The following is a 57,671-nucleotide window of genomic DNA, read 5'->3' as shown; positions in this document are numbered from 1 at the left end:
CACGAAAGCACTCTGGATATGTGTCCGGGGTGCTTTCGTGCGCTTGCTTGATATTTGAATTACTTATAACTATCGATATAGTACAACAAAGTTAATATAAAATTTAACTATATAAAACCAAAACGAATATGTATTATACAAAAACGACATTATACTGTAAAATAAATACAGAGTTAAGAAATACGAAAAACAATAACTGCATATGCATCTATGACGGTGATATTATTAAATATTTGCGGATGTAGATGGACGGGGACATATGCGATATATGTTATATCTTGGGAGTTGATATTATTAGAAACTATAATTATGCATAAGAATCTGTGATACGTGGCCACTACAGATCTTTTATAAAGCAGAAGAATCCGATGCTGTTATTTCATTGGGATATTTGAAAGGAGAAATCATATGAAAGAGCGTGAAGAACTCGAAAAAGAAGTCGAGATGGACGTTAGAGATGAAAAGGAACAAGTAACGAATCAGGCAAAACCAAATGCCATTGCATTGATTCCGTTCATCGTCTTTGTTGCCGTATACCTGGGCAGTGGCATTATTCTGGATATGAGCGGTATGGAAATGGCCTTCTATCAGTTCCCGGCTCCACTGGCAGCTGCTATTGGCGCGATTACTGCATTCTTTGTTATCAAGGGTAATTTTGAAGAAAAATTTGAAACGTTTGTCGCAGGCTGTGGTGATTCCAACATCATCATCATGTGCATCATCTACCTGCTGGCCGGTGGCTTTGCTGCTACCTGTAAGGCTATGGGCGGTATTGACTCGACGGTCAATCTGGGCCTGACCTATATTCCGCCAGAATACCTGGCAGCAGGCGTATTCGTTATTTCCGGTTTCATTGCTACGGCAACGGGTACATCTGTCGGCAGTGCGGCTGCTGTCGGACCTATTGCTGTCGCCGTTGCTGAAAAAGCCGGTATTCCCCTGCCTCTTATGATCGGCTGTGTCATGGGCGGGATCATGCTCGGTGATAATCTTTCCATTATTTCCGATACGACCATTGCCTCGACCCGTACACAGGGGTGTGCCATGAAAGATAAATTCCGCCTGAATTTCTGGCTGACATTGATTCCGGCCATCCTGACAGTCATATTGCTGATTATTTTCGGTGGTTCTGAAACGGCCGTCAGCACAGGGGACCATCCCTATAATCTGATTAAAGTTCTGCCTTATGTAGTCGTTCTGGTTACGGCCGTTGCCGGTGCCAACGTATTCCTGGTCCTGGCCGGTGGTATCGTCCTGGCTGGCATTATCGGGCTCTTCTATGGAGATCTGACGGCTCTGACTTTTGCACAGGCTATTTACAAAGGCTTCCTGGGCATGACGGATATCTTCTTCCTCTCCATGCTGACTGGCGGCCTGGCTGCTATGGTCAATAAAGCCGGTGGGATTTCGTACCTGCTGGTCAATGTACAGCGCTTTATCAAAGGCAAGAATTCGGCCGAACTTGGGATTTCTGCACTGGTATCCATTACGGATATTGCTACGGCCAATAATACCGTTTCCATCATCATCAACGGCGAAGTTGCCAAACGCATCTGCTATAAGTTCCACGTTGATCCCCGCCGCAGTGCGGCCCTCCTGAGTACATTTTCTTCTATCTTCCAGGGCCTCATCCCATACGGCGCACAAATGCTGATCATGGTCGGCTTTGCCAACGGCAGAGTATCTCCGCTGGAAGTATTGCCGTATTGCTGGTTCATTTACCTCCTCGGCATATCTGCCATCATTTCCGTTTTCGTTCCTTTCTCCGATGGTTTCATCCGCAAAGATCCCTGGAACTTTGCCGAACAGAAACCGCAGAGTCAGGTTGAAGGTAGTGCTGGAAAAAGCACAAACTCCATAACAGCATAGGGTTTCATCTGACAGAGGCTTCTGGATTCCGGAAGCCTCTGTCGGACTGAATAGTATTAATAAAACAAGCTGTAACAAAAGGACTTTTGAAGTCCTTTTGTTACAGCTTGTTTTGCTATATCTGCTTAGCTTTCTGATGGCATATCAGGTTTTGCAGAATCAATTGTTTTTGGAACGGCTGATTCCGACAGGGTCACGCCACGGTTGATGAGAGTATTTTTTAATTGTTCGATATAGTCCCGGGCTGTCGGAGATAAGTTTGTAGTCTGGGATTTTATCCAGCCGACGCGCATGATATCCAGCGGGTTTTTCATAGGAATGGACACGATAGGCCAATAATCCCATGCGCGGAACAGGATACCCGTACCGACTGTATAGGCATCGGTCGAAGCGATGATATTGAATAAGGTGGAACGGTCGGTGATATTGATGGCCCGTTCGGGATTGATATCGGGGATAATGATTTCTTCAGAAAACTGGTACGAGTCTTCTTCCTGAGTGTACTGGATATAGGGATATGGTGCCAGCTGTTCTATGGACAGGGAATCGTATTTGGATAATGGATGAGCCGTATTCATAAATACATAAGGCGGATAGGAAAAGAGCTCTGTGAACTCCAGCCCATTTTTGCGGAGGGTCCGTTCCATGAATTTCTGCGTCATTTTGGAAATAAAAATGATGCCAATCTGGCTGCGCTGAGTGATGACATCCTGAATGACCTGGGAAGTACGGCCTTCACGGAAGGTGATGGTGTACCGGGGATTCCGTATAATCGACTGCAGATAATCGGTGAGGGCATCGACGGCAAACATATAATGCTGGGAAGAAATAGACAGGCGCAGCTTTTTTTCTCCTTCCTGCTGAGGACTGAAATGTTCGCGCAGGCTTGTCGTCTGCTCGATGATATGATTGGCATAATTGAGGAATTCCAGCCCTTCCGGTGTAAAACTGATGCCATGGCGGTTTCGTTCCAGAATGGTAATGTGAAATTCTTTCTCCAGCTCTTTTACAGCTGTACTAAGACTGGGCTGGGCAATGAACAGAGCCTGGGCGGCCGCTGAAATAGAATTATGCTTTGATAGTTCAACAATGTAATGAAGCTGTTGTAAGGTCATACTGCCACTTCCTTGATATATGGGTAATCTATATACATAAACTAAAAAGTGTCCGACATATAGTGTATATCATTATTTTAACAGAGTGTTTCCTAAAATTAAAGGAAAAGTGGCGGAACAAAGTGAGATAGTATAAAAAGTACAGGAATCGTGATGGAATAATATGTAGTTTATTACATATAAATAGTGCTTTTGTCATAAAGAAAAACCTGGCCAGGAAACGTTTATGCCAGGTTTTTAGCATTATATCAGCTTTGGTTCAGCATGAATAGATGGCTTATTCTTCAATGCCGACGCGGGCACCGATCCCTTTATCGAAGGGGTGTTTGCGCTTACAGATTTCCGATACGTAATCAGCCATGTCGATAAGGGCTTGTGACGGATTGCGGCCCGTCATGACGACTTCCAGTTTTTCTGGCTTTGTGCGCAGGAATTGCAGTACTTTTTTTTCATCGAGAAGGCCCAGGCTGCAGGTGACGAGTATTTCATCGAGGACGAGCATATCCGGCGGATCCTTGCGTACCGTATCTACGATTTCATCGAACATCTGTGTCTGGATTTTTTTGGCTTCTGCCAATTCTTCCGGTGTCATCTGGAAGGTGAATTTTTTAAATCCCTTGCCACGGATGACCGTGATGCCGGGGATGCGGGCCAGCGAAGCCAGTTCTCCTGTTTCCGTATCTTTGAGGAACTGGGTGAATAATACCTTGCCGCCACGGCCGGCACAGCGGATCGTCAGCCCCAGGGATGCCGTCGTTTTTCCTTTGCCGTCACCGCAGTAAATATGAATGAGTCCTGTGTCCATATTAAATCCCTCCTCGCAGGTAGTATTTTTTTCAGTATAGCACAGAAAATAAGGCTTGCACAGTTGCCCGGATTAGAGGTGATAATGGAATTTGTCATAGTCATGCGTACAATTTTTCATATCGCTGATACCGGTTTTGTGGCGTATAAAAATAAATTTGTGCGTATCACGTTTTACTTCGTCTTCTGGTACTTGACAAGGCTCGTATCCCGGTGTATGATTTGGTACATCAAATGAACATCGTCCCAAAACCTTTGAGGCGGAAGTAAAAACATGACGTGCACGTACAGAGAGCCGGGGTGCTGAGAGCCGGCCGTAAGCAGCTTGTTAAATGGACCGCTGAGGGCGCAGTCAAAGGCTGATGCCGAGTATTCTGCGACGTGGAGGCATACGTCAGTTGCCGGGAATATGATGGTATTCCGTCGAGAGCAGGAGTCAGATCCTGAAGCAAGGTGGCACCGCGGTATAAGTTAACCGTCCTTGACAATATATACAATTGTCAGGGGCGGTTTTTTGGTGTCTGAATGGAGGAGGTCCCAATGGAAACGCTGAGCCTGGAAGAAATAAAACAATATGCCGGCACATATAAAGTCGTACCGTTGTGCCGCAGTATATATGCTGATGTACGTACGCCCGTCGAAGTGCTGCGCATCGTCAAGAATGTCAGTTCTCACTGCTACCTGCTGGAAAGTATGGAAGACAGCCAGCGCTGGGGCCGGTACAGTTTTATCGGATACGACCCGCAGATGGGCATCTATTGCAAGGATGGCGTTGTCCATATTAAAACCGGGGCAGAAGTAACGGTCCGCTCGCAGCATCCGGAAACGTTCATCAGTCAGATCCTGGATGATAATAAAGCACCGCGTATCGATGGCATGCCGCCCTTTACAGGCGGGCTTGTCGGATATTTTGCCTATGATTTCATCAAATACGCCGAACCATCCCTGAATCTGCAGGCAAAAGATGATGATGGATTTAATGATTTTGACCTCATGCTGTTTGATAAGGTCATCGTCTTCGACAATCTCAAACAACAGATTTACCTTATCGTCAACGTACGGCTGGAATCGGCTGATGAAAATTATAATCGGGCTATGCTGGAATTACAGCGCATGGAAGTACTCATACGCAAAGGGGAAAAAGCCCGGAATATTCCACTTACACTCAAAAGTGAATTTAAGCCTCTTTTTACGAAAGACGAATACTGTCGCATGGTGGAAAAAGGAAAGGAATATATCCGGGAAGGTGATATTTTCCAGGTCGTCCTCTCCAACCGCATGATGGCCGAAGCCGAAGGCAGCCTGCTCGATACATACCGCGTATTGCGCACGCTGAATCCATCGCCGTATATGTTCTTCTTTTCTGGTGATGAAATCGAACTGGCCGGCTCATCACCGGAAACACTGACCCGTCTGGAAGATGGCAACTTATTTACTTTCCCACTGGCTGGTTCGCGGCCCAGGGGAAAGACACAGGAAGAGGATCAGGCATTGGAACAGGAATTGCTCCATAACGCCAAAGAACTGGCAGAACATAATATGCTTGTCGATCTGGGGCGGAATGATCTGGGACGCATCAGTGAATTTGGCAGCGTCCACGTAGAAAAATATCTCGACGTACTCCGATTCTCCCATATCATGCATATCGGTTCGACTGTGCACAGCCGGATACGGCCAGACAAGACGGCTGTCGATGCCATTGCTTCCGTGCTGCCGGCAGGGACGCTTTCCGGAGCTCCCAAAATCCGGGCCTGTGAAATCATTGATGAACTGGAAGGTCATAAACGGGGCGTCTACGGAGGGGCCATCGGCTATATCGATTTTACGGGAAACATGGACTGCTGCATTGGCATCCGCCTGGCGTACAAGAAAAAAAATCACGTCTTCGTCTGCTCTGGTGCCGGCATCGTAGCGGACAGCGTTCCGGAACAAGAACATCAGGAATGCATCAATAAGGCAAAAGCCGTCGTACTCGCACTGGAAAAGGCCGATGGAGGGATAGACCAATGATTGTACTCATCGATAACTATGATAGTTTTACCTATAACTTGTATCAGCTCCTGGGACAATTCGACCCGGATATTTTGGCCATCCGCAATGATGAAAAGACGGTAGAAGAGATTGCTGCCATGAAGCCGGACCACATCATCATTTCTCCGGGACCGGGAAGACCGGCCGATGCAGGAATCTGTGAACAGGCCATTACCTATTTTACCGGCAAAGTGCCACTTCTCGGCGTCTGCCTGGGCCATCAGGCTTTATGTGAAGCCTATGGCGGTACGATTACCTACGCCAAAGAATTGATGCATGGCAAGCAGTCCATCGTGGAAGTTGACACGGAAGATCCATTGTTTTCCGGCCTCGGCAAACGTATCGATGTGGGCCGGTATCACTCACTGGCGCTGGATCCGGATACGCTGCCCGATGAATTACAGGTTCTTGCCCGGACGGAAGATGGGGAAATCATGGCTGTGCGCCACAAGAACTATCCGACATATGGCCTGCAGTTTCATCCGGAATCTATCCTGACACCGCAGGGACCGATTATGATACAAAATTTCTTAAATATGCATATATAGGACAGAGGGGGATTTATCATGATTAAAGAAGCGATTATTAAAATTGTCAGCAAAGGTGACCTGACGTACGATGAAGCCAAAACGGTCATGCTGGAAATCATGAAAGGGGAAACGACGCCGACGCAGAATGCGGCTTTTCTTTCCGCGCTTTCTACAAAGAGTACGAAAGCAGAAACCATTGATGAAATTTCGGGATGTGCTGAAGCTATGCGTTCTCTTGCGACGCCGGTTCCTCATCCGGGCATGGAAGTGCTGGAAATCGTCGGTACCGGCGGTGATGGCGCCCATACCTTCAATATTTCCACGACGGCCGCCATGGTCATTGCCGCAGCGGGCGTCAAAGTAGCTAAGCACGGCAATCGCGCTGCCTCGTCGCTGTGCGGCACGGCAGACTGCCTGGAAGCGCTGGGTATCAATATTCAGGAAGATCCGCAGCTGGCTCTGACCATGCTGAAAGAAACGAATTTCTGCTTTATGTTCGCTCAGAAATATCACGCCGCCATGAAATACGTCGGTCCCATCCGCAAAGAACTGGGCTTCCGTACGGTCTTCAATATCCTCGGGCCGCTGACTAACCCGGCAAAACCGGAAATGTTCCTCCTCGGCGTCTATGATGAATATCTCGTCGAACCGCTGGTCAAGGTCCTCGATTCGCTCGGCGTCAAACGGGCTATCGTCGCCTACGGCAAAGAAAAGCTCGACGAAATTTCACCGAATGGACCAACAACGATTTGCGAACTGCGCGACGGCTATTATCGGACCTCTACCATCCGGCCGGAAGACTTCGGTCTCGTACCGGGAACGAAAGAAGAGCTAGTCGGCGGCAAACCTGCGGAAAATGCACAGATTACGCGGGATATCCTGGCTGGCAAAATCCAGGGGACGAAACGCAACGCCGTCCTGCTCAATGCCGGCGCAGCTTTGTTCGTAGCCCGCAAGGCTGATTCCATCGCCGACGGCATCAAACTGGCTGCTTCGCTCATCGATAGCGGTAAGGCCACGGAAACACTGAATCGCTGCATTGCTGTCAGCAATCAGTAAAGGTGGGCAGACGATGATACTGGATGATATTACCGCTGCTGTAGCCGGAAGGCTGGCGGCTGATAAAGAACGGATTTCTCCGGAAATGATGAAAGAAATGGCCTTATCCGCACGGCAGAAACAGGGATTCCCCTTTGAAAAGGCACTGGCACAAGATGGATTGTCTTTTATTTGTGAAGTCAAGAGAGCTTCGCCGTCGAAAGGATTAATTGCTCCCGATTTTCCCTATGCCGCCATTGCAAAAGCCTATGAAGAAGCTGGGGCAGCGGCTATTTCCTGCCTGACCGAACGGGATTATTTCCAGGGAAGCATAGACTATTTGAAGGACATTGCCAGCCAGGTTTCGATTCCTGTCCTGCGTAAAGATTTCATCATTGATGAATATCAGATTTATGAAGCCCGTGCTAATGGGGCGGCAGCTGTCCTTCTTATTTGTGCAATTCTCGACGATGACACCTTGCGGCGGTTCTTTGCGCTGGCTGATTCATTGGGACTGTCGGTGCTGGTAGAAGCACACGATGAGCAGGAGGTGCGCCGGGCCATAGCGGCCGGGGCGCGTATCATCGGCGTCAATAACCGCAATCTGAAAGATTTCACGGTCTCTCTGGATACGAGCTGCAATCTGCGGCCTCTCGTACCGCCGTCAGTCCTCTTTGTAGCCGAAAGCGGCATCAAGACGGCAGCGCATACGAAGGTCTTGCGGCAGCACGGCGTCGATGCCGTCCTGATTGGCGAAACGCTGATGCGAGCAGCTGATAAAAAAGCGATGCTCCAAGAACTGGCAGGTGAGGTCCATGACGCGGGTTAAATTATGCGGCCTGAAACGGCTCTGTGACATCGACTGGGCCAATGAATTCCGGCCCGATTACGTCGGATTTGTCTTTGCCGGTAAAAAACGGCGCGTAACGGACGAACAAGCCGCGGCCTTAAGAAGTCATCTGCTGTCGGACATCCCGGCGGTCGGCGTCTTTGTCGATGAACCGCAGGAACATATCCTGCGGCTGCTAGAGGCTGGCACCATCCAGGTCGTACAGCTCCATGGCAGTGAGGAGGAGGCTTATATAAAAGCCTTGCGGCAGCAAACGAAAGCGCCCCTCATTAAGGCTTTTTCTCTGGAATCTGAAGCAGATGCTAAAGCGGCAAACGCCAGCAGCGTCACTTACGTGCTTGTCGACCACGGCAGTGGCGGCAGCGGTCAGGCTTTTGACTGGGACCTGCTCCGCTTTCTGGAACGCCCCTATTTTCTGGCTGGCGGTCTGTCACCAGAAAATATCAAACAAGCCCTTGCCTACCGGCCTTTTGCTGTCGACGTGAGCAGCGGCATCGAAACGAATGGATATAAGGATTATGACAAAATAAAACGATTCATGGCCTGCCTGCGCGGTGCCATGGTAGAGGAGGAACAACGATGACAACAGGAAGATTCGGCCCTTTCGGCGGCCAGTATATACCGGAAACACTGATGAATGAAATCCAGCGGCTCGACAAAGCCTATGCGTATTATAAAAAAGACCCTCAGTTCCAGGCAGAACTGAAGGATTTGCTCGATAATTATGCCAACCGGCCCTCCCTTTTGTATTATGCCGAACGGATGACGAAAGACCTGGGCGGCGCTAAGATTTATCTGAAACGGGAAGATCTGAACCATACAGGTGCCCATAAAATCAATAATGCCCTCGGCCAGTGCCTGCTGGCAAAAAAGATGGGTAAGACCCGGGTCATTGCCGAAACAGGTGCCGGGCAGCACGGGGTAGCTACGGCTACGGCAGCGGCATTCCTGGGATTGGAATGTGAAGTATTCATGGGGGAAGAAGATACGATACGCCAGGCACTGAATGTGTACCGCATGGAATTACTGGGAGCCAAAGTCCATGCCGTTACATCGGGGTCGCGTGTTCTCAAGGATGCTGTCAACGAAGCGATGCGCGAATGGGTCAGCCGCGTCGATGATACGCACTATGTCATCGGCTCGACCATGGGTCCCCATCCATTCCCGATGATGGTCCGCGATTTCCAGGCCGTCATCAGTCAGGAAGCGCGGCGGCAGATTCTGGAAAAAGAAGGAAAACTGCCAACAGCCGTTCTGGCCTGTGTAGGCGGCGGATCGAATGCCATGGGCATGTTCTATCATTTTATCCCTGATACAGGCGTACAACTCATTGGCTGTGAGGCTGCCGGCAAGGGGATCGATACGAAACTCCATGCAGCGACTATTGCCAAAGGCAAAGTCGGCATTTTCCACGGCATGAAGTCCCTGTTCTGCCAGAATGATGATGGGCAGATCGATGCCGTATATTCCATTTCGGCTGGCCTCGATTACCCTGGTATCGGACCGGAACATGCTTACCTGCATGAAACGGGCCGTGCCCAGTATGTGCCGGTCAAAGATGATCAGGCCGTAGAAGCCTTTGAATATCTGGCCCGCACGGAAGGCATCATCTGCGCTATCGAAAGTGCTCATGCCGTGTATCATGCGATGCAGATAGCACCGAAGATGAATAAAGACGATATCATCATCGTCTGCCTGTCCGGCCGGGGAGATAAAGACGTAGCGGCTATTGCAAGATATAAAGGGAGGGACATCCATGAGTAAGATTGGCAACGCATTTAAAGATGGCAAGGCGTTTATCGGATTTCTGACTGCCGGCGATCCGTTACTCGATAAAACCTATGAATATATTATGACCATGGAAAAGGCTGGCGCCGATTTAATAGAAATCGGAATCCCTTTTTCCGATCCGATTGCCGAAGGCGTCGTTATCCAGGAAGCTGATTTGCGGGCACTGGAAGCCGGCACGCGCATAGATGACGTATTTGAACTGGTAAAAAAAGTGCGGAAAGAAACACAGATTCCACTCGTATTCCTGACGTATCTGAATCCCGTTTTCCACTACGGGCCGGACCGTTTCTTCGCCCGTTGTGAAGAAACGGGAATGGATGGCATCATCATTCCCGACATGCCCTATGAAGAAAGGGGAGAATGTGCGGCGGCAGCTAAAGCGCATGGTATCGATATCATTTCTATGATTGCACCGACATCGAAAGATCGCATTGAAAAAATAGCAAAAGTGGGAGAAGGGTTCTTGTACATCGTTTCCTCTTTGGGAGTTACTGGGACACGTACGGAAATCAAAACAGACCTCAAAGAAATCATCGATGTCGTAAAACATGTGACTAATGTGCCGGCGGCAGTAGGGTTCGGCATCAATACGACAGAACAGGCCGAAAAAATCGGTGGCATAGCCGATGGTGTCATCGTCGGCAGCGCTATCGTCAAGATTATTGCCAAATATGGAGATGATGCGGCTCCTCATATTTATGATTATGTAAAAGCCATGAAGGAAGCAACCATGCGTGGTATACAATAAATATACGAAACAGGAGTTGCAGAGACAAAATGAACCCGGCGGGCACACGACATATGCCCGCCGGGTTTTCTTACGTTTCTTTCTTATGTGCAGTCGATATGAGTTATTCTGGTTCTGGTATCTTTAACCTCGCAAAAAATCACACACAATCATTCGCTTACTACATAAACCATAAACCGATTCAGTTGTAATCTATGTAAACGAAGATTTAGATGCTGCTGCTTTTTGTACTTGTAACGAACAATGACAGTGTAAACAGGATTCTTCGTATCCGTGCTTTCCGACCGATACCTTCACCGCCGGTTAGTACGTATCCATCTCCCGTCTTGACGGTCCGGATGCCTTTGCGTAGTGATTACCTTGTTCGTCTGATTCCCTGGTCGGAGTGGCTGGTCAGAACACTGTATTGTCTGATAATGCATGACAGTCCAACGAAATTCGTCTTTCCTTTCTCCAGGCTACGTGCCTTGTCGTTCCGCTTGCGTTTCTTACGGTATTACTTGTTTCTCCCTTTTCGTCGGACCTATACGTGGCTGCTGTTTCTTCTGAACCCATTGGACTCACCCCTTTCTCTTTCTTGACTACATTATACCATAACATATTCTGTTTGTCTTATTCGATTATTAAAAAATTACAGAAAAATCTATTCTATTATTGCATGAAAAAAGCGAGACGGGGGTTAATGTCTCGCTTTTTTCGTAACTCATTGGGTTTCGTATTGGGGTATACTATTCATTCTGAAAAGAATGGAAATAAGAGGGAAAGAAGGTAGTATCCTTTTTCCGTTTGCCTTGCAATTACCTTGCAAGGCTGTTGTTAGTATACCATATTCAGGAGAAAAAACAAGGAATAATAGCCTATGAGTATATAAAATATTTAAAACAATTCCATGATAGAATAAACACGACGGTATGTCACGCCTTATACGTTTCCCATATGGACATGGGACAGGTACTGACAGGCAATCTGCTGCAGCGTTTTCAATGTTCCTATGGGAGTTGGCGGCAGCGTGCAGTGATATCGTGGGAAATATCGTGTAATATGCAGGGGAATATCCGGACGGATGGATGCCAGCCACGAGGCGAGAGAGACCATGTCTTCCGGATTATCATTGACTCCGGGAAGAATGAGACAGGTTACTTCTACATGAGATACAGCGGCTGCTTTTTCGATAGTATGAAGAACCGGGGATAATGTGCCCTGACAGATACGCCGATAGTAATCATCACTCCAGCTTTTCAAATCGATGTTCCAGGCATCGATAAGCGGGAGAAGCGATTGGAGAGGCGAGTCTTCTATGTATCCATTGGTTACCATCACATTATAGAGCCCGGCCTCGCGGATCAGTGGCGCTGTATCCCGTATCCATTCATAGGTCACGGACGGTTCATTATATGTATAGGCAAGACCAATATTAGCCCGTTCTTTCAGGCTCTGGGCCAGGTGCACTGCTGCCGATGGAGACAGTTCCTGCCATGAAGGGCTGCCCTGGGATATGCGCCAGTTCTGACAAAATGTGCAGGTCAGATTGCATCCCCACGAGCCGGTCGATAAAATCTGACTGCCAGGGTGAAAATGCCGGAACGGCTTTTTCTCGATAGGATCCAGTGCCAATGAAGTACATTGGCTGTAATTGAGAGCCAGAAGGGTTCCGCCTTCATTTTTCCGGGTACGGCAGAAGCCTGTTTTTCCTTCCTGTATATGACAGTAATGAGGACAGAGCCGGCATTGAATCACCTGGTCATTTCCCCGTTTGTAATAAGCAGCTTCCATAGGATATCACCTACTTGTAACGGGTTACCGTAAAGCGGTATAAATCAGGGCGGACCTGTGGCGGGATGCCGGCCTTTTCTTTGGCAATATCTATCTGTTGCTGTACCGTATCGACACCAGGAAGATCCGGGAGCAGCAGACCTGTACGGGCATGGCTCATGACGATGACACCGTATTTTTTCGGGTCCAGTTTGTCCGGTGAAGTGATGGCTTCAGGAGCGCCGAGTACGTCAACGGAGATAGACAATTCATTCAGTTCTTCCGGCTGGACCGGATAGAAACGGGGGTCTCTGGTGGCGGCAGAGACGGCGTTATGAATAATTTCACTGGCAATGTTCATCTGCATGGGAAGAAATGTCCCGATGCAACCGCGGAGCATGCTGCCTTTGTGAAGCGAAACAAAAGCACCTGCCCGGTCTGTCAGGCCTTCCGGAAGATTTTTTGGCACGGCCATTACGCTGTGATGTTCCAGATAATAAGCAATACTTTCCCGGGCCAGGCGCACGCGAATATCGGGAACAGCCCGGTCTGTGACCTGGGCGCCGTCGCTTTCATTAAGATAGAGTGCCACGCCGTATCCGACTCCGAAAGGCCCTTCATAAGAGAATACAGGCATCGATGGATGCATGCAGCGCAGGGCTCCAAAGAGAAAGTAGACCGAGGGGAGGCCGCACATTCCCGCTTCTTCAATGAGCTGGGATGACATGGCGCGGATGCCGGAGAGATCTTGTTTTTTCAATCCTTCCATGACGGTTTTGTCGAAGATAGCGCCCGATGGGGAATACCCATTGGGTGATCCGGGAGAAAGGCGGTGGGACAAGTCACCAGAGGCGATGATAGCAATGCGACGGCCGGTCCTGGCTGCAGACTGGACGACGAGGTGACCTAATTCCGTCATGCTTTCATAATCGTCAAAACGGGGCGACAGCAGGACGACAGGACCGTCAAATCCGGCTTTCTTCATATAATACAGGGGGACGAACGCGCCCTGGTCCAGGAAGATGGCATGGCCGTATTTTTCGGCCCACTCTTCATCAATCCGGTATAGAGGTGTGTGACCATCAGCCTGATGGAGGATTTCTTCAGCCAGTTCCATGTCGGTGTTGACGTTCATGGTCAGGTCAGGAAAACCGAATTTTCCCAGGTCCCCGTGAATCCGGGCTGCGGGAAAGATAGCCGCGCTGTCAGAAAAGACATAATTATGTGGGGTAATGACGACCAGCGTTTCTGGCCGGCGTTCCACCAGAAGCGATGCAGCCGTTGAAACAGCGGTTACAGTAGCTTCCATTTTTTTCAGTTCCTGCTGGCCGATTTCCGGCAGCATGATGGGCGGATGTGGCAGCAGTGCGGCGCCCAGACAAGTCGTATCCATAGGAAAACCCCCTTTGTGGAAGGAATAGAAATCAGATATATCCTTATATACTATATTCTACACTATTTTCAGGAGAAAAACAGACGTCCATGCCTAATGGAGATAGCCGTAGCGGGAACCCAGTCTGTAAAATGTGGATACCGTAATCAGACAGGTGCAGATTTCGGCTATGGGAAAAGCCGCCCATATACCGGTCGTCCCATATAAAAGAGGAAAAATGATGATACAGAGCGGTTCCAGTACGAGTGTCCGGACAAATGCCAGAAGTCCTGAAACGAGGCCGTTGTTGAGGGCCGTGAAAAAGGCGGAGCCGAAATAATTAAAGGTACTGAACAGAAATGCCAGACTATACCAGCGCATGCCCTGCAGGGTAAAATCCCACAGGTGCTGGTCATAACCGACGAACAGAGCGGTAAGGGGTGAGGCGAACAGCTGGGTGATGGAAAACGTCGTGAGACTAAACGCGGCCAGGATATGCATGCTGCGGCGGAACAAATTGTGCAGTTCTTCCCTGTTTTTCGCGCCCAGATGATAGGCAATGACTGGCGATGCTCCCATAGCATATCCGATATAGACGGCGGCAAAAATGAAGCTGAGGTACATGACGACGCCATAGGCGGCAACCCCGTCCGGGCCCGCCCATTTCAGCAGCTGATAATTGTATAGGAATGTGACGAGAGAACTGGCGGCGACGTTTACCATTTCTGAAGAGCCGTTCAGGCAGGCACGACCCAGTATCCGGGCTGAATAAATGCCTCTGCCCAGGCGGAGGAGACTCGTATTGGGGCGGATGAAATACAGGACGGGAAGCAGTCCGCCTACGGCCATGCCGAGTACCGTGGCAGCAGCGGCTCCTGTCAGGCCCCAGTCCAGAACGATGATGAACAGGGCATCGAGAAGGGCGTTGGTAATGCCGGCGGCAATGATGATTTCCAATCCCAGACGCGGTTTTTCGGCTGCGGCAAAAAAACTTTGAAAGGCATCCTGCAGCATCAGAAACGGAACGCCTAGCAGGGCGATTCGTCCGTAGTGAAGACTTTCTGCCAGAAGCGTTCCTTGGGCGCCGAAGAGTTGTAAAGCCGGCTGCAGCATCCATTGGCCCAGTATCAGGACGATGATACCGGCTGCAGCAGTGGTCTGAATCAGACTGGAAAAAAATCCGTTGGCAAGGTGGCGTTTCTTCTGGCCCAGCGTCGCGGCGACAACAGCTGTACCACCTGTTCCCAGAAGATAGCCAGGACCACTGAGAAAATATAAGACAGGCATGACCAGATTGACAGCAGCGAAAGGAGTTGATCCTACGAAGTTGGAAACGAACAATCCATCTACGACACCGTAGATGGATGTGAATACCATCATAATCATAGACGGGAGAGAAAAGCGCAGCAACGTGCAGTACGTGAAGTGATCTGATAACTGAATACGCATAGGGGATACCTTTACGGCATGTCTTTTAAACGCTGTTCCAGCTCCCGGCTGAAACACTTCATGCTGTTTACAAAAGAAGGATATACTTGCAATACCGCGTCCAGAGCCCCGGATTCACACTGGTACATGACTTTTAAGGCTTCATTGGCGTAAGCAATGCCCTTATCGGTAAGCCAGATTTTTTTCTCGCGTCGTTTGCCAGGAATCGCAGCCTGCAAAATCAGGTCTTCCCGTTCTAAATCTTTTATGATGGAATTGACCGTAGTCCGGGGCAGCAACCAGTCTTCACTGATTTCTTTCTGGGAATGGCCCTGTCCATCATTCAGTGCATAAAGCAGGATGAGCTTGTTTTCCCCAATGGAACTGTTGCGGGCAAACTGATAGTAGACATTGTCAATCCGGTTGAATGCCAGGATAAGCTGGCGCATTTCTGTTGTGTGATGGGGCATAACAAATCCTTTCTAAAAAATAAAATCCGAAATCGTACTATTATCATAGTAATACGATTTCGGATTTTTGTCAAACTGGGTGTTGTATCATCACCCTGCCAGAATCCTAATATTCCGTATCATCCATCAGGCTGTCCCGGCCAAAGCGGGTACGCAGGTCCTGACGTTCCAGATGCCACTGATCAGAAGCGAGGCTCCACGACGGGTCGTAGTTGGGCGACTGCATATTGAGGATGCCGCAGATAAATTCATATTCCAGATCATTAGTAAAATACGCATTCTGGTGCTCTTTGACGGTGCGGGTGATTTGCGGATTCCGCGCCGTATAAGCGTCTGATAAGTAGACGAACATAGGGATGCGGAGGACTTTAAAGCTGGAGCCATCCGGGGCACGGGCTACGTCCGGATCGGAACCGTGGTCGGAGAAGTAAATCATGGCATCGAGGTTCAGATTCTGACGGCCATAATCATAAATCTGCTGGAGAATCCAGTCCGTATAGAGAACGGTGTTGTCAAAATCGGCTTCTTCATTGATCTTACCATCGTTGAAGTGCTGGAATTCTGCCGGGTACCGGTTGCGGTATTCGATATGGCTGCCCATAATGTGGAGGACAATGAAATTCTTTTCATCGGGATTTACCTGATTGAGGAATTTCAGCAAGGCTTCGTCATGGGTCGATTCTTTGAGATCCCGGTCTACCCATTCGGATACGTCGGCTGTATTGGCAACCAGGGTAATGGGCGTATCGGCGACGCCGACAGATCCCTGGTTGCTGAACCAGTACGTTTTATACCCGGCTTTTTTTGCCATGTCAATGATAGAAATAGACTGGTTAAATTCCTTATTATTATAGAAATTAGATTCTGTCAGGGCGTGCTCCAGAACGGGGACGGTATACCAGACACAGGCGTAAGCGTTGTTAAACAAGGTAAAACGGGGATTGCTTTTTTCTGACGTCAGCCAGGGCGTGTTGGGAACATGATCCGGATTATAGGCATTCATGAGTGTCCGCGTTTCCGATTCACCGATGACGACGATGATTGTATCGGGATACTGCGCCGGATTCAGTTGGACTGCCTGGAGATTGGCAAATTTGCTGGAGTGGTTCTCGGCATAGAGTGCGGACCGTTCCATATAATCATGAGTATCCAGGAAGGTACGGATGGGGAAGCATTCCGGAAAAATTTCTTCTCCCAGGGCGCCGATGGAAGGCAGCACAATGACCAGTGAGAGCAGTGGCAATACTTTGCGGTATAACGTCGTGCGGGGTAATGGCTGCTGCAGATACTGGCAGATGACAAAAAAGGCAATCAGGGCTGCTACAAAGAAAAGAGCGAGCAGCATATTACCCAAACCGAGGGAACCGAAATATTCCTTTACTTCCGCAGGGCCGGTCTGAAAAATCAGAAGGGCGCCCGATGTGGTGATGGAGGAATGATAAAGATAATAATATCCCCATTGCAGGACGATGACCGAAATGGCCAAAAGCTGGATCAGTGTCATGAGAACCATCCGCACTTTTGGTGGGGCATATTGGCGCAATGCCATAGAAAGGCAAAACAAAATAGCAAAAAAATACAGCCCCACATAAATGTCATAAATATTGTTTAAATAGACGGTATTACTATTTAATAATGTATTATAACTCAGTACGGGACCTGTTATAATCCAGGAAATGCCAATGATGGCATTGGGGAGGATGGCTGAAAGAGTCAGGTGTTTCCAGTATAAAGCCAACGATAACGTAACGGCGGCAACGGCCGGTATGAGGCCGAAGGTCATATCTTCGATGTTATCTTCACCCAGGCCTAGTGACACGAGAAGCTCCCATTGGAAGCATAATGCATATATGACGGCAAAGATACAAATAAGGTAGAAAATCTGGCGTCCGGTATTGCCCCTGGCCATTGAAGAATCCTGATTTTTCCTGCATGAAGGTGCAGGACGTTTTTTGTGAAAACCTAACATAGGATGACGCTGCCTTTCTGACATAATATCTATTTGTAAAAAGTCCGGGTACTTCATGTAAGAATCCTGTAAATAGCGGACCGTCCTTATTATACATCATTATAAGTTCTTTACCTAGAGGAAAAATGGTTCTTTTCACCAAAAAAATGAAAAAAACTAAAAAAAGTACTTGCCAAAGTGCGCGATACATGATACAATTCTTTTTGTTCGAGGCACTCAGGCCTCGGAACTGGAAGTGGAAACGGCCTCGTGGTGTAGCGGTTTAACATGTCGCCCTGTCACGGCGAAGATCGTCGGTTCAAATCCGATCGAGGTCGCCATATTCGCTCAGGTAGCTCAGTCGGTAGAGCAGGGGACTGAAAATCCCCGTGTCGGCGGTTCAATTCCGTCCCTGAGCACCACAAACAATTTCATATGCGGTCGTGGCGGAATGGCAGACGCGCTACTTTGAGGGGGTAGTGAACGTAAGTTCATATGGGTTCAAGTCCCATCGACCGCACCAACAGATAGCGAAGGTTTTCAGTAGATTTACTGGAAACCTTTTTTATTGTGTATGTGGAATAATCTGCTTCTGCCAGGAATTATATTCATTCAGTTTTTTGATTGAGTGCATCGTATTTTTTTATCGCCATTGGGGGCATTTTTTATTGTCATAAAACGTGATACGTGCTAAGATAAAAATAATTTCAAGGCTTATAAATGAAAAAATATATATAAACACGGTTGAATCATTATCGTTTTTAATGCGCATCGTGTTTTCTGGGAAAGAATGTGATTTTTTGAAAACCCTGATTAAAAATGGCCTTCTCATTGATCCGGCTAATGCGGTACAGGCGAAACTGAATCTGGTGCTGGAGGATGATCACGTGCTGGGTGTGACAACGGAGGAACCGGAAGCCGATACGATCATTGATGCGGCAGGTCAGGTCGTATCTCCGGGCTTTATCGACATCCACATGCATGAAGATTTTGTAACGCCCCAGGGCACTCTGGAACAGAACGAAAACAACGCCATTTTCGGCTGTATGCTGCGCATGGGTGTGACGACGGTCCTGGGCGGTGAATGTGGTGTTAACCGCTATAATCCTATACAGTATCTGGATATCGTGGACCGCGATGGAGCTCCCGTTAATGTGGCTCTCCTGGTCGGGCACAGCTGGCTCCGGGAAGCTGTCGGTCATACGGATAAGTACAGTCATGTGACAGATGATGAACTGCAGGCCATGGTGCCGCTTTGTCGGCAGGCACTGGATGCTGGCTGTTTTGGTATTTCCTATGGGATGCGCTATGTGCCAGGAATCGACCGCCGGGAATTTGTGACGACGGCCCGGACCTGCGTGTCAGACCGGCGACTTATCGCAGCCCATGTCCGGGATGATGCGGCAGGCATATTTGCAGCGGGCCGGGAATTTCTTGATGTGGCCTGCGAACTGGGACTGCCGGCGGAAGTGTCCCACATCGGATCCATGGCGGCATTCGGTCAGATGGAAGAGTTTTTGCAGATGATCGATGCCTATCGCCTGAACGGTCTCGACGTGACCTGTGACTGCTATCCCTATTATGCCTTTTCTACGGCAATCGGTTCGACGACGTATGATGATGGGTGGCTTCAGAGATACCATTGCGATTATGATGTGGTGCAGATTTGTGAAGGAACTTATCAGGGACGGCGCTGTACGAAGGCGATGTTTGAAGAAGTGCGCCGGACCCACCCGGAATATCTCACCGTCTGTTCTGTCATGAGAGAGCAGGAAGTTGATATGGCACTTTGCAATCCCGGTGTCATGATTGGCAGCGATGGTATCCTGAATCATGGACAGGGACATCCACGGGCGGCCGGGGCATTTCCCCGCGTATTCAGCCAGTTTGTCCGCACAGGAAAACTCTCCTTGTACGAAGCCGTCCGCAAAATGACGGCTATGCCGGCGGCGCGCATGGGTATTTCCCACAAGGGAAATCTGGCAGCCGGATCTGATGCCGATGTTGTCATTTTTAATCCTCACGTCATTGCCGACGGAGCGACCTTTGAGAATCCGGTTCTGCCGGGCAGGGGGATTTCACATGTCCTGCTCGGCGGCCAGGTGGCAGCCCAGGATTGTCAGGTGACCCAGTGGCATCTGGGACGTTCTGTCCGTAAATAATTTAAGGGGGAAATATAGTATGGAATATGGTTTTCTATCAGTTATACCACCGCTAGTGACAATTGTACTGGCTCTGGCTATACGAAATGTGTTTATCGCTCTCCTGGTCGGGATTTTCATGGCAAGCATGACGCTCAGTCCGGATATTTTTACGGGGATTAATGCAACCTTTTATAATGTCGTAAAGACCTTTGCCAGCAATGGCAATACGATTGTTATCATGTCCCTGCTCCTGATCGGGGCGATGCTCTATCTCATTGAACGGTCCGGCGGTATCGAAGGTTTCGTCGATATTATGGTCCGCAAAAAGAGCATCATCCGTTCCAAAAAAGCGGCAGCCTTTTTTACCTGGCTTCTGGGGATTGTCATCTTCACGTCCGGCTCGCTGAGCTGTATGGTCACAGGATCTATTGCCCGCCCCCTCAATGACAGCATGAAAGTGTCTCATGAAAAAGCGGCATTTCTCATTCATACCACATCGACACCTTGGTGCGTATTGCTGCCACTCAGTGGCTGGCTCGGGGCGATGACAGGCTATCTGACATCGGGCGGCGTTCCTGCCGATCAGGCCATTACTGTTCTGTTTCAGTCCATTCCTTTGAATTTTTATTGTATTATAGCTGTCGTTTTTGCCCTGATTTCCTGCCTGGCTCCTGTCGATTTCGGACCGATGAAAAAAGCGGAAGAACGGGCGTCTCAGACGGGCTCTCTTGATGATCCGTCCCATGTAGCTGCCAATGCTTCCCAGGATGCGACTAAATTGGCGCCTAAAGCAAAACCGCATCTGGCCAACATGATTGTGCCCATTGTCGTCATGATTGTGACCATTATCGGTGTCCTCTACGTAACCGGTTCGGGCAACCTCACCAAAGGCGCTGGCATGCAGGCATTGCTTTGGGGATCGGTCTTATCAGTACTTTCTATTTCCGTCATGTGCCTTGTGGAAAAAGTATTTACTCTGGAAGAATTGACCAGTGAAATACTGAAAGGCATGTGCACCATGTTTGGCATTGCCACCATCCTGTGCCTGGCTTTTACATTGGGCCCTCTGGTAAAACAGCTGGGAACCGGTGCCTATCTGTCGTCTATCTTTATGCAGTTCCTTACACCGTCTCTCCTGCCGCTTCTGACATTCATCATCGCCATGATTTTGTCTTTTGCAACGGGGACATCCATGGGGACAATGGCTATCATGGCCGTTATTGCCCTCCCTATGGCGATTAATATGGGTGTAAGCATTCCTCTTACGGCAGGAGCCATGTTTGGCGGATCCATTTTTGGTGACCATGCCTCGCCTATTTCTGATACGACCATCATGTCCTGCGCTACATCAGGCTGTAACATCATGGACCATATCAAGACACAGATGCCTTATGTAATAGGCTTTGCCTGTGTTTCTATGGTATTATATGTTGTCTGCGGATTCATCATGTAAGAAGAATATATACTAACGGAAAAACGCGTACCAGCCATTGACTGATACGCGTTTTTCGTTAATGTGTGTACAGCGTATGGGATGCATGCATAGGAAGTTAGCTGTGATATAGCATGTCGGCAATAGGACCATAGGTCAGACCTGATATAATAGCAAGCAGGACTAAGGCACCGCCGGCAAAAATTAACAATTTGACAAATACCTTTGTTTGCTGCGTAGAGGTGAAATTGTCTAAGTTTGTTCCTAATGCTGCCAAAATCAAGGCACCGCCTGTTGACATAGGAGAGAGACCGGCGAGTGAACCGCCGCCACCAACAGCTGCCATTAGTGCAACAGGACTGACTCCACCTACCTGGGCGGCAATATCAGGACACATAGGCATCATGGTCGGGTAGACAACGGCCAGTGCCGAACTGACCAGGCTGAGCAAACCAGCAGAGATACCCATGAGAGGTACAGCTGTACTGCTGGTCATAATAGAAGAAATAGCAGAACTCATAAGCTTGATACCGCCTACTTTGTTAACTACTCCGAGTAGGGCACCGACGGCAACAACCATGATAATTGTGCTCCATGGCAGTGCTTTCAGGGCTTCTCCATCTTTAGCTACGCCACATAAAACGAGAATAGCAGAAGCAAAGAATGCAGCCAAACCGATATTTACTTTGAACCCAATCATAAGTAATAACATGAGTGGGATTCCTAGCAAGGATAAAATTTGGTCTCTGGTGAAAGAGGGCAATTTTGTATCTGTCAAATTTTGTTTTGGGGCTTTTAATTTATATCCTTTAAATACAATGAACACAACTATACCGTAAACAAACGTTACTAGTGTCTGGCAAACTAATACCGTTGGCATGACATCACCAAATCCGGCGCTGGTTGCGGCATTAGTGATAATAGCGGCTTCAGGCGTGATACTGGTCATTCGGCCTGCCATAAGTCCGAATTCGCCAATCAGGGCAAGCATTAGTGGATCATATCCTACTTGAATTGCTGTGGTGACAGCCAATGCAGGGATAATAGCTAGTGCTGGAATTGCCCCAGGACCGACACCGGCGATAACGAAACCAGCGATGTAAATTGTAATGGGGAGAAGCCAGACACGATTCCCGGTACTGGAGACTATTTTTTTGGCAAGCAAATCCAGAGCACCAGTCTGTTTGATAATGGCGAACAGGAGTGTAATCCCAACCAGGGTGCAGAACATACCACTGCTGATACCGCTGATTAAATTTTTATCCGTTAGTCCAAAGATTCGTACACAAATTACGCCCATTGCTAAGGCTACGATACCAATGTTGACATGACGGACAAATGCTAATATAATCGCCACGAGAAATAGGATAATTGCTAATAAATCCATACTCATGATGAACAACTCCTTTCTGTTCTGCCCAGATTATATGTATCCGGGCAGAACCTAGGGGATAATGTAAAATTATTTAGAGCAAGGTTCACCAATATGAATCTGGTGGCTGCTGAAATTTCCGTCTATGATCGTCGTTTCGTATTTTGCGGCAGCAAGCATCTTATCAAAATCAATACCCGTTTCCATATCCATAGCATTGAACATGTAAATTAAGTCTTCTGAGGCGACATTACCGGAAGCACCTGGTGCAAAGGGGCAACCTCCCAGACCACCCAAGGCGGCCTGGACATTGGGAATTCCAGCTTCAATCGCTGCTAGCGTGCAAGCTACGCCCATATTACGGGTATCGTGGATGTGCACTTCAAAATATTCGTTTGGGAATACTTTTTTTACAATTGCTATAGTATCGCGGACCATTTTAGGATCAGCCTGACCAATTGTATCGGCTAAGCAGTATTTGTGAATACCCAGCTGTACGCCTCGGCGGATGATGCGCAATACATTTTCTACGGGGGTTATGCCCTCAAAGGGACAGGTAAAAGTTGTAGCCATAGAGAGAATAATATCTATATCGGGTAATTCTTCACGAATTTTTGCCAGCCCTTGTAGAGATTCTTCTACGGTCCGGTTGATATTTGCCTTGTTGTGAGATTCGCTGACGGAAATAACCGTATCGATTTTTTTTAAACCACAGGCTGCAGCTGCTTTAGCACCATAGAGATTAGGGACGAGAGCGAAGAAATCGATGCCTTCATCACCGTGTTTTTCTAACGTTTTCGTGACGACTTCTTTGATGTCCTTCATCTGGGGGATGGCTTTGGGATGGACGAAGGATCCGATTTCCATGGATTTGACACCAGCGTCGATGAGCATATCGATTATTTTCAACTTTTCTTCTGTAGGAATAAATTCTTTTACATTCTGGAAGCCATCGCGGGGACCGACTTCAACAAAATTTATTTTTTGTGTCATGATATATACACTTCCTCACTGGACATTACAAAATTTTTTTATCTTGTAGCTGCTTAACTTCGTCTTCTGTAAGACCTAGCACCTTGCCGTACACTTCTACATTGTCCTGACCAAGTGCGGGAGCTGGAACACTGATATCTACTTTTGTATCCATCAATTTCACCGGGTTGCCATTTACTTTCATATCGCCGATAACCGGATGATGGAGAGGAACGAACATTTCACGGGCTCCAGCAATATGGGGGTCAGTAGTGATTCTAGGCAAATCGTTTATTGGTGCGGCCGGTACACCTGCGGCTAATATTTTTTCGACAGCTTCATCAATAGTATATTGAGAAGACCATTTTTCGATAATGGGTTTGAGTTCTGCATGGTGGTCACAACGTTTGATATTTGTTACAAAACGAGGATCTTCCAGTAGTTCCGGCTGCATCAGGACTTTATTGCACAGCAGAGTGAAGAGCTTATCGTTACCGCAACCGATGACGAAGAGACCGTCTTTGGCTTTGAAGGAGTCATAGGGATAAGCGGATGCATAGCGGTTGCCCATGAGTTCCGGTTGTTTGCCCGATGCGAAGAACCGTTGGATGCCGATTTCCAGACTGGATACGACAGAATCGACGAGAGCGACATCAACACGCTGGCCTTTCCCGGTCAGTTCTCTTGCATGCAGTGCCATGAGAATGCCGATTGTGAGGTTCATTCCACCAAGTACATCACCCATTGCATTGCCGACACGGAGCGGATGGCCGCCCGGTTCACCGGTGATGCTCATGAGGCCGCCTGTAGCCTGGGCAATGATATCATAGCCAGGACGTTTATGGTTAGGGCCGTAGCAGCCGAAACCGGAAACGGCGGCATAGATGATGCGGGGATTGATTTCTTTCAGCACATCATAACCGACCCCTAATTTATCCATGACGCCGGGACGGTAATTTTCAACGACGACATCGGCTTTTTTAACCATTTCTTTAAAGATTTTTTTGCCTTCTTCAGGTTTTAAGTTCAGCGTTACACCTTTTTTGCCGCGATTTACATTGGCATAATACATGCTGGCTCCGTTTTTAATCGGCCCCATACTGCGAGTGTCATCACCTTTTCCGGGCATTTCGATTTTGATTACCTTGGCACCATAATCAGCTAGCATCATTGTGCAATACGGACCAGCGAGAACACGGGTCAAATCAAGTACAACGATATCTTCTAATGCTTTTTTAGTCATAATTAATCACCTTCGGGAATACAGTTTTAATAAATTTGTGTGATAAGTTTGGAAACCCATTTACGTTAATTGTCCGGACATATGTATTTTGGATTTCCTTTTGACGAGTTCATTATATAACTGCATTTACGATATTATCAAATGTAATAGATTTATGTAATTGTACAAAAATGCATTAAAATGTATTATTGTGTATCAATGTGTAAATATCATAAAGTTATAATAAATTGAATAAAGCACTGTCTTTAAATAAAGTAATCGTGCAAACGACTGCAAATATGTTGACTAATGGCCATTATTGTACAAAATGCTCAATACATTTTTTGTACAGTTTGTTTAGAAAAGAAAAAAATTTAATGGAAACTTTTAAACTGATGATATGTTGGGATTATTTTAATGAATATGCTGTAATTGCATTAAAGAAATATGTATATAAAAAGAAGGAACCATAACAAAACAAATCAAAATTTCGTCTTGCTATGGTTCCTTCTTCAAGTAAAACGTATAAAATATTGGTTGGAATAGTGGATATGCAGACATTCCTACTGTCGGGATGCTTCCTGAAAAATCTGTGTCTTTATGCCTTTGATACTATATTTATAAATCTATCGGATATTATTGACTTTTATGTTTAATTCCTTCATCTTTTTATATAATGTACTGCGGCTGCAATTCAACATTCGGGCGGTTCTGGATATATTAAGATGACTGGCTGTCAATGCTTCGACAATAGATGAGCGAGTCCATTTGCCTAATGTTACATTCTGATTCCGAATCAGTTCGTTTCCTCCATGGGGCAGAGTGGATATGATTTCCTCTACGGTCATATCATTTTTTAACAAGACACTGATCCGTTCTATTATATTCGATAGTTGGCGGATGTTTCCTTTCCACTCATATCCTTGGAAATAGTGAACGATAATATCAATCTTTTTTTTGTATAGAACGTAATCGGCTCCAAAATTGCGATGAAACCAGGTATCACAAAATAGTACATAATCCATGTCCCTTTCATGAAGAGAAGGAATGTGCAAAGTAAGCACACTGAGTGAATACATGAGTTCTTCTAGGAAGTGGCCCTGGCTGGCATCTTTAGTCAGATTATGACTGGTGGAAGCAATGATGCGGACATCAATGGGAATGACCTTGTCGCCGCCAATCCGTCGTACCTCTTTGGCATCAATAATTCGGGCCAATAAGGACTGGACTTCTAGTGGGGAGTCTCCTATTTTATCAAGAAACAACGTACCTCCATGAGCCAGTTCAAATGCCCCTTCTTTACTCCCTTTGATACCAAAGGGGGAAAAACCGTTTTCATACCCGAGGAGATCGGCTTGTAACGCTTGTGATGAATAATTAGTACAGTTGATGGTAACAAATGGTTTATTGCGGCGGTTGCTTTCATGGTGAATCGCATGAGCAAACATTTCTTTTCCTGTTCCGATTTCACCAGATATTAAAATATTGGAATTCGTATGGGCATAGCTTTTGGCGATGCGGATGGCACGGCGGATAGCGCGGGATTCTCCAATCATATCGGCAAAACGATAGCGGGAAGCCAACCCTTTGCGATGGAGGCTGCTGCGGATTTTCTGTTCGCTGTTTTTGATAGATTCTATGTCCCGGAAGGTAGCGACGACGCCTTCTATTTCTCCATCGACAATAATAGGAACACGGTTGGTGTTGATGATCACGTTGCCGATTTTCATCAGTTCATCTAATTCTTTATTGCCATTTTGCAGGACTGAAGGTAGTTTTGTCTCTGGGAGAATTTCTTCAATATGACGGCCTTCGTATGGCTTATTTTTTAATGGAAGAATATCATCAGCCTGCTTATTTACTACTTCAACTTTACCTTTTTTATCGATAGCGATAATGCCGTCGTGAGTATAGTTAAAGATTGTTTCATATCGTTTTAAGTGCAATTGCAAGATATGATTGCGTCGTTCTCCTTCCAAAACGGATTGTAGAATTTGCTGAGCCGTATCCAAAGCCGTTTCAATGTCTTCCCGCGTATTTTCCAACGTATAGTAATCCAGTTGCAATTTCTCTGCAAATTTTTTTGTCAGGACGCCGCCAACACCGAAGATATTACCGTCTTTTATGGCCTGCTTAACGGCGGCCTGGGCACCTTCCGTATCCTTGAAATAGTAGTAGTTGGCGTCCACATGAAGAAAATAGCAAAGAGAACGAACGTTATCTTGAATTTTATCGATAGAGAAAAATGCTACTGGACCATTGACCATACGGATTTTTTCAAACGCATTGATATAACTGCCGCTAGTCAGCTTTGTATCTACAACGGGAATATGGCATTTTTGTTTTAATAAAAAGGCCATGCCACTACGACTGATGATAACCTTGATGCCTCTTTTTATTGCATCGATAGCAATACTTTCTGCTTCTTCAAGAATTGCTGTACAAGTTTCAATTCCTATGCCGCGTTCCTCAGCAATAGTTTTCATTTGTTCTGCAAGCATTTCTGACGGGGAGATTAAAAGTATCTGTGTCATAATATTCTCTTTTCCCTGTATTCCGACTTATCACACACCTGTAGTATAGCATGAAATTTCTAAAAATTAAATATGGATTAAATGTAATGAAAAAGTTGACATTAATCAGAGAACCTGGTATAGTATCACTTGTAAGAAGTAATTAAAAATATTACATCAAATACATTAGGTCGTGAGAAGCCAGGCTTCTCAGAAGGGAGCACATACTATGAAAATTGCAGTTGTAGCAGCCGATGGCCGCGTTGCCAAAAAAGTTATTGCCGAAGCCTTACAGAGAGGTCATGAAGTAGTTGCCTTTGGTCGTCATGATATCAATGAAACGCCAGCCAAGACGTATATTAAGAAAGATATCCTTGCTTTGACGAAAGAAGACCTGCAGGGCTTCGATGCCGTCGTCGATGCCTTTGGGGCCTGGACGCCGGAAGCACTGCCGGGACATTCGACGACGACCGCTCATCTGGCCGATATCCTTTCCGGGACGAATGTCCGGCTGCTCATCGTCGGTGGTGCTGGTTCGCTCTATGTTGACCCAGACCATACGACTCAGCTCGTCGATACACCAGATTTCCCCGATGCCTTCAAACCGCTGGCCACGGCTATGGGCAAGGCGCTGGCAGAACTTCGCCTGCGCAAGGATGTCAAGTGGACATATATCAGCCCGGCAGCAGATTTCCAGGCTGATGGGGAACGGACAGGAAAATACATCCTTGCTGGAGAAGAATTCAAACTGAACAGCAAAAATGAATCGATTATTTCCTATGCTGATTATGCTATTGCCATGGTCGATGAAATCGAAAAGGGCCAGCATATTAAGCAGCGCATCTCCGTCGTTCGTGCCTGAGACATTTTGAATATAACGCAGGAATAGCCATCCTGCTCCTTACCCTCCCCTCTTATAGATTTTCCTGTAAGAGGGGATTTTTCATGATATATTCCTATTTATTGACGTACAGAAATTCGTACGTTATAATCAAATTAAAGGGAGTGATTGAAATGATGGCTGTCAATTATACTCAATTCCGTGACCACATGAAGGCGCATATGGATCGAATCGTGGAAGATTATGAACCGCTCGTTGTAACGCGCAAGGAAAATAAGAATGTCATTGTCCTGTCTGAAGATATGTATAATAATCTGATGGAAAATATTCATGTTCTGGGAAATAAAGAAAACTATCGCTGGCTGATGGAATCAAAACAGCAGTTAGAAACGGGAAAGAGCCGGATGCATGAATTGCTGGAGCCTGATGATGAATAAACTCTTTACGGATAATGCTTGGCAGGACTATTTGTATTGGCAGAAAGAAGACAGGAAAACGCTAAAACGGATCAATCAGTTGATTCAGAATATCAGCCGCAATGGCAATACGGGGATTGGTAAGCCAGAACCACTGGTAGGACCGCTGGTAGGTTTTTGGAGTCGCCGGATCAATGAAAAAAATCGGTTAATTTATAACATAGAAGAGGAAACTATTAATATTTTAGCCTGTCGTTACCATTATAAAAAATAAATCAGACAGGAACTGGCTGTAACATAATACCATTTGCAAACATATGCCATCTTGTTTATTGAAAAGTTTGAAGTTTGATGTTTGAAGTTTGAAGAAAAACTTTTATTTTATCGTATCCTTTTTACAAACTATCCACTACAAACTGAAAACTAAAAGAGGGCTGTAACAAAATGAGCTCATAAAGCTCATTTTGTTACAGCCCCACTTTTTTTATGGTGATTCGCCGTGAATTACATACCACGCAGGCCGAGCTGTACCGGATCTTCTGTATTCTGTTTGAATTCGATTTCCGGTTTGGCAGCGAGCATTTCAAGAGTATAACCGACACCGGCAACGACACCGGCACGCAGGCCTTCTTCATCAATATCAAACTGGGGGGTATGATGGTTTCCGCCGCAGCCTTTTTCTTTATTGGCAATGCCGGTAAACGTAAAGACTCCCGGGAAGAGGGACAAAGTCAGACCAAAGGTTTCGGAAGCCATCCACGGTTCTACATCGTATAAAGCGTCTTCACCGAGGTATTTGGCGACGGCCTTGCGGGCATAATCTCCGCAGACCGGATTATTGCGTACTTCCAGCAGTGGTTGTTTCATGCGGACCAGTTCATAAGTGCAGTCGTAGTTATCGCATTCGTTCTTGAGAAGTTTGAGGAAATCATCATAGAACTTTTTCCCGGCATGTTCATAGCTGAAGAAACGGGATGAACCGCCGAAGAAGAGTTCATTCGGAATGACGTTATACGCAGAGCCAGCTTGAACGGTGCCGATGGATAAGGTCAGGCATTCCAGCGGATTGACATCGCGCATGCGCAGGGCCTGCAGATTACCATAGAAGGCATGGAAGCAGTCAATCGGGCTCTGCGAAAGGTCCGGACGGGAACCGTGGCCGCCGTGGCCTTTGATTTTAATCTGGAAGGCAAAGCCGCCAGCCATGGCAGCGCCTTTTTCTACGTTGATTTTGCCAGCCGGAACATCCCAGCGGACGTGTGTACCGTAACAGTAGTCGATATTCTGTTTGAGCAGGTACGGCATGAGGTGCTGTGTCGCATCGGAGCCTTCTTCGGCTCGTTCAAACATGAAAATGACGCGTCCGGACCACTGGTCTTTGATTTCCTGCAGGATTTTAGCTTCTATGAGCAGCATAGAAATATGGCCGTCATGACCGCAGGCGTGCATTACACCAGGATTTTTGGAAACACATACACGTTTCTGATTCAGATTGGTTTCTGTTTCCTGAATAGGAAGACCATCAATATCGGCACGCATCAGAACAGTTTTACCAGGGCCATTATCGATGAAACCAAAAACACCGCCATGTTCCACGACTTCCGTGCGGATTCCATATTCTTCCAGTTTTTTCTGGATTGTATCACATGTCGCATCTTCTACATTGGACAATTCCGGATGTTCATGAAAATAACGACGCAATTTAACTAATTCATCATAGTGAGCATCTGCTAACGCTTTTACATTAATCATTGGAAAAGACAGCCCCTCTCGAAATATTTTCAGCCTTTTAGCAAATATTTTTAAATAAAATATTTGTTTTGCTATAGGCAACTTTATTATATCACGGTATATATCAAAGTAAAGAGAAAACAAATGGATGATTTTTTTATCATTTATTTTAGAAATATTTATCGGAACTCATTCGTGTATAAAAACTTTGAATGTCTTTCCGGATATCAATGAATTGCGATGATAATATAATTATATTTTGATTGATAAATCACCGAAATAAACATCGTATGAAATAGATTTGTATCTAGTATTTGTTTTAAAAATATATAAATATTAATGTTGATTAGCATAAATAAACATAATATAATACTGCACTTTACGGAAAATGATTATAACACATAGATTATATGGCGAAAATATGTATTTTGTCTATATGTTGAGAAGAAAAAATGCGACACAATACTTAAATATTTATAATAAAAAGTAGGATATCTTTATTAATATAAGCGAGAAAAATTGAACCTCCTAAAGCAATAAGAAAAACGTATAGATAATGTTTTTGCAAAACTATGCAAAATGTATTATACTAAATTAAGATAATTATAGGAGGGTGGGGAAAGATATATGGAATACTATGCTCGACTGCGAATATTGCGGCGGGAACGAAAATTATCTCAACGAGAAGTTGCTAAACTTTTAAATTGCACACAGGAAGCATACGGTATGTATGAATTAGGAAAACGAAAAATTTCTGTGGAGAAGTTGATTATATTAGCACGTTTTTATAACGTGTCCCTGGATTACATTACAGGCCTGAAAGATGAATAGAAAGAACCCTGCCAGCAAATAGGGGAACTGCTGACAGGGTTCTTTTTATTAGGATAGACAAAGCTATACTGCCAACTTATAATATATGTATATGAGATACGATAAATGATATTTTGTAAGCATAAGGTTGGGGTGTCTTTATGATTATGGATTCGATTAAAGATTTATTTTCTCCAGCGCATATATTGCATGTTGCTGAGATGCGCGAGCAATTTTTTTCTACAGGAAATATGAATGGGATAACGGGTGTACGAAGCGAGATCCTTATGGGATGGAAAATGTCTTATGAATCAGGGTTTCGTGAAGCATATCAGAAAAAGCCAGTGGTACATGATTTAAAAAAATGTCAGGAACAATCGAAGGTGCTGATGAAAATAGCAGTTCCATACATGAAAAAGATATTGTCTTTTCTGGATCAGAAATCTTTTTGGCTGACATTATTAAATGCAGATGGCATTATTTTAAAACTGATAGGTTCTCCAGATATGATTGAGGAACTTCGGGCAACAGGTCTCGTGGAAGGATCGGACCGGGGAGAACATGGACCGTATTGTGGCTTATTCCATATGGTATACACTTTAAAGAAGCCGTTTATTCTTGTATCTACGGAACATGCTTCTCCCATTGATGATAATCTCGCTGGGGCTGCTTGTCCTATTATAGATATAGAAACAAAAAGTATTATTGGATATATTGCTATTTCTGGTCATTGGTGGGATAGCCATATTCATACCTTGGGATTGGCAATATTGGCAGCAGAGGCAATCAATCAGCAGTTATTTCTTGTGGCATCGAACCAAAGAATGAGAGAACTGAATAAGCTTGTTCAAAATAAAAATTTTGAGTTGGATCAAACTGTTGAAGACATTGATTTTGGAATTGTATATTTTGATAAATCGGGACGTATCATTATTGTCAATAATCGTGCCATCAAGATGCTGGGGCTGCAGCAGGATAAGAAAAAGCTGATAGGAACTAATATACGTGATTATGTACATGGCCGGTTTGATATGGATGAGGTATATAAAAAGGCAAGTACTGACCGGGAATATTCGTCTGTTATGTCTAATGTCGATAAAGATGGAACTAGAAGACAGAACCGCCATTCTCTGTATATTACCGTAAATATGACTCATGAGACCAATTACCTGATGCGTATTAAGGAAAGGCAGTGGATACAACAATCGGCTACACGGATTGTGTACACCCAGCCGCATTTTCAGTTTGAAAATATTATTGGTTCCTCTGATGCCATGCAGAAAGCTAAAAAACTGGCATGTATTGCAGCACCTCACGATACGGCTGTTATGATATTAGGGGAAAGTGGTACCGGGAAAGAAATGTTTGCGCAGGCAATCCATAACGCCAGTAAACGGGCAGATGGCCCTTTTATTGCTATAAATTGTGGCGCCATTCCTCGCACCCTTATTGAAAGTGAACTGTTTGGATATGAACGGGGAGCTTTTACAGGTGCTGATAAAAATGGACATCCAGGTAAATTTGAATTAGCAAATGGAGGAACATTATTTTTGGATGAAATTGGTGATATGCCCTATGATGTACAGGTATCGCTTTTACGGGTACTTCAATCTAAAGAAGTACTGCGTCTTGGCAGCCGGAAACCTATAAAGATTGATGTACGGATTATTTCTGCAACAAACCAGGATTTAGAAGAAAAAATACGGAATCATACATTCAGAGATGATTTGTATTACCGATTGAATGTCTTTTCTATTTTATTGCCGCCTTTACGGGAACGATATGGAGATATTGAACAGTTAGCCAACTTCTTTTTAGATATATATAGTCAGCGTTATGGCAAACGAGTACGTGGATTTTCACCAGAAGCATTGCATGTTCTAAATACATATTCATGGCCGGGAAACATCCGGCAGCTTGAAAATACTGTAGAAAGAGCGCTTCTTATTAGTCAGGGCGATTGGATTGAAGAAAGTTCATTACCGGTTCAAATGCAGCATATGCAAAGAAAAACGGCACATCCGAGCGGCAGGGATGAGTCGGAACGGACAGGTATTTGCCGGGCTTTGAAAAAATATGATTTTAACGTTACCCAAGCTGCAAAATTATTGGGTATCAGCAGACCGACTCTTTATAAAAAGATGAAACAATACCATATTGAAAAAAGTAAAGTGTATTAATGGTGATAACAATATATGTAAATTTATTTTACAACCGTAAAATGTGTAAATAGCATTTTACGGTTTACTTTTTGTAAAATAGCTCAACGGAGGCATTTTACAAATGGCACAATAATTTCATATATATCATCGAGATTACATAGAAGAATTGAGAAGACTGGCCAATCGTATTCTTCAAAATTACAAATTAAATTTATTACATATTTTTGAGGAGGAATTCATATGTCTGATTTATCAAACAAAGTAATGCTTACGATTGCTACTACTGGTGCTTATCCTGTCAAAAAACATAATCCGGCTGTACCATTGGATCCGCCGGAAATTGCTGAAGATATTCTGGCTTGTGCAGAAGCAGGCGCATCTATTTGCCATATTCATGTCCGGGATGATGAACATAAAGCTTCTATGAGTTTTGATAAGTTCAAAGAAGTAGTAGATGCTGTTCGTCCGCATTCCAATATCGTAATCAATTTGACTACATCGGGCGGTACTGGTTGGCCTGATGATGTCCGCATGAAGCCGTTCCAGGTACTTCATCCAGAAGTAGCTTCCTTCGATTGCGGTACCATGAATTGGCAACGGACGGGTATTTTTGAAAATCATCCGAAGTTTTTGGAAAAACTGGGAACAGAAATGCAGAAACATGATGTCAAACCAGAAATAGAAGTTTTTGATCCGGGTATGATTTACAATGCTTTGGATTTACAAAAACGTGGTTTTCTGAAACCGGGTCCCCTTCATTTCCAGATTGTCATGGGCGTAAAAGGTGGTATTGATGCTACTGTGGATAACCTTGTATGGATGCACAGTCTTCTGCCAAAAGATGCGACGTGGGGTGCTGTCGGTATCGGTCATGGACAGATGCCTATTATGCTTGCAACCTTGGCTATGGGTGGACATCTTCGCGTAGGTATGGAAGATAATGTCATGATGAAGAAAGGTGTTCTGGCTAAGAATAATGTGGAATTTGTCAAACGTGCTGTAGACCTGATTCATCTGGCAGGTAAAGAAGTTGCAACACCTGATGAAGCCCGTGAAATACTTGGCGTAGAAAACAAGACGAAGATTGCACTTGGAAAATAATTATGTTGGAAAGAAGATGAGATATATGAAACGAAACGTATTAATTTATGGCGCCGGTTTAATGGGACGTGGTATTGCACAGGTGTACGCCCGTAATCCGGAACATACAGTATATCTGTACGATATTAAAGATAATGGCACGATGGAAAAAATTGAAGCTTCTTTAGCGGATTTTGTTTCAAAAGGAGTGCTTACAGAAGAAGATAAAACGGCACAAATGGCACGAATCAGCTTTGTGCCGGAATTGACGAAAGATTTTTGTCAGACCATTGATATTGTCGTAGAAGCAGTCTTTGAAAATATGGAATTAAAGCAGAATGTCTTTGCCAATTTAGAAGAACTTTGCCGGGAAGATACCATTTTCTGCACTAATTCCTCTGTCATGAGTCCGACAGAAATCAGTGCTAAAGTAAAGAATAAATCCCGCTTTGTGGGAACGCATTTTTGGAATCCAGCAACTCTTATTCCACTGGTAGAAATTATCAAAGCTAAAGATTCGTCCGATGAGACCGCTCAGACTGTATACGATATCTTATCCAGTGTAGGAAAGAAGCCGATTATCTGCCGTAAAGATGTTCCTGGTTTTGTAGCCAATAGATTGCAGCATGCATTATGGCGTGAAGCGATTTACATTGTCGAACAGGGGATTGCTGATGCAGAAACAGTAGATAAAGCAATTAAATATAGTTTTGGCCTGCGTCTTCCGCAATTGCCTCCTCTGGTCAATTCCGATATGGTTGGTACAGATTTGACGTATAATATTCATTCCTATATTTTGAAATATCTGTGTGATGCGAAAGAACCGTCTCCATTACTGGTGAAAATGAAAGATGAAGGCAAGATGGGCTTTAAATCTGGCGAAGGGTTCTACAAATGGGATCAGGCTTCTATTGAAAAAGAAAATGCCGATCTGAATGCTTATTTGATTAAAATGCTTTATAACAAATAAATTAGATACTTACTGTACTTAGTCCGGCAGTAAAAGGCATAAGCAACGAGGCCATCTGTCTTGGCTTATGCCTTTTTCCTGCTTTTTTAGAAAGAGGTGAATAGCATGACCAATACGAATAGTGGCACAGATCGAAAAGCCATCATTATGGATAAATTTGTTAATTGGAGTTTGCGATGGATTCCCGATTCTATGGTATTTGTTTTATTGCTGACATTCATTGTCTTTGGATTGGCCCTTGCCTTTGGTGATCATGGCCCATGGCAGCTTGTTGATGATTATGCTAAAGGATTCTGGTCCCTTCTTACATTCTCTATGCAGATGAGTATTATGATGGTTACAGGCTTTGTTATTTCTGATGCCAAACCGATTAAAAAAGTACTTATCAAATTAATTGATATTCCTAAAACACCAACGGCTACGATTATCACTTTTGCGCTGATTACAGGTGTTATTTCCTGGCTTCACTGGGGCATGGGCCTAATGCTTACCATCGTTATGGGCAAAGAAATCGCAATCCGGAAAAAAGGTGCCGGAATCCATTATGCCTACATTGTTGCCGTTGCATACACCAGTATGAATATCATGGCTAATGGGATTTCTCAGGCAGCACCATTGCTTTCCGCTACGCCGGGAAACTTCCTGGAACACGTCATGGGGGTCATTCCGATTACCATGACATCTTTGTCACCTTTTATGATGACGTTCTTGTTCATTGAATTAATATGCCTGCCGGTTATTTATCTGCTTATTAAACCGAAGAAAGAAAATGCTGTTGAAATACCGGATGAATTGTATGAAGAATTTACACAGACCGTAGAAGAACCGCAAGAAAAGAAAGCCATGACACCAGCGGAACGGATGGAACACTCCCGTATTCTGACCTTCATCGTAGGTGCTATGATTTTAGCCTGGATCATCAATTTTTTTATTACTGAAGGTGTTGGCAAAATTAATTTGAATATTATCAACTTTCTGTTCTTCGGACTTGGATTGTTACTGCATGACAATGCTGCTGATTTTATTAATTCTGTTAAACAAGGGGCCAGCACCATTTATGGTGTCGTTATCCAATTCCCAATGTATGCCGGCATTTTTGGTGTCATCAGCTATTCCGGACTGTCTGAAGCAATTACGGAATTCTTTATTTCTATCGCTACTCCGGGTACCTATCCGTGGATTATCATGGTTTACACTGCCATTATGGACTGGTTTGTTCCTTCAGCCGGTTCCAAATTTGTTATTGAAGCTCCGTATTTGATTCCAGCAGCTCAGCAATTAGGTGTACCGGTTCCGCAGGTAATTAATGCATATGGGACAGGCGCACAGATTGCAAATCTGGTACAGCCGTTCTGGGCGCTAGCCTATTTGGCAGCTTTTAAAATCAAGTTCCAAGATATTCTGCCCTTTACATTTATGCTCTTTATATTTGCATTTGTAATAGGTTCTGCATACTTCCTTATTTTCCCAATGGGATGGTAACATTTAATTGGTATGAGGTGATATTGTGAAAAAAGAAGACGTATTAAAACAGTTATCGACACCGATTGTGGCTTGTCCTTCACCTAATGTGCCACATCGGTTTAATAATCGCGGATATTTATATATTGTCTATCGGACGGATCGTAAAGCATTAGAAAAAGTTGTTCCTGAACCGTTGGAATTACTGGATGATTCATTGGTGCGATTTGAAGTTATGTATATGAGTGATGCTACGGGATTTGGCGTATATACCGAATCGGGACAAGCGATTCCTGTATCGTATAATGGTGTTGTTGGCGATTATCTTCATATGATGTATCTGGATAATTATGAAGCCATTGATGGTGGAAAAAATATCAGTGCTTATCCAAAGAAAATTGGATATCCTAAATTGTATTTTGATAATAATACTATCGTAGGTACTTTAGATTATGGCAGAGATCATAAATTCCGTATTGCCAATGCTACCATGACATATAAGTATGAAAAATTACCGGAAGAAGAGGCTATCCGCCAATTAACGGCACCTACATATATGTTAAAATTATATCCTAACTATGACAAGACGTTGAGAATCGCGGAAATGACCGAATGTGCTATTAAAAGGGAGGATGTTGAAATTTTAGAAGCCTGGACAGGAGATGCCCGGTTGCAGCTGTTTGATCACGTCAATTGCCCGCTTGCTGATTTACCAGTGAGGGAAATTGTGTCCTGCAGTTATATTGTAGCGAATGTAACACTGGCTGTGCCTCACGTAGTATATGACTATTTAAAATAATATTTTACGATGAATATGAATAAAGCCGCCAGAAAATGAGACTGGTGGCTTTATTTTTAACTTTGTGTAAAATTTTTTTACTATTATACATGAGGGAGAATGACAGGATGGGTGAGTTTGCTGGAAAGATTGTCGTGGTTACTGGTGGCAGCAAAAGGATTGGCGAATCGATTGTACGCAGGTTTTGTGAAGCGGGAGCGCGTTGTGTGATTGTCAGTTGACATCCCGATGAATACCAGGTGCTGGCCGATGAGTTGAAGGCTGCTGGCATGACGGTCAATGTCTTAGCTTGTGATGTCAGAAAGGTGGTGCAAATAAAGAATCTGGTGGCTGATACGGTGAAACAAAGTTGCCGACGCCGTGTTGTTCCTGGCTCTATCAAAAGCCAGCTATATTACTGGTGCCGATTTATGCATCGATGGTGGATGGACTGCCAGCTGATGCTTGTAAGTATTCTTTGAGCAGGAAGGTGCAGAAATAGGGAAAGGTTAAAATTTGTTCTGCATGACCGATGTTTCCGCGAATCAATTTTATGCCAAACCGGATATCGGGATATGTTCTGCTGTTGAGCAGGGTATGCAGTGATTTTGATTTGTTATTGGTTGATTTTACTTCTACGGGTACAAGACTGTTTTTTGTGCGGACGAAGAAATCTTCTTCCAATGTGGCGTTCTCTTTTTTGTAATAATACAGATCGTAGCCGGATTTTACCAAAGCTTCGGCTACGATATTTTCATATAGAGCGCCTTTATACACTCCCAGATTTTTATTTACCCTTAAATCATCCTGGGCTTCTTCATCCAGCATGGCCACGAGCAGGCCGGTATCCTTCATATAAATTTTGTATTTTGTACTTTCATAATTACCTTTTAGTGGGAGTTCTGGAAAAGACAAACAGTAGCATATATTTATAATACCCGCGTCATGCAGCCATTCTATGCATCCTCTATAGTCCTTAAAACGGGCGTTGGGAGCTACTTTGGAGATTTGAAATTTTTTATTGTCCTTGGCCAATTGGACGGGTATATGTTCGAAAACATTTAAAATTCTGGTCTGATCAACACCACTGGCATATTTGCGGACATCTTCCCTATAATCGGCTAATAATTGCCTTTGTGTATTCAAAGAGCCTTCAAATGTCTGATTTGCAATGTAATCCCGTACGACGGCTGGCATACCGCCCAGAATGCAGAAATCCATAAAAAGAGAAAAGAAGGTAGATAAGATTCCTGGACTGAATGGGGTTTGCGTGACCATGTGATTGAGCAGTGTGGTGCGGATAGAATGATCATAACCGCGGGCCCAGAGAAACTCTTCAAAATCCAGAGAGTGCATTTCATAATCTGTTTTGTATCCAACGCTGTTACTTTCAATTTTTTTGTATTGTATTCCCAGCATGGAGCCACTGCAGATTACGTCGAATCTGTTATCTATCTTAAAAAATTTTAAGGAAGTTGCAATGTCTGGAAATTCCTGTAATTCATCAAAAATGATGACCGTATTGCCGGGAATAAATCGTTTGGATGGGTCCAAAAGGGAAATCATTTTGATGATTTCTTTTGCGCTATAGCCATTTTCCGTTATGGTTTTATATTTTGGTTCTTCTACGAAATTGATATAAATAACGCTGGCGTATTGTTGGCGGGCAAATCGAAGGATGGATTCTGTTTTTCCTACTTGTCGGGCTCCCTTGACAATAAGAGGGCTTTTGTTTTTGGTTTCCTTCCAATGTATTAAAAAGGTGTCAATTTTACGTTCTAAATATAACATAAACCGGCCTCCTTCCTGTATTCCTACTGTATATTATACCGATATTCTGCAATGGCTGCAACAAAACATGAGCGAATATCAGACGATTTCACACATTTTATGAGCGAATATTTGGTAAGGAGTACACATTTCATGAGCGAATATTAAGGGTAGTACACACATTTCATGAGGGAATGAGAAAACCACGCAGCAAAATAGATTGGCATAAAATCTGCTTTTGCTGCGTGGTTTTATTTTGGGTGTCCATCTGGAAATTCACCGTGCATAGACCTGTCATAAATCAATACAAGATATCCAGCTGATAGGGCGGCTTTTTTTCCAATTCTTCATGGAGACAGGCCAGAAAGGCCTGGGTACTCGGCATGGTCCGGGCTGCCTGGGTAGCGACACAGTAGGTGACACGCTTGGGTATTTTGAATTCAGTCCGGCATATTTTGATGGAAGCGTTGTCGGCAATTCCTTCGGCAACGCTCAGGGGGACTATGGCCCAGCAATTGGGCTGGGATGTGAAAATCCGGAAGTTGCTCATGATTTCTAAATGGACGAGCGGCCGGGTATCCTGGCCGAACATATTCTGGTGCCATTCATACTGGGTATTGCTCCATTTTGTGAAAATTTCCCTGTCTATGAGGAGCTCTTCCCTGTTTACCAGTTCGGGGTACGGCGAATCGGTCGAGCAGATCAGCACCATGGGTTCACTAAAGACGGGAAAGATATGCAGCGTTTCCGATGGCTGGATGTCGCTGTGAAACATGAGGTCTACCAGGCCGCTGTTCATTTTTTTGTTGGCAAGGGCCGGTACATTATCGGCCTCCTGTATTTCCAGCCGGTACTGGGGATACTGACGGAGAAATTGCCCGTAAACGGGAGGGAACAGGAACGCCCCGATACTGTTGACGACGGAAATACGCAACTGTTCTGGCCCTTTGCTATGAGATACGGCCAGCATCTGCCGGGTCAGTTCCCGGTACTGACAGGCATATTCGTAAAATTTCGCTCCTTCCGGAGTCAGTTCCAATGAACGGGTCCCGTTGCGTCGGGCGACGAGCTGGCAGCCTACTTCCTGTTCCAGTTTTTTCAGACGTGTACTCAGCGAGGACTGGCTGATGTATAAAGATTCAGCGGCCTTGGAAATGCTTTTATGCCAGCAAATAGTTAGAAACGTTTCGATTTCCAGATTCGTCATGATGACAGTCCCCCCTATGATACGGAAAATGTACGCCACTATTATAATCGTCTGCAAGTATACTGACAAATCATCTGAACTAAAAATGTTTAAACTATTCTATAAATTTTATGGAACAATGGATAGAAAAAATGAAAAATTATATATAAAAGATACAATTCGAAAAATAATACGTGATTCAAAATAGGATTTTCCTTAATATATCCTATTTTTATTAAAAAAGATAGAGATAGTTTGTTATTTTATGCCTAATATTTTTAAGATACAGCTGAATATCTAGTTTTAATAATATTTTTTTCGGAATTTTGAATTTTACAACAGGCTGTACAGTCTGTACAATATAGACAGATGTTCATTCGGAAAACAAATATAGATTCGGTATGATGGATAGGGATGTAAAGAGCAGGATGGTTTCTGACTTCCCCATCATAATGCTCTCATTGATATTATCCTTATATTATTTCAGAGGGAAGTTATATATTTTGTGGGGGTGTAATGCGTATGGAATTTTTTGGTTTGATTGCAAAAGGTATGATGGCTTATGCCGACTTTGTCTGGGGCTGGCCGCTGCTCATCGGCACGTCCTTTGTAGCTGTCTTCTTATCCATCCGTCTCGGCTTTTTCCAGTTTGCCTTTTTTGGCCATGTCATGAAGAATACCTTTGGCAAAATCTTTGACAAAGGGTCTGGTGACGGCAATATCAAGCCGTTTAAGGCGGCCTGTACGGCTCTGGCTTCGACACTGGGTGTCGGCAATATCGCCGGCGTTTCCGTCGCTATTGCAACGGGCGGTCCTGGTGCCGTCTTCTGGATGTGGTTCATCGCCATGCTGGGCCTCATCGTCAAGTTCTCGGAAGTTACGTTGGGACTGGCTTATCGTGAAAAAGACCCTGTAAGCGGGGTCTGGCATGGTGGTTTTCCCTGGTATGTCAAGAATGCCCTCGGGAAAAATTGGCGTTGGCTGTCCGTCCTCTGGGCAGTTGTCATGGCTGCGGGCATGATGTTTGCCCCGTCTATCCAGGCGGCGGAAATCTCTAATGCTGTCAATACGGCTTTTGCCATTAATCCCTATGTCGTCGGCATTACTGTTGCAATTCTCATGGCAGCAGTACTCCTGGGTGGTCTCAAGAGTATAGCTAACTTTGCCAATCTCGTCGTTCCCTTTATGGCTGTCATCTACATCATCGGTGCTATCTTCGTTATCATCGTCAATGCCAGCATGATTCCTTCGGCCTTTGCCATGATTTTTGAAGACGCTTTCACTGGTACGGCTGCAACCGGCGGCTTTGCTGGCAGCACGGTCATGCTGGCCGTCCGCTGGGGCCTGGCCCGTGGTATTTATTCTAACGAAGCCGGTACAGGTACAGCGCCTCTGGCTCATTCGTCGGCATCGGTCAACCATCCGGTCAAACAGGGTCTGTGGGGAATTTTTGAAGTGTTCTTCGATACCATCGTCGTCTGCACTATGACGGCTATGGTCGTCATGACATCGGGCCTGTGGAATACGGGTATTTCCGGTGCTGCCCTTACGACAGCCGGTTTTTCCTCTGCCTTTGGCAGTGTAGCCGTCGGGGCTGTATTTATTTCGGTTATTATTACCTTCTTTGCTTTTACGACCTGTGTTGTCAACGTATATTATGGCGGCATCTGCCTCAATTCACTGGGGCTGGAAGGCGTCTGGATTAAGATTTACTATGCCATCGGTTGTGCCTGGGCCGTCGTCGGAGCTATCGGCGCAGCAAAGACCCTGTGGTCTACCTTTGACTTCTTCTATGGTACGTGTGTCATCTGCAACCTCATTGTCGTATTCCTCCTGAGTGGCAAAGTCAAGATTCTGGTGGATGATTACAAACAGCGCCTCCAAGATGGAAAATGGGATGCATCGGCTGCTGACTGCGTGGCACGCCTGGGTATCTGGCGCGATGAAGTCACTCTGGCTGCAGAAAAAGAAGCAGAACATAAATAACATTCATAACTTAACATTTTTAACGAGCACAGCTGTTTTCGCGGTGCTCGTTATATTTGACCAAAAATCAGGAAAATATAGAGCGAATTTAATGCATATCATTAAAATTTAAAATATATATTTATGTGTCAGGGGGAATTTGTATGAAACCATTAGCCAAACGTATTTCCAGTGTGGAAGGCTCTGCAATCCGCCGCATGGTTGGTAAGTCCTACGGACTCGACAATGTCATCAGTTTTGCTTTTGGAGAACCAGATTTTATCACACCGGAACACATCATTGAGGCGGGAGTCCGGGCTTTACAGGACGGCCGGACCTTTTATACACCCAATGCGGGGATTCCTGAACTGCGCGATGCCATTGCGGCATCGTACGGGCCACGGGGGATGGCGTACAGCCGGGATAATGTCATTGTTACGGTTGGCGGCTGTGAAGCATTGCTTTTGTCGGTTCTGACGCTTCTGGATCCGGGAGATGAAGTCATCATATCCAATCCCTACTGGGCAAATTACAACGGATTTGTATCGGAAATGTATGCCAAGCCTGTGTTGGTCGATGTATATGAAAAAAATGATTTCATGTTTGATCCCGATGATATCAAAAAGGCGATTACACCGAAGACAAAGGCTATCCTCATGAACTTCCCTTCCAACCCGACAGGTGGACTGGCGACAAGGGAAAACTTGGAAGCTATTGCACAGCTGGCGATACAGTATGACCTGTATGTCATTACCGATGAAATGTACCGCCGCCTTATCTATACGGACGAAGAATTCGTATCCATAGCAGAAATCCCGGGCATGAAAGAACGGACCATCATCGTCGATGGCTTCTCCAAAGCCTATGCCATGACGGGGTGGCGCATCGGGTTTGCCGTAGCTAATGAAGAAATCATCAAAGGCATGATAAAGATGCAGGAAAATGCCGTATCCAGCGTCTTCGAACCGGTGCAGCGGGCCGCTCTGGCAGCGCTCACGGGAAGTCAGCAGCCTGTAGCGGATATGCTGGAACAGTACCGGGCACGGCGGCAGTTGATGCTCGAAGGGCTGAATACGATGATGCACGGCAAGATTACCTGCCGGGAACCAAAAGGCGCTTTCTATATGTTCCCCAATATTACCGGTACCGGCCTTTCATCAGAAGAATTCAGCAACCGGCTGCTTGATGAAAAACACGTTGTCACCGTTCCGGGAACGGGATTTGGCAGCAATGGCGAAGGATTCATCCGCCTGTCTTACGCAACGAGTGAAGCCAATATCCGGGAAGGACTAAAACGAATCCGGGAATTTATTGAATCGCTGTAAGAGGGGACACGCAGTATACGGATAGACATAAAGGAGCATTCTCTGAAGAACGAGCTGTCAGAGAATGCTCCTTTTGTGAGAAACGAAAAGCAGATTACGATTCCTCTTGTTTACCTATACCGTTAAAGATGATATTGAGGACGACGGCGGTGATGCTGCCCAGTGTGATGCCACTGTGCAGAACAATCTGGGACCAGGAAGGGAAGGCGTGGAAGAAATTGGGAACGGTAAGGGTAATCATGCTGACACCGATGCTGATGGCGACGAGCATCAGGTTGGAAGTGCCTTCAAATTTTACTTTCGATAAGGAACGGACACCGCTGGCGATGATCATGCCGAACATGGCAATACCGGCACCGCCCAGTACGGAGTTGGGGATACAGGCGACGATGGCGGCCATTTTGGGAAGCAGGCCAAGACCGATGAGGATGATGCCGGAAGCGGTGACGACAAAACGGCTTTTGACACGGGTCAGGGCGATAAGGCCGACGTTCTGGGCAAACGCTGTATAGGGGAAGCTGTTGAAGATACCTCCGATTACCGTAGACAGGCCATCGGCGCGGAGACAACGGGCCAAATCTTTGCGGCCAATAGGTTTATCGACGATTTCCCCGATAGCAATGCAGTCCCCGGTCGTTTCGACCATGGTGACGAACATGACGACAATCATCGATAAAATCGAGCCAATATCAAAGGCAGGGAAACCGAAAGAAAAAGGAGTGACGATACCGACCCAGCTGGCGCGGCCGACTTCGGCAAAATTCGTCTGACCCAGAACAGTAGCGATGATCGTACCGCCAATCAGACCGAGAAGAACGGCAATATTACTGACAAATCCCCTGCCATAGCGGTAGAGCACGATGACAATAGCCAGGGTGATAAAGGCAAGAAACAGGTTCATAGGACCGGCAAAGGCGGGGTCACTGGTATTGCCGCCGCCACCAATCCAGATGACGGAGACAGGCAGGAGGGTGATCCCGATGATCATGATGATTGTACCGGTCACGACGGGCGGGAAAAAGCGGATGAAGCGGCTGAAAAACGGAGCGATGAGAAAAGTCACCAGACCGGCAGCGATGATGGCACCATACATGACGGGCAGACCGTGCTGGACACCGATGAGGCACATCGGTGTGACGGCAGCGAAGGTAACACCCTGAATCATGGGAATACGTGCACCTACTTTCCAGAAGCCCAGCGTCTGAATAATGGTGGCGATGCCGCAGGTAAAAAGGTCGGCGTTGATCAGATGAATCAGTTGTTCCGGCGGCAGGTGCATGGCCTGTGCCAGGATAATCGGTACGGCAACTGCTCCGGAATACATGGCCAGGACGTGTTGGAGACCGAACGCAAAGAGCTTGCCGTATGGCAGCATTTCATCTACAGGATGAATGGTTGCAGAAGTGGAGTGAGAGTCCATGGTTTCACCTCGATGGGAATAATTAAAAATGAATAATAAGCATTATAGCATATTTTGACACCTTTGTAGTATGAAGAATAGAAATGGCAGGGAAAATTGCAGACCGAATGGGAGAAAGGCACTTTTTTTGCAGAAGAACATCTTGTATAATATAACATAGTTATATCATAGTTCAGGGGGCGCGTAGGTGTGACAGCATATGGACAATCAGAGTACGCATCGCGGACGGCATTATTGTCCAGCCGTGATGTCCGGGTAATGACCCAGGGCATACTGAAAAATATGGATACAGGGCTGTTGACGAAAGAAACGCTGCAAAAGAAAGCAGAAGAACTGCTCGTTTCGGCAGATGATTACTGGATGGCATATGGATTGGCAGCACTTATCTGCTGGCTTGCCGATGACCGGGTGAAAGCACAGCAGGCTCTGCAACGGGCACTGCAGGCCGATGACCAGAAGACATCGTTGTTCTTTTTCCTCCTTTCCCTGTGGGAAGAACGGGACCATGCGGCAGATGTCTGGCTGGCACGGTATCTGGGACAGCAGGATGGTTCATCGCTGGCAGAGCATTTCCAGTACTGTATGGAAGCGTATACCGACGGGCTGATGAACATGTCCGGATCTCGCCATGTAGAAGGCAGGCTGAATGACTGGAAAAGTGAGCAATGCCAGGATGCCCGGCTGATACAGCAGCAGATCCAGACCTGGCATGACTGGTTTGATAAGGAGCGCAGTTCCGTTACTCTGAATGAAGACGAACAGTTTAAACTGTTGAAAAAGGCTCCCAAGGCCAGTGTAGAAGAATTGCTGCAAGGAGCGCATCTGCCTGGGAAGGCGCTGGATGACCTGCAGAAACTCATGGACGATGATGAAGCGTCCGTAGCAAAGGAACAGGCCAAGAGTGTTTTATTGGAACGATTCATTGAAGCCGACCGTTCTGAAGAAGAACAGCCGTCTGTATATAAGCCGTATATTTCCTGGCTTACGGACTGGTGCCTCGATGACGGAGAAAAGGCAGTCATATCCCTGCGGCAGTATGCGATAGCGTCATCGAAAGACTGGATCCGCAGCGCCGCTGACGATGCGCAGGGGGAAACGGTCCAGAAACTCCCCGATTCCTTTGAATTTTTTTCTAATCTGTCCTATGAGGGCCATGTGGATAAACTGACATTCTATTCCATAGATGGGAGAAATGAACGGGATCATCTCTCGGCCCTGCATACCATTATTGATGCCTGGCAGAAGGAAGAACTTAGCAAGCACCGGCCGGGATGGACTGTGGTCGCCATGCTGTTCTGCATCATCGGTGGCGGGGCGCTTCTGTACTATGGCGGCGGCTGGGTTCTGGATAATCATCCCTTTATGCTGCTGGCAGGTGTGGCCCTGCTTTGCATGGCCTTTGCCGGTCCGATAGGGGGCCTGATTGTGACGGCAATCCTGGCGGGGATTACGGCCTTTTTGATGAACGCCATCACGGCGGCCTATGCCAGCCATCAGTATATCTTCATTACCGCCTGCGTAGTGATTCTGGCAGGGCTGTCCTTTAAAGTATACTATGCTACCTTTGGCATACGGCGGAAACTGGAGAAACAATTCAAACAATACGCCTGGGAAGAAGAAAACTGCATCTGCCGCTGCATGGCCGAAACGGCTGATTTCTACGATTACTATACGAAAGGCATGGAACGGCAGCAGGATTTGCATGCATTTCTCGATGGACTTTCGGCATCGGACTATGTCCGCCGCAATCAGGAAAGTGCGCGGCGGATCCGCATATAGGAGGTACTATCCATGGAAACAGGACAAGATGTAAGGCGTCCGTCTGGGCGCAGGCATATACAGATCAGGCGCCCGCAGGAAGAGACACCACAGCCGGCATCGGAATTAGCTGAACCGGCGCAGAGCAGGCCGGCAGGGGATAAAACGGTACATTCCCAGTGTATCACTGGACTTCCGGACTGGGATCTTCTCCCTCCCCGCGGTGTCGTACGGAGGTATCGGGAATGAGCAGGGTACCAGGTATTTATGCAGAATGGATCCCTGTTCTGAAGGAATTTGCAGCCGGCCGGAATGATGAGGAAACCATACCGGCCATGCAGCAGGGACGGCTCCATTGGTGTGATATTGTTGCCGGCCGGTTTGCCAGCCGCCTCATGGCAGCCTTTAACGCCCGGTTTGACTATATAGGAGAACGTTTCCGTAAGGCCCAGGACGATGGAATTCCTATAGAACAGGCTTTGAAACAACTGGACCGGGATCTCGATTTGCTGTTTCAGGCCAGTCAGATGCGGTGTCTGCCCGAAAAAGAAAAGCAGATGCTGCAGGACGAATTGCAGAAAACACGCCAGGATATGGACGACGCCCTTGAAGAGTCGGCCCGGCAGGACCCGAGTGGTGAACTGGACGTACTTTTGCGGCGCCGGAATAAAGGGAGCAGATAAACGAAATGAGTAATAAAAGTGAATGTAAAAAGCAATTGAAACGGTACCTCATTGCCCGTATTCCCCTGATTGTCGTGAATACGATCGAACGCAGCCGTATTCTGGGGATTCTGCGGGATGTAGCCGAAGAAATGGTAAAGGATACGATGATAGAAGAGGGCAGTTTCTTCGTCCATACCTTTTCCCGCGGCATTTACGATATCCGCACCGGTGATGCGGTCGATGAAGGTGCGGTATCTTTTGTGTCAGCGCTTGATTTCGCGGCTGATATGATGCGGACCCAGCACCGGGACAATCAGACGCTGGTACTGACCGAAGTTTCGGATATCAGCAGTGATACGTCCGATGCCCAACGCCTCCTCGATGTAGTCAATCTGGCAGTCGAACACGGTACCTGCCTGATCGTCCTGACCAATAAACCCGTCTGGAACACGCTGCAGCGCCATGGCCTCATCATCAGTCTGGACCTTCCTGGGGAAGAAGAAATGTATGACATCATCAAGCGGTTCATCGACGATTACCGTCAGGAAATGCCTATCGAATGGGGCGAAGAGGAAATGCGTGACGCGGCGGCAACGCTGGCTGGCGTCACCCAGATTGAAGCAGAAAATGTCATGGCCGCTCTCGTCGCCAATGGACAGATACGCAATGAAGACATGGCCGAAGTGCGGTCTGCCAAAAACCGCCTTTTTTCCAATATTTCCGGCCTGGAAAAAATTGATGTCGATCCCGATATGAAAAACGTCGGAGGCCTTCAGGGGCTGCGCAACTGGCTCGATGAAAAGAAAGAGCTGCTGCGGCCGGAAAAACGGGAACAGATGCGCCAGCTTCATCTGCAGCCGCCACGGGGCATTCTCCTCGTCGGGGTACCCGGCTGCGGCAAATCTATGTCGGCCAAGTCTATTTCAGCAAATTGGCAGTTACCCTTGTACCGCCTCGATTTCGCTACGGTCCAGGGCAGCTATGTGGGTCAGTCGGAACAGCAGCTGAAAGATGCGCTCACGACGGCGGAAAATGTGTCGCCGTGTATCCTCTGGATCGACGAAATCGAAAAAGGCCTTTCCGGCGCCGGCTCGTCCAATGATGGAGGCGTATCGACCCGCATGGTGGGGCAGTTTTTGTTCTGGCTGCAGGAATGCAAGAAACAGGTCTTTGTCGTAGCTACGGCCAATGACGTTTCCATGCTTCCCAGTGAATTGCTGCGCCGCGGCCGGTTTGATGAACTCTTTTTTGTCGATTTGCCGACAGCGGAAGAGCGCAGGGAAATCCTGGCGCTCTATTTTGCCAGATATCTCCATGCCCGGCTGGCTGCTGTTCCGGAATTTGCCGATAAGCTGGTGGAACTGAGCGATGGGTTTACCGGTGCTGATCTGGAATCTACTGTCCGGGAACTGGCCTATCACCGCCTGGCTGATGAAAACGGGAAACTGAGCGATGACGATGTGATTTCGACCTTTGAAAATGTCGTTCCCCTGTCGAAAACCAGTCCGGAGAAAATCGAAGCTATCCGCGATTGGGGCAGAGAACGGGCCGTTCCGGCTTCTGGCCGTCCAATCGGAGAAGAAACACTGCCACAGGCGGACCGTCTCCATGTACGGCGCGTCCTGACACGCCACTAACGTAAGGAGATGATAGGAATGGCACGTTTTATTTTGCGTCCCCGGACGCAGGCCGATACGAAAACCGAAAACCATACGCGGCTTTCGGTGGCACCGCGCCGCCAGCGGGGAAAAATGCAGATGGATACGGGAAAACTGGCTCTCCTGCTGCGCAGGCCACGCTCACGGGAATACTGTGAAGCACTGCGCCGGCTCGATGCCGGAGGCGCTCATCTCAGCCCGGAATTGCTCGATAAATTTATGAAAATCATAGAAGAGGAATTTCCGGAAATCGCCATCCGGGGCACGCTGATTGGCATCGTATCCCGGTGTTACCTGGGTGATCCCTATGAAGTCCATACGCTGGATTTAACGGGGGACATCATCGAACATTACAAGCGGGGCGAATCGCTGCCGGAATATATGGAAAAGGCCAGAGGACTGGCCCTGCACGGTAATTATGCATTTGTCGAAGTCTATGAAAATGCCTGCCGTGCCATAAGCGAAGATGGTTCGGTGGCCGTCATCATGGATGAGGCATAACTCTGATTATTCCGTGGATATTGCATGACAAACCGGCTTTTTTCCGTACATGATATGTATAGAAAAAAGCCGGTTCGTTGTTTTTATCGAGTTTCTTGAGTTTCTCCTGTCACCGAAGCCCATTGTTCATTGATGGCTTCGGCCATGAGCTGTTTGCCCGTACTGTTCAGATGGATGCCATCGATACCCAGTGCAGTCGGTAATTCCTGGTCTTCCGGGATTTTGGCAGCTAGGTCGATATGGGGCTGCTGGCGTATCCATGCATTGACCTTCTGAAAACGTTCCCGCCAGTCTTCCGCTGTCGGTTCGTCAAAGGCTTTTTTGATATTGGCCGGATTGATGGGTGGCAGCGTTAGGAAAATGGGCTGAATGTCGTGGTCGAGGCATTTCTCTTTAATAGCAGCCAGGTCGCTGATGACATCGTCGACACTGGTCCAGCCGCGAAGACTGTTGCTGCCGGTCATAATGATCAGGTATTTCAGATGAAAGGGAAGGACATCCTTTTCAAAGCGTTCCCGTGTCATCTCACTGGTATCGCCGCTTTCTCCCAGGTTAATGGTATCAAAATCGAGGTAATGCTGATAACTGAATTCCCAGTCTGATGGTGAATAGGACAGGTCTCCGCCGCCGTGGGTAATGCTGTCACCCAGTGTGCCTATAATATACGGTTTATCCGGATTAATCATCATTGGCTGGGGCGGGCAGAATACGCCCAGAGGCTGGTTGTCTTTGGTGTAAGCACGGACGCGCCAGTACAAAGTCTGGGTGGACATACGGGGGCTGTCGTCATACCAGTCGAACCAATGAGATGTGCCGCGGCCCATAACCAGATTGTCCGGTGCATCCTGATCCGGCATTACGTCGGGGGATGTGAGAATTTCTACTTTATAGGATGCGGCCCCGGTCACGGGAACCCAGTTGTATACTGGATAAAGCAGTGTTGCACCATTCCCCGTGTTAAATTTGCTGAGCGGATGAGGGTAGAGCGCAGGCTGCTGCTGCGGGTCTACGTACATCGGTTCTTCCGGTGAATAGGCTGTGATAGGATTGTAGTCGAAATCAAGGGCACGGACGCGCCAGGTTGCCGTCCCTTTTTGCGTATTGGCCGGGAGAACGGCATTATATCCGGGAACGAAAATATGACGTATCGTCTGAGAAGGCATCTGAGGCGGCGTGATTTCTACTTCATAGGATACGGCTCCTTTTACTTTGTCCCAACGCAGGACTGGCCGCAGGGAAGCCGGTTGTTCTTCCGTGTAATGAGATAGAATATGGGGCGGCTCCTGATCATACAATTCCCGGACCTGGTCAAGGGGAATGCCCTGAACCATGGGAAGCTCGGATGCAGCCGCTTTGGCATGGACTGCGGTCCGCGTGGCATGGGATGCATTCACGGGAGTTGCCGGCGTACGGGCCAGTGCCGGGGTACAGGAAAGGGCAATCAGGATAAAGACAGATACTGTGCGGAATACAGACATAATATACCTCTTTTTATATACTAATTTTCTTTCTTTTCTTCCCGCACATAGACGACGCGCTGTGGGAAGGGAATATCGATGCCACCGGCATCAAAGGCGTCTTTGACACGGGACATGGTATCATAGAATACGGGCAGATAATCGGCATTGGCTACTTTAGGATACGCGGCGATACGCACGGAATTGTCAGCAAATTCCTTGATGCCGATTTCCATCGTATCGGCGTTTAGAATCCGCTTGTCTGATTGGAAAATGTCTTTCAGGATAGCGATCGCTTTATGGTGATCATTGTCGTAGCCGATGTCGAACAAGAAAGAAATATACCGTTCATCCTGATAGGAACTATTGATGACCTGATTGGAGGTGATGATAGAATTGGGAATGAATACGGTTTTGTTGTCTTTGGTGATAACGGCCGTATTTAGCATCTGGATTCCTTTGATACTGCCTTCGACGCCGCCAATCGATACCCAGTCACCGGCTTTGAACGGCTTGAAAATCAGGATGAGCAGGCCAGAAGCAAAATTGGACAGATTATTCTGCAAGGCCAGACCAACGGCGAGACCGAAGGCACCAAATGCAGCTAAAAACGAATTGGTCGGGATTCCCGCTTTATTGAGAGCCGAAAGGATGACCAGAGCCATGATGGCATAATAAATCATCTGGCTGACAAAGGTAATGACCGTATGATCGTAATTGGCATGGGTCATCATACGGATGGCTACGTTTTTGAATCCTTTGGCGATATAGCGGCCAATAATAAAGATGATGATGGCATAGATGACATCGGGACCGTGGTTCAATAAAAATTCTTTTAACTGATCCAGAGCGGAGACACTCTGGGTGACCTGGTTCTGCACATCTGCCTTTACGGCAGAGGCTGCAGTCTGGGCCGTATCAGCGGTATTTGCGGCTAAACTCATGATAAACGCTCCTTCCTGTCATGAAGAAATATGGCAGATATCCTTATTGTAGACGTTTTATGCTTCCTTGTACAGATGAGCACGAAAAAGGGACGCCATCAGTAATCCTGAATTGGCGTCCCTTTACTCACAAAAGTGTTTCTTATCTATTCAATGCAGCTTCTGTAATCATTTTGCCATAGGCCGTGTAGTTATATACGACCTGGCTGCTGAAATTTTCATTTGTAGCATTGCCATAGTTGGCAAAAGCAGTACCAGCGACAGCGGCAACGGCAATGATGCAGGCAATAACACAGACTTTTACGCTTTTCATGATGAATTAGCTCCTTTATAAATACAATAACCCTTTGAGTGATTGTATTGTACAATACTTTTTCATGAAAATAAAATATAATATGGCTATAATTTACATAGCTTCTGTGCATGATCTTGCCCGGCTACAGAGCCGTCTCCCCGTGCGTTTCAACCCAAAAAAGCTGCCTAGGAGCAGCTTTTTTGGGTTGAAACGCACGGATTCTTAGTAGAGGCTGGTGTGATGAGTGCTCTGGGCATATGAATTGGCAAAGCCGTTGGTGACAACGGGCGAGGCCTGATGAACCGCTGCCTTGGCAGCCTGGGTGCTGGCAGTAGCTTGTACATTGCCATTGGCAAAAGCGAATCCAGCGGCGATAACGAGAGCTAATACGGCGATGCTATGTGTCCATTTTACGGTTTTCATGGTTGGTTACCTCTTTCTTATTGAGAATTTATACAGGCACATCTCTTGTGTGCAAGACATATGATACAGTATGAACAGAAAAAAATAAAGATGGAAATCCTCATAGCACCCGATACAGTTATTCATATCAGAAAATTTTTAATAAAGACTCAAAGCGAATGATAAAATGGCATATTAGAACAGAGAACAGGATAAGAATACATGCAAATTACTATTAATATCAGTAAAAAGATGTGTTATAGTATAACAGGCCCTGAATGAGGATATAAAAAAACAGCTCCTGCCTTTTGACAGAAGCTGCATATTTATTCTTATGGTGGGATTAGGGGGACTCGAACCCTCGACCTCTACGATGTGAGCGTAGCGCTCTAACCAGCTGAGCTATAATCCCGTGAAACATAGTTATATTATAATCGTTTACCATGATTTTTCAAGTCTCACTGTGAAAAAAATAAGGGATACGAATAACATATAGCCATAGTTTAAGTGATTATGGTATACTCTGAATATCATATAAAATAGTATCTGCATGATTCAGGGGAGATGAGAAACGTGGGGAAATGGTCAATCAGAATGACGATACTGACGGTGACATTGGCGCTGTATGTGGGAAGCCTGTGTGCTGCCACGGAGGCGGGAACGCAGACAGAGACACCAGCTGCCAGACAACGTATCGGTATGAGTTCATCTGGGACAGTACACTGGCAGTCTGGAAAAGCGATGGAAAGTGGCGTCCGACCGGGAGACCGGATGCCGTCTGTGGCGCTGTATGATATGGGAACACAAAAGACGGTGTCGAATATCGGACAGAATCATCGGGCTGCATTATTGTACATGGCACAGTCCATTCCTCACAGCATCCAGCTGGATAAGAAATTGCAATTTGTGCAGGAAATGCAGAAGAAATACAAAGGGCGGGCCGATTTCTACATCGTTTTTACGGCCACGCCCAATCAGTCCCGTTTTCAGGAACTGCGGGACTGGGATATTTCTTTACCCAAACTCTATACCGACCAGGCCTCATATAGCAAACTGGGCCGGATGGAGCAATTGATTTTTATCGATCGCGACGGCTATGTCCGGTATGCCATGAATACCTGGGGAATGGGAAACCAGGTCCTGGAACATATGCTGAAAGAAGTCATGACTACGCCCCTTCCGGCGGATGCAGGGGAACGGCAGGAACACCTTCTGATAGAAAGAATTCAACGGCAGGAAATGCATAAAGAACTGCATCTGCCTGAAGCCTGGCCGAAAATGGTGCAGGTTGCCACCGTGTGGCGGGATGGTATATTGAAAGACCTGACCTATGGAGCGGCCAATCAGGCAGCACAGGATCCGGTGCTGTATCGCCCAGTCATGGAAGCCGCCTGGGCGGACCAACAGCAGGACTATGTACGGGCAGCTGCCGCCTGCGAGGAAGCGTTGCGATTGAAACCGGATAATGCCCACCTTCATGCGCTGCGGGCGTATAATTGGCTCCTGCAGGGAAATGAACGAAAAGCTCGGGATGAATTAAAAAAAGCCGTTTTGCTGTCGCCTCATGATGCGGGGCTCTGCTGGAATCTGGCCTTGCTGGAATATAATCAGGGGCGGCCTCTGGAAGCGGCTCACTGGCTGGAACAAGCCGACCGGACGTATATCCCGGCCCGGGAACAAGCCTATTACGCCAGCTGGCTTTCTATCTATGGTGGAAAAGTACAAGAAGGGCTGGCCCGCTATGCAGCCTGGCTGGACAAGGATACGAATCTGGCCAGAGGAAATACGGACTATGCCCTGCTGCTCATACAGGCCGGACGATATGAAGAAGCGGCTTCCTGCCTGGGGAAAGCATTGCAGTATCTGGATACAGAGGGACACGGATCTCTGCAGCAGGCCTTTCGCAGCCAGCTCTATGCCCAGAAGGCCTGGTGTGAATGGAAAAGCCACAAAAACAGGACGGCCCTGGCCGATATTACCAAGGCTCTGGAAGGAGAAAAGCGCCAGTACTGGGCCAATTGGAACGACCTCCGGAACCAGATACGGCAGGAATTAGGTATGAAGATAGAAAAAAGAAACGGACGCGGAATGAATGAGCCTGTTTCCCTTCCGACCCTGTCAGAAGACTGGAAAGACTGAACGGGAAGTTCCCGGCGGATTCAAAATTTGCCTTGACAAGAAAATCAGTAAATGCTATAATCTCCCTTGTAGTCACGACATGGGGGTATAGCTCAGCTGGGAGAGCGCTTGCATGGCATGCAAGAGGTCAGGAGTTCGATCCTCCTTATCTCCACCATACAGAATACGATAGCCACGCGGTTTATGAGCCGCGTGGCTATTTTTTTTGTTTGCGTACGCATAAGGCTGTGGGGGTATGAAAAGGGAAACATGGGGTAAGGATTTGTCTTATGAAGCATTGGTTGCTTCATAAGACAGACTGTACAGAACAAAATCGGTCGTTTTACCTAACAGGATAGCTGGGAACTTTGTCTATCGCTTAGTGTCAGTTCGATAGAAGAGGCTTTGCGAAAGCTGATAGCTTCTGGTAAACTGAAGAGAAAAGGGCTGGGAAAACGTTCCCGTTATTACCGGCTGAAATAATAGTATTCCGGATGGACTGTGGATGAAAAATTCCTAGTTTTACATTTCACATGGTGTAGCGTTTTTTACTTTTTGAACGGGCAAAGCGTTCTAACCTGGATGCTGATTATCCGGATTGCAGGAATTTTCCTATGCTTTGACGAATGTATTTAGAAAGAAATGCGGAAATCAACAAAGAAGCGAAGTGAAATTTTATGAGCAATCGACACCCTAAAGGAAAGTTGGAAGGAAATTGGCATATTGAATATGATCCTAATATGTATACTCCGGGACGTAGAAAAAAAACATGTAAATTTTATGATATGGATAAAAAGTGTTGTTGTAATGTGGCTGCTCCTGATTTTTCAGTCGGATGCAATCCAGGTTATTGTGGCTACTATGAATACGGAAAGCCCGTTTCTGAAAAAACATATAAGATTCCTCAACAAATGTTGATACAGAAAAACATTACTACTATGCCTGTATGGAACAAGAATGATAAAAATAAAAATAAAAAAAAGAAAAAACAGAAAAAGACAAGCCAGCCAATAATCAATTCTCACATCAATAAAAAAAATTGGACAGGGTGTAAATCAGTGGTCGTTTTAGAAATTTCCAATAATGGCGATAGCATTCAAAAAGTTTTTTATTTGGAAAAACCAGGCACAGGTCATCCTACAACATTTGCAAAGGCTTGTATCCAGGCACATGTTGATGATGTCATTTTGTTTAATGGGCTGAAATATAAGATTTTACGCTTTAAATGATGTTATCAATTTCGAATATCGATAAATTCTATATTGGATTCTGGTACTCTGGTAAAAAATACTTATTTTGTTGCTATACTATCTTTGATACTTTTAAAATAACAAAAATACTCGCAAGGCCTGTGGTAATGGGCTTTGCGAGTATTTTTGTTTAGTCTCCATACATGCTATTTTTTTGGTATTAGTCCAGATTTTGTGGTGTGGTCACCCCTAGTCCAATTTTTGTGGTCTATTTTTCTAGTCCATTTTATGTGGTCATCCTAGTCACACTTTGTGGTGGGGCTGTTTACACTTTGTGGTCTGCCCCTTGCAATAAAAAAACTCCTTCTTAAAATGAAAGCATCACCCATTCATTTCTAAGAAGGAGGCAAGACAATATGTCTTTACATCAGTTTATCACAAATATTTTGAACATCAAATCCGAACAAATCCAGGGTTAGTGTCAAGAAGTTTTCGGTCTTTCCTTTAGACCTAGGTAATAAGCGGGGTCTTATTTCCACATTTTTACAAAATATATGCCATTTGCAGCCCTTTTGCCAGCTTTCCTAACGGACTGCTTGCTGAGCTGTACGTTCCTATACTTCCTTGATGCACGCCCTTGTGAGGCTGCATAGGGACCCGTTTCATCACTTTCCTCATGATGTTCTTAAATCGCTTTCGTAACCGTTCCACGTCTTGTAATTCATCGTTTCCTTCTGCTTCCGATTCAGCCGTATCCAGCCAGAGTGCCAGACTCGTTTCATCATGCTTCCAGATACTCTTCCGGATTTCTTCCTGTACCTCCGGTGCAGCAAAAGGCAGCCGTTCTTTCACCTTGCGGTGTACATGATAGACATCCCGTTGGTGCTCATGCCACTTGCACCCTGCTGCCAGTTCCTGAAACGCCTCATAGCCATATCCCGTTCCGCCATCCCCGTTGCTGATCACTATCGTATGGCTTAATCCATACTGCCGGTGCATGTACCACCCTGCTTGGTCCCGTGTCTTTTCATATTCTGTAGAAGCCATGTGATACGCATGGAGCAGCCGGGTCCGTTTTCCTTCTTTTTCCCGTCCTTCATACACCTGCATCCGGTGTATTTCCAACTGCCTCTTATGCTGTCCCCGCAAGACCAGCCCGTCTCCTTCTATGTACACAACCGGGGCTTCCGTTTCTTCTGCGGGACTTTCCTGCCGCTGAATGTCCTGCCATTCCTGACACAATTTCCCCGATTGCATCACAATATGCTTCACCGTTTGATGACTCAGGTTCGTCAGGGTAAACCGGTTCACGATATCGGCCGTTTTTCGATATACACAGCTGGTAGCCGTTTCTGCCACTTTCTTCA

At 46.2% G+C, this 57,671-nt stretch carries 48 protein-coding genes, 5 tRNA genes and 1 pseudogene (1 of these 54 running past the window's edge); 33 read left to right on the top strand and 21 right to left on the bottom strand.

The window, feature by feature from the left end; genetic code table 11:
- The first annotated feature begins 408 nt into the window (after positions 1–408).
- Complete coding sequence (locus tag ACGTIC_RS13710; protein ID WP_307788708.1) at positions 409–1,869, top strand: Na+/H+ antiporter NhaC family protein; 1,461 nt, start codon at positions 409–411, stop codon at positions 1,867–1,869.
- A 125-nt stretch (positions 1,870–1,994) separates the two neighbouring features.
- On the opposite strand, the gene ACGTIC_RS13705 is transcribed toward ACGTIC_RS13710, so the two are convergent.
- Entirely contained in the window at positions 1,995–2,984 is a 990-nt protein-coding gene (locus ACGTIC_RS13705; protein ID WP_113856354.1) for a LysR family transcriptional regulator, read from the bottom strand.
- 277 nt (positions 2,985–3,261) lie between these two features.
- Positions 3,262–3,789, bottom strand: a complete 528-nt coding sequence (locus tag ACGTIC_RS13700; protein ID WP_113856353.1) for a cob(I)yrinic acid a,c-diamide adenosyltransferase — start codon at positions 3,787–3,789, stop codon at positions 3,262–3,264.
- Between the two features lie 539 nt (positions 3,790–4,328).
- Between ACGTIC_RS13700 and ACGTIC_RS13695 the strand changes: the two genes are divergently transcribed.
- Genes ACGTIC_RS13695 through trpA form a run of 7 tightly spaced genes read left to right on the top strand, consistent with a single transcriptional unit; the run spans position 4,329 to position 10,776 of the window.
- Entirely contained in the window at positions 4,329–5,798 is a 1,470-nt protein-coding gene (locus ACGTIC_RS13695; protein WP_059076587.1) for an anthranilate synthase component I family protein, read from the top strand.
- Positions 5,795–6,367 carry an aminodeoxychorismate/anthranilate synthase component II gene (locus ACGTIC_RS13690; protein WP_113856352.1) on the top strand — a complete coding sequence of 191 codons (573 nt, stop codon included), beginning with the start codon at positions 5,795–5,797 and terminating at the stop codon, positions 6,365–6,367. Before ACGTIC_RS13695 ends, ACGTIC_RS13690 begins: the two co-directional genes overlap by 4 nt.
- An 18-nt stretch (positions 6,368–6,385) precedes the next feature.
- Positions 6,386–7,408 (top strand): anthranilate phosphoribosyltransferase, encoded by a 1,023-nt coding sequence (gene trpD / locus ACGTIC_RS13685; RefSeq protein WP_113856351.1) that lies wholly within the window; start codon positions 6,386–6,388, stop codon positions 7,406–7,408.
- Between the two features lie 13 nt (positions 7,409–7,421).
- A complete protein-coding gene (trpC, locus tag ACGTIC_RS13680; RefSeq protein WP_113856350.1) occupies positions 7,422–8,216 on the top strand; it encodes an indole-3-glycerol phosphate synthase TrpC in 795 nt (264 codons plus the stop codon).
- Positions 8,203–8,820: a phosphoribosylanthranilate isomerase gene (locus ACGTIC_RS13675; RefSeq protein ID WP_113856349.1), complete on the top strand. Its 618-nt coding sequence runs from the start codon at positions 8,203–8,205 to the stop codon at positions 8,818–8,820. Before trpC ends, ACGTIC_RS13675 begins: the two co-directional genes overlap by 14 nt.
- The gene (trpB, locus tag ACGTIC_RS13670) at positions 8,817–10,001 is read left to right on the top strand and encodes a tryptophan synthase subunit beta (protein ID WP_113856348.1); all 1,185 of its coding nucleotides are present in this window, start codon (positions 8,817–8,819) and stop codon (positions 9,999–10,001) included. Before ACGTIC_RS13675 ends, trpB begins: the two co-directional genes overlap by 4 nt.
- Positions 9,994–10,776 carry a tryptophan synthase subunit alpha gene (gene trpA / locus ACGTIC_RS13665; protein WP_113856347.1) on the top strand — a complete coding sequence of 261 codons (783 nt, stop codon included), beginning with the start codon at positions 9,994–9,996 and terminating at the stop codon, positions 10,774–10,776. The genes trpB and trpA overlap by 8 nt, the downstream gene beginning before the upstream one ends.
- 921 nt (positions 10,777–11,697) lie before the next feature.
- Here the strand turns inward: trpA and amrS are convergent.
- The 5 genes from amrS to ACGTIC_RS13640 all read right to left on the bottom strand — a co-directional run bounded on the left by amrS (position 11,698) and on the right by ACGTIC_RS13640 (position 17,707).
- Positions 11,698–12,549 carry an AmmeMemoRadiSam system radical SAM enzyme gene (gene amrS, locus ACGTIC_RS13660; RefSeq protein ID WP_113856346.1) on the bottom strand — a complete coding sequence of 284 codons (852 nt, stop codon included), beginning with the start codon at positions 12,547–12,549 and terminating at the stop codon, positions 11,698–11,700.
- A 10-nt stretch (positions 12,550–12,559) separates the two neighbouring features.
- Positions 12,560–13,921, bottom strand: a complete 1,362-nt coding sequence (gene amrA / locus ACGTIC_RS13655; protein WP_113856345.1) for an AmmeMemoRadiSam system protein A — start codon at positions 13,919–13,921, stop codon at positions 12,560–12,562.
- Between the two features lie 93 nt (positions 13,922–14,014).
- Entirely contained in the window at positions 14,015–15,349 is a 1,335-nt protein-coding gene (locus ACGTIC_RS13650; RefSeq protein ID WP_113856344.1) for an MATE family efflux transporter, read from the bottom strand.
- Between the two features lie 11 nt (positions 15,350–15,360).
- On the bottom strand, positions 15,361–15,798 hold the full coding sequence (locus tag ACGTIC_RS13645) for a MarR family winged helix-turn-helix transcriptional regulator (protein ID WP_113856343.1): 438 nt from the start codon (positions 15,796–15,798) through the stop codon (positions 15,361–15,363).
- A 106-nt stretch (positions 15,799–15,904) separates the two neighbouring features.
- Positions 15,905–17,707, bottom strand: a complete 1,803-nt coding sequence (locus tag ACGTIC_RS13640; RefSeq protein ID WP_113856342.1) for a phosphoethanolamine transferase — start codon at positions 17,705–17,707, stop codon at positions 15,905–15,907.
- Positions 17,708–18,010: 303 nt separating this feature from the next.
- On the opposite strand from ACGTIC_RS13640, the gene ACGTIC_RS13635 reads away from it, so the two are divergent.
- The 5 genes from ACGTIC_RS13635 to ACGTIC_RS13615 all read left to right on the top strand — a co-directional run bounded on the left by ACGTIC_RS13635 (position 18,011) and on the right by ACGTIC_RS13615 (position 21,343).
- Positions 18,011–18,087: transfer RNA gene (locus ACGTIC_RS13635), tRNA-Asp, on the top strand.
- A 5-nt stretch (positions 18,088–18,092) separates the two neighbouring features.
- A tRNA-Phe gene (locus ACGTIC_RS13630) sits at positions 18,093–18,168 on the top strand.
- A 15-nt stretch (positions 18,169–18,183) separates the two neighbouring features.
- Positions 18,184–18,269 (top strand) — tRNA-Leu (locus ACGTIC_RS13625).
- 277 nt (positions 18,270–18,546) lie between these two features.
- Positions 18,547–19,908 carry an amidohydrolase family protein gene (locus ACGTIC_RS13620; RefSeq protein ID WP_162816290.1) on the top strand — a complete coding sequence of 454 codons (1,362 nt, stop codon included), beginning with the start codon at positions 18,547–18,549 and terminating at the stop codon, positions 19,906–19,908.
- Between the two features lie 19 nt (positions 19,909–19,927).
- Positions 19,928–21,343, top strand: coding sequence for a Na+/H+ antiporter NhaC family protein (locus tag ACGTIC_RS13615; protein WP_113856340.1), 1,416 nt, complete (start codon positions 19,928–19,930; stop codon positions 21,341–21,343).
- Positions 21,344–21,440: 97 nt separating this feature from the next.
- Here the strand turns inward: ACGTIC_RS13615 and ACGTIC_RS13610 are convergent, their stop codons facing one another.
- The 4 genes from ACGTIC_RS13610 to ACGTIC_RS13595 form a co-directional block, all read right to left on the bottom strand.
- Positions 21,441–22,715, bottom strand: a complete 1,275-nt coding sequence (locus ACGTIC_RS13610) for an SLC13 family permease (protein WP_113856339.1) — start codon at positions 22,713–22,715, stop codon at positions 21,441–21,443.
- Between the two features lie 69 nt (positions 22,716–22,784).
- Entirely contained in the window at positions 22,785–23,687 is a 903-nt protein-coding gene (locus ACGTIC_RS13605) for a hydroxymethylglutaryl-CoA lyase (RefSeq protein WP_059076601.1), read from the bottom strand.
- Between the two features lie 25 nt (positions 23,688–23,712).
- Positions 23,713–24,909: a CaiB/BaiF CoA-transferase family protein gene (locus ACGTIC_RS13600; RefSeq protein ID WP_059076602.1), complete on the bottom strand. Its 1,197-nt coding sequence runs from the start codon at positions 24,907–24,909 to the stop codon at positions 23,713–23,715.
- Positions 24,910–25,514: 605 nt separating this feature from the next.
- Positions 25,515–27,422, bottom strand: coding sequence for a sigma 54-interacting transcriptional regulator (locus tag ACGTIC_RS13595; protein ID WP_113856338.1), 1,908 nt, complete (start codon positions 27,420–27,422; stop codon positions 25,515–25,517).
- A gap of 208 nt (positions 27,423–27,630) precedes the next feature.
- Between ACGTIC_RS13595 and ACGTIC_RS13590 the strand changes: the two genes are divergently transcribed.
- The 3 genes from ACGTIC_RS13590 (at position 27,631) to ACGTIC_RS13580 (ending at position 28,932) form a co-directional block, all read left to right on the top strand.
- Complete coding sequence (locus tag ACGTIC_RS13590; RefSeq protein ID WP_113856337.1) at positions 27,631–28,263, top strand: NAD(P)-dependent oxidoreductase; 633 nt, start codon at positions 27,631–27,633, stop codon at positions 28,261–28,263.
- A 152-nt stretch (positions 28,264–28,415) separates the two neighbouring features.
- Complete coding sequence (locus tag ACGTIC_RS13585) at positions 28,416–28,679, top strand: type II toxin-antitoxin system Phd/YefM family antitoxin (RefSeq protein ID WP_075582448.1); 264 nt, start codon at positions 28,416–28,418, stop codon at positions 28,677–28,679.
- A complete protein-coding gene (locus ACGTIC_RS13580; protein ID WP_113856336.1) occupies positions 28,672–28,932 on the top strand; it encodes a Txe/YoeB family addiction module toxin in 261 nt (86 codons plus the stop codon). Before ACGTIC_RS13585 ends, ACGTIC_RS13580 begins: the two co-directional genes overlap by 8 nt.
- A gap of 230 nt (positions 28,933–29,162) precedes the next feature.
- Here the strand turns inward: ACGTIC_RS13580 and ACGTIC_RS13575 are convergent, their stop codons facing one another.
- Positions 29,163–30,410 (bottom strand): M20 family metallopeptidase, encoded by a 1,248-nt coding sequence (locus ACGTIC_RS13575; protein WP_113856335.1) that lies wholly within the window; start codon positions 30,408–30,410, stop codon positions 29,163–29,165.
- Positions 30,411–31,016: 606 nt separating this feature from the next.
- Between ACGTIC_RS13575 and ACGTIC_RS13570 the strand changes: the two genes are divergently transcribed.
- The 7 genes from ACGTIC_RS13570 to ACGTIC_RS13540 all read left to right on the top strand — a co-directional run bounded on the left by ACGTIC_RS13570 (position 31,017) and on the right by ACGTIC_RS13540 (position 38,112).
- Positions 31,017–31,220, top strand: coding sequence for a helix-turn-helix domain-containing protein (locus ACGTIC_RS13570; protein WP_059075608.1), 204 nt, complete (start codon positions 31,017–31,019; stop codon positions 31,218–31,220).
- A gap of 146 nt (positions 31,221–31,366) precedes the next feature.
- Positions 31,367–33,379, top strand: coding sequence for a sigma-54-dependent Fis family transcriptional regulator (locus ACGTIC_RS13565; protein WP_162816289.1), 2,013 nt, complete (start codon positions 31,367–31,369; stop codon positions 33,377–33,379).
- 222 nt (positions 33,380–33,601) lie between these two features.
- A complete protein-coding gene (locus tag ACGTIC_RS13560) occupies positions 33,602–34,462 on the top strand; it encodes a 3-keto-5-aminohexanoate cleavage protein (protein ID WP_113856333.1) in 861 nt (286 codons plus the stop codon).
- The gene (locus tag ACGTIC_RS13555; protein WP_394522366.1) at positions 34,452–35,411 is read left to right on the top strand and encodes a 3-hydroxyacyl-CoA dehydrogenase family protein; all 960 of its coding nucleotides are present in this window, start codon (positions 34,452–34,454) and stop codon (positions 35,409–35,411) included. Before ACGTIC_RS13560 ends, ACGTIC_RS13555 begins: the two co-directional genes overlap by 11 nt.
- Before the next feature lie 105 nt (positions 35,412–35,516).
- Positions 35,517–36,893 (top strand): short-chain fatty acid transporter, encoded by a 1,377-nt coding sequence (locus ACGTIC_RS13550; RefSeq protein ID WP_113856331.1) that lies wholly within the window; start codon positions 35,517–35,519, stop codon positions 36,891–36,893.
- Positions 36,894–36,918: 25 nt separating this feature from the next.
- A complete protein-coding gene (locus ACGTIC_RS13545) occupies positions 36,919–37,671 on the top strand; it encodes an acetoacetate decarboxylase (protein WP_113856330.1) in 753 nt (250 codons plus the stop codon).
- A gap of 360 nt (positions 37,672–38,031) precedes the next feature.
- Positions 38,032–38,112: a hypothetical protein gene (locus tag ACGTIC_RS13540; protein WP_113856329.1), complete on the top strand. Its 81-nt coding sequence runs from the start codon at positions 38,032–38,034 to the stop codon at positions 38,110–38,112.
- Here ACGTIC_RS13540 and ACGTIC_RS13535 read toward each other — a convergent pair.
- Together ACGTIC_RS13535 and ACGTIC_RS13530 are read right to left on the bottom strand one after the other, a co-directional pair.
- Positions 38,080–39,441, bottom strand: a complete 1,362-nt coding sequence (locus tag ACGTIC_RS13535) for an ATP-binding protein (RefSeq protein ID WP_059075620.1) — start codon at positions 39,439–39,441, stop codon at positions 38,080–38,082. The two genes, ACGTIC_RS13540 and ACGTIC_RS13535, sit on opposite strands and share 33 nt — an antisense overlap.
- 280 nt (positions 39,442–39,721) lie before the next feature.
- The gene (locus ACGTIC_RS13530) at positions 39,722–40,627 is read right to left on the bottom strand and encodes a LysR family transcriptional regulator (RefSeq protein ID WP_113856328.1); all 906 of its coding nucleotides are present in this window, start codon (positions 40,625–40,627) and stop codon (positions 39,722–39,724) included.
- Positions 40,628–41,128: 501 nt separating this feature from the next.
- Here ACGTIC_RS13530 and ACGTIC_RS13525 point away from each other — a divergent pair.
- Together ACGTIC_RS13525 and ACGTIC_RS13520 are read left to right on the top strand one after the other, a co-directional pair.
- On the top strand, positions 41,129–42,592 hold the full coding sequence (locus ACGTIC_RS13525; RefSeq protein WP_257536558.1) for a sodium:alanine symporter family protein: 1,464 nt from the start codon (positions 41,129–41,131) through the stop codon (positions 42,590–42,592).
- A gap of 143 nt (positions 42,593–42,735) precedes the next feature.
- Positions 42,736–43,896 carry a pyridoxal phosphate-dependent aminotransferase gene (locus tag ACGTIC_RS13520; protein ID WP_257536557.1) on the top strand — a complete coding sequence of 387 codons (1,161 nt, stop codon included), beginning with the start codon at positions 42,736–42,738 and terminating at the stop codon, positions 43,894–43,896.
- A gap of 94 nt (positions 43,897–43,990) precedes the next feature.
- Here the strand turns inward: ACGTIC_RS13520 and ACGTIC_RS13515 are convergent, their stop codons facing one another.
- The gene (locus ACGTIC_RS13515; RefSeq protein WP_113856581.1) at positions 43,991–45,271 is read right to left on the bottom strand and encodes a nucleobase:cation symporter-2 family protein; all 1,281 of its coding nucleotides are present in this window, start codon (positions 45,269–45,271) and stop codon (positions 43,991–43,993) included.
- Between the two features lie 234 nt (positions 45,272–45,505).
- On the opposite strand from ACGTIC_RS13515, the gene ACGTIC_RS13510 reads away from it, so the two are divergent.
- From ACGTIC_RS13510 to ACGTIC_RS13490, 5 genes are read left to right on the top strand one after another with little or no spacing between them, the layout of a single operon-like run.
- Positions 45,506–47,095, top strand: a complete 1,590-nt coding sequence (locus ACGTIC_RS13510) for a hypothetical protein (protein WP_113856326.1) — start codon at positions 45,506–45,508, stop codon at positions 47,093–47,095.
- A gap of 12 nt (positions 47,096–47,107) precedes the next feature.
- Positions 47,108–47,323, top strand: a complete 216-nt coding sequence (locus tag ACGTIC_RS13505) for a hypothetical protein (RefSeq protein WP_059075626.1) — start codon at positions 47,108–47,110, stop codon at positions 47,321–47,323.
- On the top strand, positions 47,320–47,757 hold the full coding sequence (locus ACGTIC_RS13500; RefSeq protein ID WP_075581553.1) for a hypothetical protein: 438 nt from the start codon (positions 47,320–47,322) through the stop codon (positions 47,755–47,757). The genes ACGTIC_RS13505 and ACGTIC_RS13500 overlap by 4 nt, the downstream gene beginning before the upstream one ends.
- Before the next feature lie 5 nt (positions 47,758–47,762).
- Complete coding sequence (locus ACGTIC_RS13495; RefSeq protein WP_113856325.1) at positions 47,763–49,376, top strand: AAA family ATPase; 1,614 nt, start codon at positions 47,763–47,765, stop codon at positions 49,374–49,376.
- Positions 49,377–49,394: 18 nt separating this feature from the next.
- Positions 49,395–49,898, top strand: coding sequence for a hypothetical protein (locus ACGTIC_RS13490; RefSeq protein WP_075581551.1), 504 nt, complete (start codon positions 49,395–49,397; stop codon positions 49,896–49,898).
- Between the two features lie 83 nt (positions 49,899–49,981).
- Here the strand turns inward: ACGTIC_RS13490 and ACGTIC_RS13485 are convergent, their stop codons facing one another.
- The 5 genes from ACGTIC_RS13485 to ACGTIC_RS13465 form a co-directional block, all read right to left on the bottom strand.
- Positions 49,982–51,376, bottom strand: a complete 1,395-nt coding sequence (locus tag ACGTIC_RS13485; protein WP_113856324.1) for a GDSL-type esterase/lipase family protein — start codon at positions 51,374–51,376, stop codon at positions 49,982–49,984.
- A gap of 20 nt (positions 51,377–51,396) precedes the next feature.
- Positions 51,397–52,299 (bottom strand): mechanosensitive ion channel family protein, encoded by a 903-nt coding sequence (locus ACGTIC_RS13480; RefSeq protein ID WP_059075631.1) that lies wholly within the window; start codon positions 52,297–52,299, stop codon positions 51,397–51,399.
- Positions 52,300–52,441: 142 nt separating this feature from the next.
- Positions 52,442–52,612, bottom strand: coding sequence for a hypothetical protein (locus ACGTIC_RS13475; RefSeq protein ID WP_154662685.1), 171 nt, complete (start codon positions 52,610–52,612; stop codon positions 52,442–52,444).
- A gap of 204 nt (positions 52,613–52,816) precedes the next feature.
- Positions 52,817–53,017 carry a hypothetical protein gene (locus ACGTIC_RS13470; RefSeq protein WP_113856323.1) on the bottom strand — a complete coding sequence of 67 codons (201 nt, stop codon included), beginning with the start codon at positions 53,015–53,017 and terminating at the stop codon, positions 52,817–52,819.
- A 314-nt stretch (positions 53,018–53,331) separates the two neighbouring features.
- A tRNA-Val gene (locus ACGTIC_RS13465) sits at positions 53,332–53,408 on the bottom strand.
- A gap of 161 nt (positions 53,409–53,569) precedes the next feature.
- On the opposite strand from ACGTIC_RS13465, the gene ACGTIC_RS13460 reads away from it, so the two are divergent.
- From ACGTIC_RS13460 to ACGTIC_RS13450, 3 genes are all read left to right on the top strand, one after another.
- Positions 53,570–55,135: a tetratricopeptide repeat protein gene (locus tag ACGTIC_RS13460; protein ID WP_162816288.1), complete on the top strand. Its 1,566-nt coding sequence runs from the start codon at positions 53,570–53,572 to the stop codon at positions 55,133–55,135.
- An 81-nt stretch (positions 55,136–55,216) separates the two neighbouring features.
- Positions 55,217–55,292, top strand: a tRNA-Ala gene (locus ACGTIC_RS13455).
- Positions 55,293–55,791: 499 nt separating this feature from the next.
- Positions 55,792–56,343, top strand: a complete 552-nt coding sequence (locus tag ACGTIC_RS13450) for a hypothetical protein (RefSeq protein ID WP_292016920.1) — start codon at positions 55,792–55,794, stop codon at positions 56,341–56,343.
- Between the two features lie 504 nt (positions 56,344–56,847).
- Here the strand turns inward: ACGTIC_RS13450 and ACGTIC_RS13445 are convergent.
- A pseudogene (locus tag ACGTIC_RS13445) lies at positions 56,848–57,671 on the bottom strand (ISLre2 family transposase) (it continues 258 nt past the right edge of the window).

This window comes from Megasphaera hexanoica (assembly GCF_043520715.1).
Lineage (GTDB): Bacteria > Bacillota > Negativicutes > Veillonellales > Megasphaeraceae > Megasphaera > Megasphaera hexanoica.
This window is presented reverse-complemented; position numbering and strand designations above follow the sequence as displayed.

Coding starts and splice junctions, on each gene's coding strand:
- ACGTIC_RS13565 (WP_162816289.1), top strand. CDS start 31,367: ATGGATTCGATTAAAGATTTATTTTCTCCAGCGCATATATTGCATGTT.
- ACGTIC_RS13495 (WP_113856325.1), top strand. CDS start 47,763: ATGAGTAATAAAAGTGAATGTAAAAAGCAATTGAAACGGTACCTCATT.
- ACGTIC_RS13560 (WP_113856333.1), top strand. CDS start 33,602: ATGTCTGATTTATCAAACAAAGTAATGCTTACGATTGCTACTACTGGT.
- ACGTIC_RS13490 (WP_075581551.1), top strand. CDS start 49,395: ATGGCACGTTTTATTTTGCGTCCCCGGACGCAGGCCGATACGAAAACC.
- ACGTIC_RS13595 (WP_113856338.1), bottom strand. CDS start 27,422: ATGACACAGATACTTTTAATCTCCCCGTCAGAAATGCTTGCAGAACAA.
- ACGTIC_RS13470 (WP_113856323.1), bottom strand. CDS start 53,017: ATGAAAACCGTAAAATGGACACATAGCATCGCCGTATTAGCTCTCGTT.
- ACGTIC_RS13450 (WP_292016920.1), top strand. CDS start 55,792: ATGAGCAATCGACACCCTAAAGGAAAGTTGGAAGGAAATTGGCATATT.
- ACGTIC_RS13580 (WP_113856336.1), top strand. CDS start 28,672: ATGAATAAACTCTTTACGGATAATGCTTGGCAGGACTATTTGTATTGG.
- ACGTIC_RS13600 (WP_059076602.1), bottom strand. CDS start 24,909: ATGACTAAAAAAGCATTAGAAGATATCGTTGTACTTGATTTGACCCGT.
- ACGTIC_RS13575 (WP_113856335.1), bottom strand. CDS start 30,410: ATGATTAATGTAAAAGCGTTAGCAGATGCTCACTATGATGAATTAGTT.
- ACGTIC_RS13585 (WP_075582448.1), top strand. CDS start 28,416: ATGATGGCTGTCAATTATACTCAATTCCGTGACCACATGAAGGCGCAT.
- ACGTIC_RS13650 (WP_113856344.1), bottom strand. CDS start 15,349: ATGCGTATTCAGTTATCAGATCACTTCACGTACTGCACGTTGCTGCGC.
- ACGTIC_RS13500 (WP_075581553.1), top strand. CDS start 47,320: ATGAGCAGGGTACCAGGTATTTATGCAGAATGGATCCCTGTTCTGAAG.
- ACGTIC_RS13675 (WP_113856349.1), top strand. CDS start 8,203: ATGACGCGGGTTAAATTATGCGGCCTGAAACGGCTCTGTGACATCGAC.
- ACGTIC_RS13610 (WP_113856339.1), bottom strand. CDS start 22,715: ATGAGTATGGATTTATTAGCAATTATCCTATTTCTCGTGGCGATTATA.
- ACGTIC_RS13690 (WP_113856352.1), top strand. CDS start 5,795: ATGATTGTACTCATCGATAACTATGATAGTTTTACCTATAACTTGTAT.
- ACGTIC_RS13570 (WP_059075608.1), top strand. CDS start 31,017: ATGGAATACTATGCTCGACTGCGAATATTGCGGCGGGAACGAAAATTA.
- ACGTIC_RS13505 (WP_059075626.1), top strand. CDS start 47,108: ATGGAAACAGGACAAGATGTAAGGCGTCCGTCTGGGCGCAGGCATATA.
- ACGTIC_RS13605 (WP_059076601.1), bottom strand. CDS start 23,687: ATGACACAAAAAATAAATTTTGTTGAAGTCGGTCCCCGCGATGGCTTC.
- ACGTIC_RS13590 (WP_113856337.1), top strand. CDS start 27,631: ATGAAAATTGCAGTTGTAGCAGCCGATGGCCGCGTTGCCAAAAAAGTT.
- ACGTIC_RS13710 (WP_307788708.1), top strand. CDS start 409: ATGAAAGAGCGTGAAGAACTCGAAAAAGAAGTCGAGATGGACGTTAGA.
- ACGTIC_RS13700 (WP_113856353.1), bottom strand. CDS start 3,789: ATGGACACAGGACTCATTCATATTTACTGCGGTGACGGCAAAGGAAAA.
- ACGTIC_RS13615 (WP_113856340.1), top strand. CDS start 19,928: ATGGAATATGGTTTTCTATCAGTTATACCACCGCTAGTGACAATTGTA.
- ACGTIC_RS13485 (WP_113856324.1), bottom strand. CDS start 51,376: ATGTCTGTATTCCGCACAGTATCTGTCTTTATCCTGATTGCCCTTTCC.
- trpB (WP_113856348.1), top strand. CDS start 8,817: ATGACAACAGGAAGATTCGGCCCTTTCGGCGGCCAGTATATACCGGAA.
- ACGTIC_RS13705 (WP_113856354.1), bottom strand. CDS start 2,984: ATGACCTTACAACAGCTTCATTACATTGTTGAACTATCAAAGCATAAT.
- ACGTIC_RS13645 (WP_113856343.1), bottom strand. CDS start 15,798: ATGCCCCATCACACAACAGAAATGCGCCAGCTTATCCTGGCATTCAAC.
- ACGTIC_RS13520 (WP_257536557.1), top strand. CDS start 42,736: ATGAAACCATTAGCCAAACGTATTTCCAGTGTGGAAGGCTCTGCAATC.
- trpD (WP_113856351.1), top strand. CDS start 6,386: ATGATTAAAGAAGCGATTATTAAAATTGTCAGCAAAGGTGACCTGACG.
- ACGTIC_RS13480 (WP_059075631.1), bottom strand. CDS start 52,299: ATGAGTTTAGCCGCAAATACCGCTGATACGGCCCAGACTGCAGCCTCT.
- ACGTIC_RS13530 (WP_113856328.1), bottom strand. CDS start 40,627: ATGACGAATCTGGAAATCGAAACGTTTCTAACTATTTGCTGGCATAAA.
- trpA (WP_113856347.1), top strand. CDS start 9,994: ATGAGTAAGATTGGCAACGCATTTAAAGATGGCAAGGCGTTTATCGGA.
- ACGTIC_RS13475 (WP_154662685.1), bottom strand. CDS start 52,612: ATGAAAAGCGTAAAAGTCTGTGTTATTGCCTGCATCATTGCCGTTGCC.
- ACGTIC_RS13640 (WP_113856342.1), bottom strand. CDS start 17,707: ATGGCCAGGGGCAATACCGGACGCCAGATTTTCTACCTTATTTGTATC.
- ACGTIC_RS13695 (WP_059076587.1), top strand. CDS start 4,329: ATGGAAACGCTGAGCCTGGAAGAAATAAAACAATATGCCGGCACATAT.
- ACGTIC_RS13550 (WP_113856331.1), top strand. CDS start 35,517: ATGACCAATACGAATAGTGGCACAGATCGAAAAGCCATCATTATGGAT.
- ACGTIC_RS13515 (WP_113856581.1), bottom strand. CDS start 45,271: ATGCTGCCATACGGCAAGCTCTTTGCGTTCGGTCTCCAACACGTCCTG.
- ACGTIC_RS13525 (WP_257536558.1), top strand. CDS start 41,129: ATGGAATTTTTTGGTTTGATTGCAAAAGGTATGATGGCTTATGCCGAC.
- ACGTIC_RS13535 (WP_059075620.1), bottom strand. CDS start 39,441: ATGTTATATTTAGAACGTAAAATTGACACCTTTTTAATACATTGGAAG.
- amrS (WP_113856346.1), bottom strand. CDS start 12,549: ATGGAAGCTGCTTATTACAAACGGGGAAATGACCAGGTGATTCAATGC.
- trpC (WP_113856350.1), top strand. CDS start 7,422: ATGATACTGGATGATATTACCGCTGCTGTAGCCGGAAGGCTGGCGGCT.
- amrA (WP_113856345.1), bottom strand. CDS start 13,921: ATGGATACGACTTGTCTGGGCGCCGCACTGCTGCCACATCCGCCCATC.